Raw genomic sequence first — 57671 nt, 5'->3', positions numbered from 1 at the left:
GCAGGGCATCGAACATCAGCCTGCCGATACCGGGCCAGGCGAAGACGGTTTCGGTCATGATCGCGCCGCCGACCATGTTACCCGCCTGCAATCCGGCAAGCGTCACCACCGGCAGAAGCGCGTTGCGCAGTACATGGCGAAACTGGACGCGGGATTCGGCCGCGCCCTTCGCGCGCGCCGTCTTGACGAACGCCATCTGGGCCATGGCCATCATGTTGGCCCGAGTCATGCGAGTGTAGACGGCGATGTAGAAGAAGGAGAGTGCCAGCGTCGGCAGTATCAGGTGCTTCGCGACATCCAGTGTCGCGGCCACCCCGGTGAGATTGGCACCAACGGAACTGTAGCCGAAAGCGGGCAGCCAGCCAAGCTGGATGGAGAAGACCAGAACGGCCATCAGCGCCAGCCAGTACATGGGAGCGGCATAGAAGATCAGGGCCGCGAAGCCAATCACCCTGTCCGTCCAGCCGCCGGGGCGCCGGCTGGCCAGCACGCCGAACCCGATCCCCACCACGAGCGAAAAGACAAACGCGCACAGCGTCAGCAGCAGCGTCGCGGGCAGTCGGTCGGTGATGAGCTGAGCGACCGTCTGCTGCTGGCGGTAGGAAAAGCCGAGGTCAAGGGTGGCGATGCGCGAGATATAGGTCCACCACTGCGTGAATAGTGGTTGGTCAAGCCCGTACTGGATGCGCAAAGTCTCCAGGAAATGCTTGTCGACCGCGCCTGCCTCGCCCGCCATCACCGCTACGGGATCGCCTGGCGCCGCGCGGATCAGCAGGAAGTTTAAGGTGGCTATGACAAAGAGCGCAACCACGCCCTGTACCAAGCGGCCCAACAGAAATCTCAGACGATCCACATTCTTCGCCTCTGGCTAGCTGCATGCTTGAGCAGCCCGGACGACCGGGCTGCGTGCCGGCATGCTCGTCCCTATTCGATCCGGGCGCGCCCCAGACTGTCGTTGAGGCCGACCGCCGACGAGATCAGGTTCTTGATGTTCGAGCGGTAGATGGTCGGCCAGATCATCTCGAACAGCCAGGCAAGCGGAACTTCCTCGGCGATAAGCGCTTGTGCGTCCTGATAAATCTTGGCTCGTTTCTCAGGATCGATCTCGCCCGCACCCGCATCGAACAACGCATCGAGCTCTGCGTTGGAAAATGCGGAGACGTTGTTCCACGGTGAGCCTTCTATGATGTTGGACGTCGTGTAGAGTCGGGCGACACCCAGCGCCGGGTCGCCATATTGCGACATATAAGAGAAGGCAATGTCGTAGTCCTTCTCGCCGAGGCGCTGGTTCCAGCCGGCAACATCCGTAGCGGTGAGTTCAACCTGAATGCCCGCCTCGGTAAGATTTTCGCGCGCGATTTCGGCAAGCCTCTGCCAGGTTTCGCCATATGGAAGAGGCAGCAGGCGGATCGGGCTTCCATCGTACCCGGCCTCGGAAAGCAGCGCCTTTGCCTTTTCGACATCGCGTGGATACTGCTTGATGTCTTCCGAATAAAACCGGGTAGAGCTGTTCCACGGGCTCGGCGCCACCTTGGCATAGCCGAAGAAGGCAATGTTGCGCATGTTCTCGCGATCGAGCGCGTACATGATTGCCTGCCGGACCCGCTTGTCGTCGATCCACTTGGAACCGTTGTTGAGCCACAGGAAGCATTGCGATCCCTGGAATTCCCAGCCCTTGGTGGTGATCTCGGAATTGGGCAGTTCGGCAAGCCGCTGGATGTCGAAATATTCGACCGCGCCCCCTGGCAGCACGTCGACCTTGCCGGTCTCATAGGCGGTTGCACGGCTGGCGCCATCGGGGATGACGTGGAAATAGACTGCATCGATGGAGGGGACACCCTCCTCGTGATAGTTCTCGTTGGCGACCAGCTTGAGATAGGAGCCGCGCTGCCATTCGTCGAATTTCAGCGGTCCGGTGCCGATCGGGGCATTGTTGACCGGGTTGGTGTTGTAATCAGTGCCGTCATAGAGATGCTTGGGCAGCATCGGCATGGAGCCGACCTCGAAAGACTGAATGAAGGGCGCAAAGGGATGCTTCATCTTGAAGTCAACCTTGTAAGGCCCGTCAGCGGTGATGCTCTCCACGGCATTCAGAAAATTGCGGACGCGGGGATGGGTCTCGCGCAGCATTTTGTCGACGCTGAAGACCACGTCTTCCGACGTGAACGGCTTGCCGTCGTGCCACAGCACGTTTTCCTTCAGCTTGAAGGAATAGAACATGCCGTCGGAGGCTTCTTCCCAGCTCTCGGCCAGCAACGGGTGCGGCTTCAGGTCCGCGTCGAAACGCAGCAGGCCTTCGAAGATATTGCCGCCGACCATCTGCGAGGGCACGTTCTGGTAGATACCGATCATGATGCCGGGCGGCTCCGGCTGCACCACCACGTTCAGCACACCGCCTTTGGCCTGTGCCTGGGCCATGAGGGGAATGCCGCTGAGCGCTCCCGCGCTGACAGTGGCGGCGGAAATTTTCAGGAATCGTCGACGGTCGAACAACATTGAAACTCCTCCTAGAAGTGGGTTGATCCCCTTTACGAGGGGGTGGATCTGAGGCGCCGGTCCTGTTTTTCAGTATCGGCGCGGAACGTCCTCCCGCCTCATTCGGGAGAGCGCAGAAAACGATGGGCCATAGCCGTATAGATGCGGCGAGCGGCCAGATAATCAGAGAGGTCGAGGCTTTCATCGGTCTGGTGCGCCTCGCCGGGGTTGCCGGGGCCCAGTATCAGGATGTCGGCGCCGAGGGACTGCAGAACCGAGCCGTCGGTGAAATAGCTGGCGCCTCCGGCTTCTGCGGTATGCATGCCCAGTTCCTGCCTGACGTCCAAGGCCGCGCGAACGATCGCGCTGTCGGCTGGAGTATCGAGCGCCGGCAGGGAGTTGATACTCTCGACGACGATCTTTCCGCCCTCATATTCGGTCTCGATCTCACGCGCGATGGCTCGTATCGCCTTAAGAATCTCGTCATGGCTTTGCCCCGGCAGGGTGCGCATGTCGAATTCCGCGATTGCACGATCGGGGATGACATTGACCTGCGTGCCACCCTGCAGGCGGGTAAGGCAGATCGTTGGCTGACCTAAAAGCGGGTCGTATGCGGCAAGGACGTCAAGCTCGAGCAGCCTTTCCCGGAAGCGAACAACCATTTCCAGTGCGTTGAGCCCCATCTGCGGCATGGAGCCATGGCTTGTGCGCCCGGTTGCGGTGAACGACAGCCACAGCGCACCCTTGTGGCTGCGCACCGCTCGGTTGGAGGTCGGTTCGGCGATGATCATCGCGTCGAATGGAGCGAGGCTGCCGTCGCCGGCCATCAGCCTAGCCCCTTCGGAGCCGGTCTCCTCGCCATAGGTCACGGCCAGCGAAAGCCGCCCCGACCAGTTTTCATTGGCGTGCATGTCGAGCAAGCTGGCAGTAAGGGCGGCGAGGCCCCCCTTCATATCCGAACTGCCGCGTCCGTAGATTCGCCCGCCCTCGATGGCTCCGCCGAATGGCGGTTTTTGCCATTCGCGGTCGCCGAGTGGTACCGTGTCGCAATGTCCGCAAAAGACCAGATGGGGACCCGGACGGCCGCTGTCGAGGCTTGCGATCAGATTGGCGCGCCCTTCGTCCCCCGGTATTTTCCTGGAAGCAATGCCTTGTCCGGCCAGGTAGCGGGAGAGTTCGGTAACAAATCCTGCCTCCCTGGCCTGCTGCGCCGTCGTGTCGTGACGCAGCATCCACTGCAGCAATGCCGTACAATCATCATCGGATAAGCTGCCCGGCCGGATGGCCGAAGGCGAACCGTCTTGTGTGGCAGGTTCTAGGCGCGATTGAAGCACGATCGTTACCTCGCTGGTAACAACAGCGTAGTCACTCTCGCCGGCTCCTGTCCATTGTGTGATTATACATTATAACTATCAGAAATTGTATAACCCAACATAGAAGGCAGAGCTGGAATGGGTCCAGGGATTGCTGGTCGTCCTTGGCGTCAAAATTGCGATCTTCGGAACGCGGCCGATTTCCAGACATAACTTTTGGCTGCAGCGTAAACATGGCCGTCATCTTGACCTTGAATGGTGCGGGGCTGTTTCCAGGTCTTGGCGAGCGGCCGCAGACTAGATCTGGAGCGAACAACACTAGCGAGGTAGCCTTCGTCGCTCTGCAAACCGAGACTCGATGCCAGCTACAGCCATCGATGGCCTTCTTCACCGGGGCCGATGTGACGAGATGGATGAGGTCACAGTCGCGGCCACGCCGAACTATTCGATGATGGTTCGATCGAGATCACGTTCGCCGATCACAACGGCGACGAGACCATTCTCGAGGCCACGAGCAATATTCTTTCAATAGCCTGCTAAAAGGTGCATTCGGAAAGGCCCCCCGCGCTGACGATCGCCGCGCCAAAAGAACGGGCACGATCCTTCCCGAGCTAATCGCTGCTCTTGCGCACAGTTTCGACAACGACCCGGCGGGGAGGGGCCTCTGGCCCGCGATCAGTGGGGCCAGAGGCCCGTCCGCGTCAGGCGCAGCGCGCTGTCCCTTTGTCTGCCAGCCGCGACTGGTTGATGCCGCTCGTCCTCCTCGCTCGATGTCCAAGGGGTCGAGATAGGGTTCTGTCGCAAATCTTTAGCTGGGACATGAACAGCCAAATCAGCTCGCCTCGCTGATCATGCTCCCGCAGCCGAGGTGAGACTTCTCAGAGCTATGTTAGGCCTTGAGTATGTCGAACGCCTGTCCACTATCTACGCTGGCTTCAGGAACAGCGGTTCGATCATCCCGCGCATCAGATCGCACTCCAGGAGATGGTCGAGGCGGTGCGCGTCTCGAAAGAGCGGGTCGAGCGGCTGGAGCGTGTGACCGAAGAGTTCGTCCCGGCCTGGTCGCTGGCACCGTTCGTGTGGGCGCTTCAGACATTGCGTGGGGTAGATCTGATTGTGGCCGTGACGTTCGTCACCGAAGTCGGCGACGCCAGCCGGTTCGAAAGTCCGCGCCAGCTCATGGGATATCTCGGTCTGGTTCCCGGCGAGCGCTCAACCGGGGAGACAGTCCGGCGCAGCGGCATCACAAAGGCAGGCAACGGTCGGGTTCGTCACATGTTGGTCGAGAGCGCCTGGACCTGTCGACATACACCCAAGGTCGGGAAGGCGAAGCTATACCGCTTGGAACAGGCGCCACCGAAGGTGCGAGAGATCGCCTGGAAGGCGCAGTCCCGCCTCACAGCCCGCTACCGCATGCTAAGCGCTCGAGGCAAACGGACAACGGTGGTCTGCACCGCGATCGCCCGTGAACTGGTCGGCTTCATGTGGGCGGTCGTAAAGGAGGCGCGCGTGACGGCAAATGGCTGAAGGCGGCTGGTCTGGTCCTGGTGCGCAAGATGCAAGGCTCCGCCAAGGGAGTTATTTTATCACCATCGAGGATGAGACCGGCATCGCCATCTCGGCTTTATTTATAGATGCATCTTAAACTCTTTCGAATAGCATGAGCGCTTTCGGCGATAAACCGTAGAGCACCCAGACCAGCTTCCAGTGGGTTGCCGTCAATGATGGCTTGCAGTACCTCGACCTGAGCATGCGCGACATCAAGGTCCGAAGTCGTTTGATGACGGAAATAGAGGGCTCGAGCTAAAGTATGTATCGGTGTGATGGCATCGGCGAGATAGATGCTTCCCGCAGCCTCTATGAGCAGCGACTTCATCTCCAGATCGAGACGCATGATCGTCGCATTGTCATTTCTGTTGGCTGCTTCAAGCCAAGGTTCCATTACGCTATGCAGCCCTCGCCGCTGCATTGCATTCGCACGTTCTGCTGCTCGGCGGCACAGCAACGCCTCTAAGGGGCGGCGGGCCTGCACCAGAGTTTCAAGGTCCAGAGATTCAAAGTCGGTAACGTGTACGCCTTTGCGGGGGATGATTGTAACAAGGTGATGCGATGCGAGTTTCTGCAACGCTTCCCTTATCGGCGTGCGACCGAGGCCAAGCTCCTCTCCTAGTCGTCCTTCGGTAAGCAGCTCGTTCTCTGTATACTGACGGGTGATGATGCGGTGCTCGATCACCTGGAACGCCTGAGAGGAAAGGCTCGAACCATCGCTATGGAAGATATGAGCGGCCCGCTTTTGATCAACCTTTGGGCCTCCCATCGTTTTCGCCCGCTGGCGTAGCCGATGGGCGAAGCTTTCGATGGCATTTACGAAGGCGTCATGGGTGTCGCGTGCCGCACCCTCGTCTCCTTGTGCAATATGCTCCATCAACCTAGCCTGCGCGAGTGCGACTTGCGGCAACGGCTTGCGTGCCTGCGCGAAATAGAAGCGCCTTGACAGTGCGTGCAGCGGGCGGATCGCAGACAGCAGGAGCGTGTTGTTACATGCAGCGGCCTCAATGAGCTTGAAGCGCCGGTCTATCTCAATTGCTTTGTAGATGCTACCCTCGTCGACCGCCTCACGCATCTCCTTCGCCAGCCCGAGCAGTGAGTGGCGGTGTTGCCTACACGCGACCTTCGCCATGATCGTGACGATCTCACGCTCGACCTCCCGGCGGATCGGTAGGGTATCAAGATACTCCTCAGGGCCGAGGCGACTGACAACCGCGCCCCTGCGGGGAACAATCGTCACCAAGCGGTCGCGCGCGAGACGTTGAAGCGCCTCGCGCACCGGAGTGCGACCAATGCCGATCATCTGACTCAAAAGGACTTCGGAAAGGAGAGCGCCCGGAGGTATCTCTCCCTGGATCATCATCCGCTCGACTATATTGTACGCTTGCCGAGAAAGGGAGCCTGTTGGCTCGGCAAACTCCGACTCGTCATCCATGTCGCTCAGCTGAGGCTCCTGAACTCCCCTCCGTCACCCAGCGGATGAAATGGTCTCGTAGGTCAACGGAGCGACTTCCAACGCGGTCCTGCGCTTGCGGTCACGGTTGGGGATATCGGCAGTTACGTCAGCCTGAATCAACGCGACTTCGTCTGCAATTGCCTGATGATCCACCGTCAGCACCTTACCGTCTGCGACAACTTTTTTTCCGGCGATATAGACATCCTTAACCGCCCGATCGCAAGCACTGAAGAGCAGACTGCGCAACGGATCGTATAACGGTAGCATCATCGGATGGGTCACGTCGATCGCCACGATGTCGGCCTTCCCACCGACTTCAAGGCGGCCAATGTCGTCGCGGAGAAGGGCGCGGGCGCCGCCGGTGGTCGCAGCGTCGAAGACGTCGGCGGTTCGCGCCGAGAACATGTGCTGGTCCGTGACGCGTGACAGTATCGCGGCTTCCCGCATTTCCTCTAGCATGTTGTGAGGATGGCAGTCGGTACCTATCCCGACATTGATTCCGGCTTTACGATACGCGCCGAAGCTCTCGAGAGTGACGCCGACCCGGCTGAGCACGACCGGACAATGCGATATCGATGCACCGGAACGCGCCAGTATGCCGATGTCCTCGCGCGTGTGCCAGTGGATCCAGGAATGATGATCAAGGATGGCACTATGGCCAATAATCGTCGCGGGACCGAGAACGCCGAGCTTCTCCAGCCACTGGATGGGGGTAAGGCCGGTCCGGCGGGTCATTTCGTGGAACTCAATGACCGACATGCCCGCGTGCAGATGATAGGGCCAGCCGCGGTCGAGCGCGAGCTCATACGACTGACGCAACAGCTCCGGAGTGCACGCATCCACTGACATCGGCGACACCATTGGGGACAAGAGCCCACTTGGATGCGCGGCAATCTGGTCAAGGAGGGCGAGTGCGTTCTTGTAGTCTGCGGTGCCCCCGTCCGGTGCCCAGCGATATTCCAACTGATGGTCGGAAATCACGACGATTTTGGCAGAATCAAACAGTGGTGACAGGGATGCGCGAATACCGGTCTCAGCCACTGCGTCTATCCAGCCGGGATATGGATAAGACATGTCGACATAGGTCGTGACGCCACTCAGCAACAGCTCGCAGATCGCGAGCCGCGTGGTCTGGGCGCGGCGGTCGATCGGAGGCATGAAAAGCCCCCAACCCTCATAGAGACCGCTGAAGAAGAAGTTGGGGTTGCCCAATTCTTCACGGATGCCCCGGAATGTCGGCATTGATGCCGAATGATTGTGAATGTCGACGAGTCCCGGCATGAGGCATAACCCCGCGCCCGGTATCTCCTCGTCGCAATGACCCTCGAATTTACCGGGACCGACGTGGATGATCGTACCGTCGCGGTAAGCCAGGTCCGCATTGCGGAAATAGCAATGTTTGCTGTTGCGCTCGTCCCAACCGATGATCCAATCGGCGCTGCGGAAGCAAATAGTCTTACCACTCACTCTCGAAATCCTTTGTTAGAATCGGTCAACCGGCAGATATGATTGCGCAGGCCCTTGGAGGGATGGACACGAAGACGCGCGCGCCGGGTGCGAGGACATCATCAGCTTCTCCCGCAGTCGCATAAGTCAGCCGGATCACGGCCTTGAATTTGATGCCATTGCTCTCGACGAGATAGTGGGCGTCATCGCCAAGATAACTCGCGTCGATAACGGTACCCTCGAAGCCGTTGCGCTCGGGTCTTCCGGAGTCCGCTGATTTGGCGAGCAGTTCCACATCGGAACCCCTGATGACAAGATCAGCCCGGTGGCCGGCCTTCGGGATCGCCTGCTCCCTCGGACCACCAGATATGCCGAGCAGCGACGTGCCGTTGTCGACCCTTACCAGCCAGTGCCCCGATCCATCAGCGGCGGTCTCGACCACGGTGCAGGGAAGCACATTCGCCTGGCCCAGGAATCCGGCGACGAAGCGGTTCTGCGGGAAGCGATAGACAGCCTTCGGATCGCCGACCTGCTGCACGTTACCCTGGTTCATCACCACGATCTCATCGGACATAGCCAAGGCTTCCTGCTGGTCATGGGTGACCAGAATGGTGGTGACGCCCAGCGCCTTCTGTATAAGCTTGATCTCGACCCGCATCTCCTCGCGCAGATTTGCGTCAAGCGCGGAAAGCGGTTCATCGAGCAAAAGGACGTCCGGCTCGAAGACGACGGCGCGTGCCAATGCCACGCGCTGCTGCTGGCCGCCCGAAAGCTGGTTTGGATAACGCTGTTCAATTCCCGGGAGCCGAACCATGTCGAGCGCCTGACGCACTTTCTGCATCGCTGAGGCTTTGTCGATGCCGCGGTGCTTCAAACCGAAGGCGATGTTCTCACCGATCGTCTTGTGAGGAAACAGCGCGTAGTTCTGGAAGACCAGTCCGATGTTGCGCTTGTGGATAGGGACTTTGCCAACGGGACGCCCCTTGATCTTGATCTCGCCGGTGGAGACCGTCTCCAAACCCGCGATCAGTCGAAGGAGCGTCGTCTTTCCGCAGCCAGATGGCCCCAGAAGGCTGGTGAGCGATCCTTCGCGCAAGGAGAGGCTGACGCTTCGAACGGCAGCCACAGTTCCGAAGGATTTGCTGACCGCATCCAACTGCACGGCCGCGGGGCGCTGACCGGCGGCAGTCGCTTGTGAGAGCGGTGCATTCCCCCCACCGCTGCGGGGGGAAGCCGGGATTGCACCGGATAATGACGTCTCCATAGACGCCGTATTCATTGCTTAAAAGCCCTTTTCGATACGCGAGTACATCTGCTTCCAATCACGCTCGTACTTCGTCCAATAGTTCGGATCGGAGAAGGCGAAGTGCGACAGCGTGCCGGTCGGATCAAAATTCGGAAAACTCTTGATCTTGTCCGACATTGCGACCTTTGTCGGGTCCATTGGCGGTGGGTAGAGTTGTGCCTCCGACACGATCATCATGACTTCCGGATCGAGGACGAAGTTGAGAAACTGCTCGCACGCCTCTATGGGCGCGCCCTTGACGACGAGGAGGTCCGACGCCCAGCAATAGCCCTTCGAATACTCGACGTACCCGATGTCAGGATTGCGCTCCATCAGTCCAGCGGCACGACCGGACCAGATGTCGGAAGCATGAACTTCCTCATTGGCAAGGAGTTCGGTCGATTCAGCGCCCGACCCCCAGTATTTCTTCACCAGGGCGCGGTTCTCGCGGATCTTCTCCCAGACAGCTTCAAGGTCCTCGATGTTGTTGGGATCCTGTTTGGTCTGGAGCGCCGCCGCCCACATCCTGGTCTGGAAGTCGTTGTGACCGCTGAGCTTGCCTTTGAGACCCGGCTCGATGAGCAGCATCTCGCGCTGCGATTCGGCCTGCTCTTTGGAAATGTACTTCTTGTTATAGGCGATCGCAGTGTTGCCATAGCTGAACGGAACGGCCGACAAGCCTTCTGGCGTGACCTTTCGGAACGGCTCCACCAGAGCAGTCATGGCGTGCTTGAGATTGGGGATGTTTGCTTCATTGAGAACGACGCCGAAACCCGCGTCAGCCCAGCGCTTGTACCAGGCGATGCCAGCCGAATTGATGATGTTGTAGTCGCCTGGACGACCCACTCGCGCCTGTGTGAGTACTTCCTCCTCGAGACCGAAGGTGCCTTCCACAACCTTGATCTTGGATGCCTTCTCGAAAGCGGTGAATGCGGTCCGCCGAAGCTCGTCCTGCACCGTGCCGCCCCAGCCATGGAACTTGAGCTCGCTGACAGCCGCCTGAGCAAAGGCACGCAACGGGCCGCCGGCAACTCCAAGTGCAAGGCCCGTCAGCCCGACCAGGCTCAAAAATGCCCGCCTGTCGAGATCGCCTGACTGATGGCGCTGCTTGAATTCCTCAAGCCTTCTCACCTCGACTATTTCTTTCATTGCATTTCTCCCATTGCTTGTTGTTTTCATTCGTCTTCTGGCGTGGTCTTCACCTGTTGCGCGAGGCGGCTCGACACGGCGCCTGCCAGCAGCGACAGCCCCACGGTCACGGCGACCATGACCGTTCCGAGCGCGTTGATCTCGGGACTGACGGAATCCTTCAGCATCGCGAATATCTGGGTGGGAACGGTCTCGACCCCCGAGGGACGCCAGAACAGGGATGCGGTTAGATTGTCGAACGAGATCGTGAAGCTGAAAAGAATGGCGGCGAACATCGCCGGCAGGCTGAGCGGCAAGGTGATCTCGCGAAATACACTGAATGCGGATGCCCCGAGACTGGACGCCGCTTCCTCAAACGATCGGCCGAGCCCGGCAAGTCTCGCCTGCAGTACGAGAAGGGCAAAGGGAAGCGTTATGAGAATATGCCCTGCCAACAGCAGGAGGAAGGTCTTCGGAAGATCGAGCGCCCGCAGCAGCAGCAGCAGGCCAACCGCAAGGACGGTTTCAGGTATCAGCAGGGGGGCGATTGCGAGGAGGCCGATCATCTTGCTGCCATCGACGCGATGGCGCACGAGGGCGAGTGCCGCAAGCATGGCGACAAGCGTGCCAATGAGCGATGTGAGAACGCCCAGCGTTGCCGATGTGACGAAAGCACCGACGATGGCCTCGTTCTGCACGAGCTTGCTGAACCACCGGAAGGAAAGGCCCGTGAAGGGAAAACCGCCATAATCCGCAGCGTTGAAGGAGAGGACAACGACGACGATGATCGGTGCGAACATGAAAATATAGACAAGCGCAGTCAGCGCCGTCAGCACGCGCCAACCCCACGAAGGGCGTTGCTCGGTCTCGGGGCCGCTCATGCCAAGCCTCGCGTCAGGCGCTCGAGGCCGAAGTAGCGGTTGTAGATCAGGATGGATCCCCCAAGAATGAACAGTAGCGCGAAAGCCAGCGTCGAACCCATCGGCCAGTTGATCTCGATCATCACTGTGCTGAAGATCAGATTGCCGAACAGGAAATCATCCGGCCCGCCAAGGATGATCGGTGTCACGTAGGAGCCTGCGGAAAGAACAAAGGTGAGCAGCGCGCCTGTGGCCACGCCTGGCATGGCGAGGGGCAGTGTCACTTCGCGGAAAGCACCGAATGCGGTCGCACCCAGCGTTCGGGCCACGGCGACGAGGTTTCTATCGCTGGCTTCGATTGCCACGAAGATATTGAGGATGGTGAAGGGGAGCATGAAATGCACCAACCCCATGATCACCGCAGCCTCGGTATAGAGCATCTCGACAGGCTCGCTGATCACACCGAGCCACATCAGAATGGTGTTGATCGCACCACGCGCGCCAAGCACGTAAATCCAGGACATGGTGCGGATTACGAAGCTGATCCAGAACGGCAGCAGCAGAAGCAGCATCAAGAGCCAACGCCGTTCCGACCGGCTTGAGGCGATCACGTAGGCGGGCACGAAGCCGACGACGACACAGATCACCGTGGTGATTACGGCGACGCGCGCCGTCTTCCATAACGCATAATGATAATAGGGATCAGTGAGCAGCGCCCACCAGTTGCGAAGCCCCAGATCGGCCTCGTCTACGCCGATGTCGACCGAGAGAAAGAGCGTGTACACGGCCATTATGGTCAATGGTGCAACGAGCAGGCCGACAAGCAGCATCAATGCCGGCGACAGCAAGAACCAAGGCTTCAAGACGGTTGCGCTCAATGCGTTACGTGTCCTATGTCGAAGTTAGTAACATATCAGATTGCTACTTGCACACAACGTTGCACGCTGGATCTTGGCTTGTCAATCGGCGTCAAATTCTCATCACTATACTAAGTTTGGCACGAATGCCCCGACGTGGGGCTGTACATTTGTTTTTCGTAGCCGTATCACCTGATATGTCAGAGCACCGTACGGTGACCAGTCGAGGAGGTGGGCTTTGGAACTTCGTGAACAGGTACTCTCCTGGATCAAGGATGATGAAGCAGAACTGGTCGCGTTCCTTAGGGAATTCGTCCAAGCAGCTTCGCCAAATCCGCCGGGTGACACGCGGCAGGCCATGTCGCTGGTCACATCTTTCCTCGAGACGGAAGGACTACCGTTCCGCGAGGTGACTGCGCAGCCGCACTTACCCAATATCCATGCGAGTTTCGAAGGTGGGAGGCCGGGACGCCATCTTCTCCTCAATGGCCATGTCGATGTGTTTCCCGTCGGCAATGCAGCCGCGTGGGATCGAGATCCGTGGAGCGGCGCTCTGGCCGACGGCCGGGTGTTCGGTCGCGGATCGGCCGACATGAAAGGCGGCACGACGGCCGCCCTCTTTGCTTACCGATATCTGCATAGGTTGCGAGATTGTCTCAGCGGAAAGCTCACGCTGATGGTGGTGTCCGACGAGGAGACAGGAGGGACGCTCGGCTCGAAGCATCTCATCGATACGCTCGCTGACGAAGTGATCGGGGATTGTCTCCTGTCAGGCGAGCCTGGCGGTGTGACAACGATACGGTTTGCCGAGAAGGGCATCCTTCAGTTCGTCGTCGATATACGTACGCGCGGCGCACACGGACCTTATGCACACCTCAGTCCGAGCGCGATCCGGATCGCAGGGCGCATCATGGACGAACTCGACGCTGTGAAAGACCTGAAGCCTGATCTTCCACAAGCCCTTGCGAGGAGGATCACCGGCGCGGAGGCGCGATTAATTATCGACGAGACTATGGGAAGCGGGACGGCTGACGTGATTGCGGCCGTGTCGATGAATGTCGGCGTCATAAGGGGCGGCTCGAAGGTCAACATGGTCGCATCGGATTGTTCGATGGAGGTCGACATCCGGGTACCTGTCGGCGTCGATCGGGACCGCGTCCTGGAAATGGTTCGGCAGATCATCGCCCGCAATCCCGGTGCAGAGATCCGGGACGTGTTCGGAGGGCCGCCGCTCTATTCCGATCCCGAACACGTGATGGCAAACATCATCTCCGCCAATGTCAGGCAGCTCGGCCATGTCGATCCGATCCGTATCCCTATGCTTGCCGCCTCCGATTGTCGGCTCTGGCGTGAGAAGGGCGTGCCTGCTTTCGTATATGGCACGTCGCCGCGAAATGTCAGTGCGCCCAACGAATCGGTGCTCGTTGAAGAGTTCCTGCATGTGGTGCGGGTGCATACTCTCTCGGCCCTCGACTACCTTCAGCAAAGCTAAGCCGGAAAAGGGCGCGGAACGTGCAGCTCAAGATACCTCTCGGCTCGCGGGCGGATGATGAAGTGGCTCGCGAAGAGTTCGCTGATGGCTACACTCCTGCCCGGGTCGTGGAGGCCGAACGCAGCGCGACCACCGGTGTCGGCGCAAGCGTGAAACGCAGCGAGGATATGCGGTTCATCACCGGACAGGGACGTTATGTGGATGACCTCAAGCTTCACCGGCCATGGCGCGCAGTCTTCGTGCGCTCCCCCCATGCGCACGCGCGGATTCTGCGCGTCGATGTCGCCGAGGCACTGCGGGCTCCGGGTGTGATCGCGGTTTTCCGAGGCAGCGACCTGCTCGATTCCGGCGTGGGGAGCATTCCTTGCGCATGGTTTTTGCGGAGCAAGGACGGCTCTCCGATGGTGGAGCCGCCACGCTATCCACTTGCCGTTGACAAGGTCCGGCATGTCGGCGACCCCTTGGCCGTGGTCATTGCCGAAACGGCGCTGCAGGCGCGCGACGCGGCCGAATGTATCGTCGTCGACTATGAGGAACTTCCGGCTGTGACACGTGGCGTGGACGCGATGAAGGATCACGCTCCGCTTGTCTGGGAGCAGGCGGCAGGGAACATATGCTGTGATTGGGAGATCGGCGATTCCACGGCGGTCGAGGCGGCATTCGCGCGCGCCGCCCACGTCACCAGGATCGGCCTGACGAATAACCGGCTGGTGGCAAATCCGATGGAGCCGAGAACGGCGGTCGCATCCTACGACGCGGGCAGCGACGCATTCGTGCTATATACGACAAGCCAGAATCCGCACCAAGTGCGTTCGGTTCTATGCAACTCCGTTCTCAAGATACCGGAGACGAGGTTACGCGTTGTCTCGCCTGATGTGGGCGGAGGATTTGGCACAAAGGCGTCCATTTATCCCGAAGAAGCAGTGTTAGCCTGGGCAGCGCGCGCCTTGCGAGGAACGGTGCGTTGGACGAACGACCGCTCCGAGGGTTTCCTGACCGATGTACAGGGCCGGGACCACGAGACCTGCGCGGAGCTCGCGCTTGACGAGAACGGGGTCTTCATCGGCCTGCGCGTGCGGACAATCGCCAATGTTGGAGCGTATCTCTCGAGCGGGTCGACGGCGATCCCCACCTATTACTACGCGCCGCTGCTTTCGGGCCCGTACAGGACGCACGCGATCTACTGCAATGTGACCGTGTGTTTCAGCAACACGACCAGTGTCGACGCTTATCGCGGGGCGGGAAGGCCAGAAGCGACCTACGTGCTTGAGCGCCTGATCGAAAAGGCCGCGCGGGAGATGGCGATCGACCGCGTCGAACTGCGCAGACGCAATTTCATCCGGGCGGAGGAGTTTCCCTATAAGACGCCTCTCGGCTTGGAGTATGATTCCGGCGATCACGAGAAAACGCTCGAACTCGCGCTGGAAGCAGCCGACTGGTCAGGCTTCGAGGCGCGCCGAGAAGCGTCCCGGCAGCGCGGAATGCTGCGCGGCATCGGGCTATCGACCTATGTGGAGATCGCAGGGGGTACGCCCTCGAAAATGGTTGGGCTTGTCGGTGGCCGCGGCGGCCGTTCGGAGGCAGCTCAGATTCGCATTCATCCGAGCGGCGACGTCACGGTCTTCAGTGGCACCCACAGCCATGGTCAAGGGCACGAGACGACATATGCGCAGATCGTGGCGGAGCGCCTGGGCGTGCCGCTCGACGGGATCAAGATCGTCCAGGGTGACACAGACCAACTTCCTTACGGACGAGGCACCATCGCGTCTCGTTCTCTGGTGGTCGGTGGATCGGCAATCGTGGCTGGGCTCGACAAGATCGTGTCGAAAGCGAGCAAGATCGCCGCGCATCTGCTTGAAGCCGCACCAGACGATGTTGAATTCGAAGCGGGGGAGTTCCGGGTCAGCGGTACCGACCGGATACGTACCTTCAAGGATGTCGCGCGCGCAGCCTACCAGCTCCACGACTATCCGATCGACGCGTTGGAACCGGGGCTTGACGAGACCGCGTTCTACGACCCCAAGAACTGGACCTTTCCGGGGGGATGCCATGTCTGCGAACTCGAGATCGATCCTGAGACGGGTGTCGTAACCATCGAACGCATCATTGCCGCCGACGACGTTGGTCGCGTCATAAATCCGATGATCGTCGAAGGACAGATTCACGGCGGTCTGGCGCAGGGTGTTGGTCAGGCGATCTTCGAAAGTTGTGCGTTTGACGAGAGCGGGCAGCCGCTTACCGGTTCGTTCATGGACTATGCCATGCCCCGAGCTAGCGACATGCCAAATTTTACGGTGTTGACACACGGGACAGACTGCAACCACAATCCGCTCAAGGCAAAAGGGTGTGCCGAAGTGGGTTCCGTCGGTGTGCCGCCGGCCATCATCAATGCGCTGTTGGATGCCCTTCACGAGAAGGGTGTCGACTCCCTGGAAATGCCGGCTACACCGTTCGCGATCTGGAAGGCGCTCAACCAAGCGGAAGCTTCACACTCGGCCAGAAACAACCGCGCGCCGCTCGACAGCAAGCAAAATCAATCCTCGGAGAAAGGCTGACGATGCAATACTTTTCCGCCCGTGTTCGCCCGCGCTGTGTTCATCTTGGCTACGACGCGACGGGCCAGTTGGTCATCAGCAAATAGAGAAAAAGGACATCATAGAGAAAATCATCAGACTCGATCGGATATTGTCCTTCGCAGAGGATCACCTCTTCGTCTCCTGCCCGCACGACACGGTGCAGGTATGGGATTATGAAGGTGATTTGGCCATTGTGAAGAACCATCTGAGAGAAGCTGGTTTACTGGTTCGCTAAGGTGCTCAGCGCTGATGAAGAAATAATCCCTCATATTGGGGAAGGGGATCCAGTGCATTGATCAGCCCTTCCATGATCGGTCGTGACTGGCGGTCGTTGTTGCGCAGGAAGATGGTGAAGCGGCTGACGCGTTCGACCAGCGAGGTGACATTCGCCTTGCCGAACTTCTTTCGGAATTGGATCAGATCGCATTCCCAGTGGCCGAGCTGCTTTCTGTCCCGAACGACGTCGGGACGGTGCAAAATGCTCAATTCCGGGCTGAACCGCCGGCCGTGGCGGCGTCTGGCGTGCCGTGGCCGGCGTCGGGCGCGGCTCTCCGGCAGATAGCGCCACAGCTTGAGCTCCTGACCATCGATAGCCGCTCAGCTCCGGCATCTCGGCCTCCTCGAACTCGTTCCGCGCGATCTCGCGGAAAATCGTCGAGCGATGGCGTCCGAGCTTCTCGGCAATGACGTCAAAGGCGACGCCGGCCTGACGCCAGCGTTCGATCTTGCGGCGTTCGTCCAAATCGAGCTGGGAGTAGGTGCGTTTCACGGGCGATTCCTTGCATGCGATAAGCTTTTGATATCGCTGCAAAGTCGCACTTCAAGAAGAGATAGAACGCACCCTGCTACATGTTTGTTCAAAGCAATTTTAGAGATGAGGCAGCTTTGGCAACGTAGAAATGCGACGGAGACGATGTTTCCCACAAAGTAGAAATGTCGCTGCGAGGTTCGATTGGCTGCGACGCGAGTCCCCGACCGGGCGGCGCTGGTCGGGGTTGCAGAGCCCGGTCGGGGGCGATCCAGCCAGGCTCCTGGGCTTTAGCTTCGGGAGCCCGCTAGAGACAAAGGAAGAGCAGGGGCGGCCCGGATCACTCGGCCGCCTCCATTCTCGCCAGGGCCGTTTCCCGCCGCGCAATGACGGCGGGGGTCGTTCATGAAATCCGTTCTGCGCCCGGGCTTGCGGCCGCGCTTTGGGTAGCCGTTGCTCCCACTGCCATCGGGAATCCCGAACATGTGGTCGGTCTGGCCGGTGCGCCGCGGGCCATGCTGACTGCGCGTCAGCTCCCGGCGGGCCTGCATCTCGGCCACCATGGCAAGCGCTTCATCCAGGCGCTTGTTCTCGACCACCTCGGCTCTGTGAACCGATCGCAGCTTGTCGAAGGTTCTGTAGGGCAGGGAGGTGCTGCCCTCCATGATCTCGAGCCGGCCATCGGGGTAGTCGCAGACGACCACCTTCTTGCCGGCCAGGCGCTTCGCAAAGTCGCTCGGATCGGTGCAAAATGCTCAATTCCGGGCTGAACCGCTGGCCGTGGCGGCGTCTGGCGTGCCGCGGCCGGCGTCGGGCGCGGCTCTCCGGCAATAGGCAAAGCGGTAGATCGTTTCGTGGCAGACGCGGACGCTGCTTCTTTCATAAGCCGATCGACCGGCGATTCGAAGTAGCTGAACGTGCTCTCCGACTTCACGAAGCGCAATTGCTGAAGCTTGCCCGTCGCGTCGTCAATGAAGACGAGCAGGGTGCATGGATCGCCCCGCTCCTCGAACCAGCGATGCTCGCTGCCGTCGATCTGAACGAGTTCACCATAGGCTTCGCGGCGCCAACGCGGTTGATGGAAAGTCCGGCGCTGCTTGCGCGACAGCCAGAGTCCGGCCTCCGCCATCCATTTACGTAGTGTCTCGCGCGACACGGCCACGCCGTGGTTCGACGCCAGTTTCTCAGTTGCTAAGGTCGGCCCGAAATCGATGTAATGTTCGCGAACGAGGCTGACGGCGAAGTCCCGGATGCTATCGGCTAGCCCATTGTTCGGATGCCGACCGCGTGCCTTGTGGCGTAGCGCTGCCGCTCCATCGAACGCGAACCTCTTCAGCAGCCGCTGAACCTGTCGAGGCGTCAGGCCAAGAACATGCGCCGCCGTCACGGTTCGCAGTCGACCCTCCATGACCTTCGACAACACCTCGATACGCTGCAGTTCGCGCTCGCTCATCAAAACCAGTCCCAACTCGCAATCTCCCACGTCATCCAAAGACGGGAGAGACTGGCACTACGTCCGCAGAAACGACATTCCTGCTTTGCAGAAGCGCGACATTTCAGCTTTGCGCCTACACGTTAGCGCCGCATAACATATCTTATGGAACTGCTCGGCCAGCAGAGAGTGCTTTGTAGGATAGTGCTTTTAGGAACAGCAATCTGGGACAAGCTTACTGGCACAATGAGTTCCCTCTCCATGGAACGAATGAAATTGTTGCGTGACAATTGAAGACAAACCATTTCGCTCCTATTTGCGAAGTGCGTCGGACGTTCTCCTCCCATTGCGCCCGACGCGTTCCCCTCTGGAGGTTTTGACCTTCACATTTTGGCCGAGCCTTTGGGTTCGGCCATTTTTTCCGATATTACCCTCTCAGCAGTCACAGCTCGAGATGCCCGGCCAACTCAATCGCAATCGATCCGCGGCAAAGGTGCGGTGATCGATGAGGGCGCCGTGGCAACGGTATGGGGACTTGCTTTTCGCCAATCTCATCCGATAAGGCTCGGCGACACCGCGACCTGGTGTGCAATCAGTTCATGATGGAAGAGCCTATGAGGCGACAAACTCGACCGTTTACCGTGGAAGTCAAACAGAAGCGCGGTAGTCAAAAACGAAATCGTTCGATCTGGGGAGATATCGACTTGTCAGGTCTCGCCGCCGAGACGGCAGAAGAACTTGAGAAGAACGATCCGTCGAACGCTCAGCTTATTGACTCCAGTCTTCTGCCGATCGATGCTGAGTCCACTGAAAACCCAAGTGGGGAGCATCTAATGGCCGACCCTCAAGAAGCAGAGTCAGTGCAAACTACCACCGGCGTACCGGCCAAAGCGGAGGTATCTGAACCGAAGAAGAAGGCCCCGCGCCCGAGGAAGGCAAAGACTCAGCCCAAGAAGTCTGCCGAAAGCGATGTCGCCAAACAGGCGACTAAAGCCGCCGGAGCTTCCACGGCCACAACCCGAACCGGACGCAAGGTTTACTCCGAAAAGGAACGGGCTCAGAAGCTTGGCCAGATCGAGCAATCAATTGGCCGCGGCTCGAGCATCAAGAGCGCCGTGGGTCAGGCCGGGATATCGGAACAGACCTACTATCAGTGGAAGAAGGCCGCTGCCCCCTCGCCTTCACAGGGCGACGACTTGAAGGATCTCCTGGCACTCGAGGAAGAAAACGCGCGACTGAAGAAGCTCCTCGCCGAACGGCTGCGCAAGGAGAATGCCGAACTCAAGAAGAAGCTCGGCCTGGATTGATCCCAACTCACCTGCGGTGCCAAGGTCGTTTGCGAGTCTAATGGGCGGTACATGCCCCAATGATGGTCAACTGTCGCATACTTTTGGGTAAGCGGACCACGGCATGGGAGGCGACTCAGCAACGGGGAGCGCGCCATGTTCAAGGGGCGTCATCTTGACCAGTCGGTGCTGTGCGTGCACTGACACCTAGCCTACAATCTCAGAGAACGAGAGAGGCTTTCCCTCGGTCCGTTGACGAAGAAAGCATCATGACCAGCAAATCCCGGCCTCATTCGTGCGACCGGTTCGCTAGTTTCGAAAGCCGATGCGAGGCCTATGATCCGTGAGTAGGCTTTCGCCTCTTCCGTAATCAAGTTCTGGATGTTTCATTGGCGCGGGGCCTAGGGCTTCCCAACAACATTGACGCCGATGCGTTCCGCCAGCGCCAGCAGGTCGGACTAGCTTTCGAGGTCCTCAAGAATGCTCCTCGGAGCAGCGGTCGGTGCGAGATCGGCCGCGTGGATTCGATCGCCGAAGAGGACAACGGCGTGGGCACAATCGTCCTGGCGGGAAACCCAACACAAACCTTAATGATCGGGCACTGCGCGTGGATGGTCTCAGGCCACCTCCACGTGCCCACCGGAGAATTCAACGGCTTTGTTGGTAGCGACTATGACTCTTCGGCTCTGTTGGATTATCCTGATCGTAGGTTTGGAAAGAATTCCGCTAATCGCGAAAGCCGAACCGTGACATAAGTCAGCGCGAACTGCCTTCCTTTCCGGTATCGCCGCACTGGTAGCCGCCATATATCGCCCGTAGCCCCTAGGGGGCTCCGGTGCTAAAGCTGGCGCGAGATGGAAACTAGGCAACTTTCATATTTCATACTGGCCTGTCAGCACAAAAACCATGCGCAGGGTGCTGCTCGAGCTGGCCTGTCGGCCTCGGCGCTCAGCGAGAACCTCAACCTGCTGGAACGCGAGCTGGGGTTGACGATGTTTCAGCGCGGCCCTCTCGGTCACTACCCGACCGAAGCGGCGCGTTGGCTGTACCAGGCGGCCGAGCCGATATTGCAGCTCGCGGAAGCAGCGGAAACCGTTTTGAACCTGCCGGAAACGGCATTGATCGAGCAAATAGAGGTATCGTCGCCGCTGCAATTCATGCTGGGGCGGCTATCGCGAGCTGCAAGCCTTGCGGTACGGAAGTTGCGCAAGATCCACCCCGGGGCACTTGCGACCGTCCAGTTCGCTGACAGCGCGTCACGCGGGTTCGAAGAGAGCGCTGTACTGGATTTGCCTGCGCATGGAAAAGCTTCCCCTGGTGGCCGCGTGGTGCTCGATTACGCCGAAAACGGCGGCGATCCGGAAGGCACGCTTCTCTTTCTCGACGAATGGCTGTGCGTCACATCGGCCGAACGTTCCCTTGATGGCCGGCGAACGGTGCCTTTCGAGACATTGCGGACATTGCCTCTTTTTCTGCCGTCTCTGGCACCAGCTCAGCTTCGGCTTGCCCGCGCCTATTGCGCGACACACGACCTTCCCGATCCCATGGTGATTGAAGAGGATGTCGGGACGTTTCCCAGACTGTCGCGCGATGCGGCTCCATTCTGCCTTTTAGCGCCCCAGAGCCTCGTAGCGGGAGGCTTGGCGCGTCTCAATATCGGCTATGCCAGACTTCCCGTAGACCTCGCCAGCAAGGTTGTTGCCCGGATCACCGCAGATCACCCCGCGGCGCGGAGCTATGTTTCGCTCTTGAGGGACATCGTTCAGGATCCGGAGCCGACGGTGCATTACGAGCCAAAGATAACACTGAAGCAGATGCGCTATTTTCTGACTTTGTGCGATCAGTTGAACGTCACGGCGGCGGCACGCAAGCTACATGTCGTGCAGCCGGCGCTTTCCAACCAGTTGCGCAAACTCGAGCTTGTGGTCGGCCGAAAGCTGTTTCATCGGCACCGAACCGGACTAGGGCCGACGCTGGACACCGAAAGGCTTGCCAAATTGTTCACGCCGGCGATTGAACGATCTGATCATATCGCGTTTCAGGCCGCGCATTATGCAGCTTCCCGCCACGAGCGACTGTCGGTCGGCTTCGTCCCCATGATCAACCATGACGGTCCCCTTGTCCGAGCGATCACCGCCGCGCTGGAAGAATGGGGGCGCGCCTATCCTAACGTGAAACTTCAGGTCCAGGAGGCGCCGACGCAGACCCTGCATCGCTGGGTGGAATCAGGCGCGATCAGCTTTGCCCTGGTCGAGGCTCACGTGTCACGCACCTCCCAACTCGATCTCAACACAAGGGACGTGCTGGGTGTTGTTTCGAGTGCGGCCTCTCCACCATTGCCGCCCGGCAACGTCGCGCTGCGCCGGCTGGCGGGAATCCCGCTCGTCCTGCCGGGTGAAGCTTTTGGATTGCGCCAGATCCTCGATCGGGCTGCCGATGAATCCGGCACGCGCCTCACGCCTCAGATGGAGGTCAACTCACTGACGATGATCCTGGCGTTGATCCGTCGCATGCCTTTAGCCACGATACTGCCTCAGCCTTCGGTGCAGCCTTATGTCGACGCCGGGATCTTTCAGTTCAATCCCATCGTCGAGCCTGCCATAAGTCGCCGCTTGTCGATCCTGTTTTCCGCTGCGCGAAGCCTCACCGAGATAGAGCGTAGCCTGATTGCGATCTTCCGCCAGAATCTGGCCACCGCCGGCTTTACGCCCGGTTCAGCGAGCGATAGCGCGTCAGATGACGCTCGGCTGGACCGAACATCAGTTCATTGACCAGAATGCGTTTGACATAGCGTCCGACGGCGCATTCTTCCGTCATGCCGATAGCGCCATGCATCTGGATGGCCTCCTCGCAAATCGCCTTGCCCGACCACAAGGTTTGGATCCAGGCTGCGGCGGCAAGCCTGGGGGCATCCGCCTGTTCCTCGTCGGCGGCCATTGCCGCGGTTATCACGAGTGAGCGTGCTTCATCCAACTTGACCCATAGATCAACGAGCCGAAACTGGAGAGCCTGGAAAGATCCGATCGCACGGCCGAATTGCTTGCGCGTCTTGACATATTCAAGAGTCATATCGAAAAGGGTCTGCATTGCGCCAAGATTTTCCGCTGCAGCGGCAAGCAGTGCGGCATCCCTCGTTGCGCTGAGCATGGTGCGGCCATCGCCCTGGCCATTTATTCGATCACCGGCCGCTAGGGAGATATCGGCCAAACTCATGCGCACGGCCTTGCGTCCGTCAGGCAGTTCTTGAACCTGCGGTTCAACCCCGCGACTGTCGAGAGGGACGAGAAAAATGCCGATCTCGGACGAGCCTTCCACACGCGCCGATATCACCACCGCCTCCGCTTCATCTGCTCCGAGAACAAGGATGCCGGCGCCGTTCAGGCGATAGCCGTCGCCGTCGGCGTGGGCGACCGCCGGTACGTCATCCGTGTGGTGAAGGCAGGCGGCCACGATCCGAAGTTTCCCGGCGATCAACGACGACAGGCGGTCTGCTTGCTCCGAGCAATACGCCAGAAGACCTCCTGCGGTCACTACTGTGGGGATGTATGGTGTCGACAGGAGACCCGCGCCCAAACCTTCCATGATGACCATCGTCCCGACGGCGCCTAACCCAATGCCGCCCGCCGTTTCGGAAAACGGTAAACCGAGCCAGCCGAGCTCGGCCATGTGCGGCCAAAGATCGTTCGGCGCATCGGTATGATCACTGACGAAACGAGTAACACTCTCGGCAAGCATGCGAGTTTCGCTATCGAAAGAATAATCCATCCGACTACCCCAGTCCCAATATTTGCTTGGCGAGTATCATTCTCTGAATCTCGTTGGATCCGCCCCAGATCGAGAGCTTGCGCTGATTGAGATAAGTCGCGATCGCACCGGCAGCCTGGGGGTTTTCGGACGCGGCCAGTCCGTCGAGAAAGGCTTCCGACCAGGAGAGACATGCTCCTCCATGGATATCGATCCGCAACCGCGAGAGCGCCTGTGCAATCTCGGTTCCGCGAATCTTGAGTTTCGAGGCTTCCGGCCCGAGATTATCGCCCGCCATGCTACGGGCCAGCAGCCGGAGCTCCATATATTCGAGCGCCAGCAATTCGACTTCCAGGCGGGTCAGCCGATCGGCTATGAAAACATCCCCTTCACGCCCGAGCGCAACCGCATCCTCCTGAAGCTCCTTAAGGATACGCTTCGAACGAGCGGAACCGGACATGGAGAAGCGCTCATGTTCGAGCAGGAACTTGGCGAATGTCCATCCCTCGCCTTCCCTGCCGATCATGTTTTCGGCCGGCACACGAACATTGTCGAAGAAGACTTCGTTGAATTCGGCGTCGCCATCGAGTGTCCTGATCGGCCGTACTGTGATGCCCGGCGTGCGCATGTCGACGAGCAAAAACGAAATCCCGAGTTGCGGTTTCACGGTGAGATCGGTCTTGACGAGGCAGAACATCCAATCGGCCCAGTTTGCCCAGGTCGTCCAGATCTTCTGACCATTGACCACATAGGTGTCGCCATCGCGCGTGGCCGTCGTTCTCAAGGCGGCGAGATCGGACCCTGCCCCCGACTCCGAATAGCCTTGGCACCAGAAATCCCTGTTTTCGCGGATTCCCGGCAGGAAACGGCTTTTCTGTTCAATCGTGCCGAAGGTGTAAATGACCGGGCCGGCCATCGCGATACCGAACTGGCAGGGATGCGGACACGGCAAAGTGCCGTATTCGCGATCGAACAAGTAGCGTTGGGTCGGTGTCAGCCCTGGCCCCCCGGCTTCCTTAGGCCAGCCGATGGCATACCAGTTCGCAGCCGCGAGGACGTCCTGCCACTGCACATAGTCCTGGCGCGTCAGCCGCTGGTTATAGCGAACCTTATGTGCCAGGGTATCTGGAAGGTTTTCGCTCAAATAGCTGCGGACGGCGCGGGCAAAGGTCTTGTCTTCGTTCGAGAAACGCAGATCCATTCTTCACAATGTCCTGTTGCCTTCGAGGAGCAGGGTCAGATCACTTCTGCCGTTTGCAACGTCGCGATTTCCGCTTGGGTCATGCCCAGCAGTTCCGAAAGGATCGCCGGCCCATCGGCGCCGAGCATCGGCGCCGGGCGCAATGCGCCGCGTTCCTCGCCGTCGATATGCACGGGTTGTTCCGGCAATCTCAGCGTTCCGAGGGACGGGTGCTCGACGCTCGTCATCAGCTTGCGGTGTTCGGCGTGGGTGCTATCGGCAGCCTGGGCGACATCCCAGATCGTGGAAACCGGAATACCCGCGGAACCAAGAAGCTCAACGACATCAGCCCCAGATCTTTTCCGCGACCATGTCTCGATTTCACTGCGCAGCACATCCCGGTTGAGACGGCGCAACGGATCCGAAGAGAACCTTGGGTCTTCTGCCAGCTCAGGGCGGCCGATCGCGACAGCGAAGCGTCGAAACAATGCGTTGTTCGCGATGGCCAGGATGAAGTTTCCATCGGCGGCAGCATACGCCCCGAAAGGTGCCGACAACGGGTGCTGATTACCTTCGCGTCCCGGTGCAGCCTCGGTCACCTGCCATTGAGCAAGCGCGGTCGGCAACAGGGCAAAGAGCGAGTCGAACATCGCCACGTCCAACCTTGCCCCCTTGCCTGTCGTCAGGCGGCGATAGAGCGCCGAAGAGATCGACCACGCAGCGAAAAGGCCGGATACGGTGTCGCCGACGGAATCGCCGACCAACATGGGTTCGCCATCAGGTGAGCCGGTGATGCTCATCAGGCCGGACAACGCCTGCGCGACGACATCGTAGCTTGGAAAACCGGCCAGCGGCCCCGATTGGCCGAAGCCGGAAATGGAGCAATAGATCAGGTCTGGCCGTGATCGGCTGAGCGATTCGTAGTCGATGCCGAGCTTCGATGCGATGCCAGGACGGAAATTTTCGACGACGACATCGCATTGGGCGGCCAGTCGTCTTGCGATCTCACGCCCCTCATCGGTTTTGAGGTCAAGTCTGAGGCTCCGCTTGTTGCGGTTGATCAGTTCGAAACTCACGCTGACACCTTCGCGGAAGGCGCCCATTGATCTCTGGTCGTCTCCCGCAGGAGGCTCGACCTTGATGATGTCGGCCCCCATATCCGCCATAAGGGCCGTGCAGAAGGGGCCGGCCAGGACTCGACTGAAGTCGAGAACCCGGACGCCGGACAGTGGCTTGGTCATCGAAATTTCCTTTGACTGATTTCCACGCCTGGCGGCTAACGCAGCAGGCTCGGTAGCCAGGTTGCCAGTTGTGGGAACAGGACGACGAGAACCAGCGCCACTACATTGGCGATCAGGAACGGCGAGATGCCGCGGAATATGGTTCCGAGCGGAATATCCGGTCGCAGTCCCTTGATGACGAAAACGTTGATGCCCACCGGCGGAGTGATCATGCCGATCTCGATGACCATGACGTTGACAATGCCCCACCAGACGAGGTCATAGCCGAGGCTGTCGACAAGGGGCACGACGAAGGGCAGCGTCAGAACCATGCCGGCCAATGCGTCGAAGACGCAACCGAGAACGATATACATTCCAATCAGAATGAAGATCACCACGAGCGGTGACACTCCCAGCTCGGTCACCCAGGCAGTAAGTGCGCTCGGCATATGCGACAGCGTGACGAAATAGCCGAAGATGTTGGCTCCAATCACGATCAGATAGAGCATCGCAATCGATCCCGCGGACTCGTATAACGTCTTGAAAAAGGACGTGCGGTCCATCGAGCGTCGAACAAGCGCGAAGATCAGCGTCAGGACAAGACCCACAGCAGCACCCTCGTTAACGGTGAAGAAGCCGCTATAGATACCCCCCATGACGACGATAATGATGGCAAGGGCCGCCCAACTGCGCTTAGTTTCCCTCACCCTCTCCGACCAGTCCGACCGCTCCCCCGCACTCGCCAGCTTGGGCTTGATCATGAGTTGGATGCGGATCGCCAAGACGAACAAAAAGACCGAAAGAATGCCCGGTATGATCGCGGCGAGAAAGAGATCGACGATGAATTGCTGAACCTGCACCGCATAGATGACCATGATGATCGACGGAGGGATAAGCGAGCCGAGCGTGCCACCGGCGGCCAGCGTGCCCGCGCATAGTGACAGCGCATAGTGGCGCTTCTCCATCTCTGGCATGGCGATCTTGGTCATCGTCGCAGCCGTCGCGATGGACGAGCCCGAGATCGCGCCGAACCCTGCGCAGCCAAGGACCGTTGCCATGGCCAGACCGCCCTTCCAGTGGCCGATCCACGCATTGGCGACCCGATAAATATCCGCCGAAATGCCAGCGGCCCCGGCGAAACCGCCCATCAACAGAAAGGACATCACGACCGCGAAGTCCTTGTTGGTGAGCATGTTGACCGTTTCGGTGCCGAACAGCGAAAACATGCCGGACGCATCACCGGTCATATAAAGGTAGCCCGCACCGCCGACGGCGGCCATGGCGATGCCGACGGGCACGTGAAGGATAATGACTGCAACGAGGCAGGCCAATCCCAGTATTCCGGTTTCGATCGGACCCATCGTGTTATTCGCCTGTCTCGACTGGAAGGACCTGCTCGTCCGCCAGGGGCTTGTCGTCCAGCGGTCGCAGTGAGAAGAACCGGCGCAGGTAATAGAGGACCTGCGCAAGCTGCACCGGCACGCAGAGGATAAACAGCGCCGTGACCAAGACCCAAACGGGCCACACCGGTATGTAGAGAAGCCAGGTTGTCTGGCCAGTGGCGTATATATCTGCCGTATAGCGGACGAGTTGGTAAGCGATGATCGACAGGACGGCCAGCATGATGCTGTGGCCGATGAGATCGAGGCCTTCGCGCACCCGCCAATGCGCCAACCCGGCGAAGCGCACCGCCACATGCTGGTTGTTTGCGAGCGAGGCGGGAAAGCAGGCGGCGGCGGCAATCACGACGATGAGGTCGGCGATATCGCTGAAACCGGAGATCGGCGAAGAGAAGAGCTCGCGCCCGGCAATGTCAGCCATCATGACGATAGAGAGAAGCACCAGTGCAGCAAGGCCAAGGGTCGCCACGGATCGGGATGACCGGCGTATGTATTCGAGGAAAGCCATTTCGCAGGTCCAAGACTCAAGGAACAGGCGGCTTCAGCCGGGCCGAAGCCGCCGTTTGCCGTTACTTCGAAGCGCGCACGGCGTCGCGGGCTGCGATCATCTGCTGGTAGAGATTGGACTCGCCCTCGCCCGTATCCCAGCGATCCTTGATCGACGACAGCTTCTCTGAGAGGCTCTTCACGTCCTCGTCGGTGAACTCGACGATGTGGTGCTTCTCGTCTTCCTTAAGTTTGGCGAGTGTCTCTTCATTCTGCTTGTCGAGATTTTCCGCAAGCACGGTGGTGAACCATTGGCCCCGGACTTTGTCGAACGCGGCCTTCGCCTTTTCCGGGAGGCTCTCGTACTTGGCCTTGTTCATCGGGAACATGACGGCGACGTTGCCGAGAGGAACATTGACGACGTGATAATAGGCGGCATCGGCGATGCGGAAGTTATAGAGATTGCCCATGTCCATCAGCGTTCCGCCGATAACGCCGCGCGAGATGTTCTCGGCGATCTGCGGCGCCGGCATGCCGCCCACCGCGACGCCCCCGAGGCCCTGGACGACCGCTCCCTGCACCGCGCCGCCTGCACGCAGCTTCATGCCGGCAAGATCGTCCGGCTTGGTCACTTCCTTGGACGTGTGAACGAAATATGGACCGACCTCGGCAATACCCACCAGTTCGAGGTTATCGAACCCGGTCAGCAAGCCCTTTTCGTAAAGGGTCCAGGCGGTGAGACTTGCCTCGAGCGTTGATTCGAACACGAACGGAACCTCGAACATTTCAAGTTCCTTGAACCGGCCCGGCGTATAGGATGCGACCACCTCCGCGATGTCGACCACGCCGTCCTCGACCAGTTTCAACTGCGTAGTCGGGTTGGGGCCAAGCGTCCCGCCCGGATAGTGTTCGATCTTGAGCGTGCCCTCCGACGCCTCCTCGATAGCCTTGATGAAGGCCGGAACCGTTATCGAATTGGTCTTGCTTTGCGGCGGAAAGGCACTCGCGAATTTGAGCACGACCGTCTCCTGCGCAAAGGCGGCACCTGCCAGGCAGGTACCGAATACGAAGGCTGTCGCCGCAACCAAATTGCCAATCATCATGAATCTCCCATATTGGTCCCCGGCGGCGGCATCGACCGTTTGTTTTCCGGGGGTATCCTTGAACCCCTGTGTGCCAAGTGCCGCAAATGGCACTTGGGTCATCCAAGACTATCCGCCTTGTTCCGGCGTCATAAGAAATAGATTTTCAAGAACTGGCCAATCGCTAAAGGCGAAGCGGGCCTTGTTTCAGAGCTCGGCCTCCTCCTTCCAACGCTTCACCCGTCCGGTATCGACATCGAAAAGGTCAAGCGCACGGCCTATCGTGTGGTCGACGATCTCATCCACGCTTTTCGGCTTGGGATAGAACGCCGGGACCGGCGGCATGACGATAGCTCCCATTTCCGTCACGGCGACCATGTTGCGGCAATGGCCCAGGTGCAAAGGGGTCTCACGGAAAAGAAGGACGAGCCGCCTTCGCTCTTTCAGTGTCACGTCAGCGGCGCGCGAGACAAGCGTGCCGCAGGCGCCCGAAGCTATTTCGCCGAGGGTCTTGGCCGAGCATGGGGCGACAATCATGCCGGCGGTTCGAAACGAGCCGCTCGATATTGCTGCCGCGACATCGTCATTGGCGTGGACGTGATCTGCAAGAGCATGGACGTCCCTCAGTTTCATGTCGCTCTCATGGGCGAGAGCCACAACGGCTGATCGCGACATGACAAGATGCGTTTCGAAATCGAATTCGCGCAGGGTTTGCAGGAGCCGTATCCCGTAGGGATGCCCGGAAGCTCCGGTTATCGCGACGATGAAACGTTGTCTCGGCACGGCATCCTCCACTCGGCTTCAATAGAGTTCCAGATCCCGTCTGATGCGGTCGTAGACCTCGGGTGGCGGCCTTGCGAATTCGGAGCGCCCGCCGGGTTCCCCGTCACCGGGCCGGGTGGTGGCGACCATGCCGATCTTGGTGACGACGAGGTCTTCGTGTACGGGATCACAACGATCGGCCTTGACGCCCGGCAGCACGATAAGATCCTCGTGGCCGCGGAAGCGGGCGGCCAAAGACCATTCCACCTGGCGTGGGTCTTCGGGATCGACATCATCGTCTACCACGATTACCAGCTTCAGAAGGTTGACGAGCCCCATGGCAAGAAGGATTGCTCGCTTGCCCTCGCCAAGTCTCGGTCGATGCATGACGATGACCGCGTGGAGCCGCCCCATCCCACCATCTGTTACCAGAACACGTCGGACAGCCGGGATCGAGCGCTGGAGATCGCGCGTGAGCGTGGTTCCGATGGCGACCGCTCCGAGCAAGCAATGTTCGGCCGCGTAGCCGGGGAGGATGGCTTGGTAGATCGCGTCAGCGCGATGCGTGACACAGTCGATCTCGACCCCGATCCCCGGCCCATAATAGACATAGAAGCCGGGAAACTCCGAAACGGCGTTTTCCTCTATCAGGTCGTCCGGCCGGAGCCGCCCTTCGAGCACGATCTCCGCGTGCGCTGGAACCTCGAGGCCAACGGTCCGGCACTTGACGAGTTCGACCGGCTCGCCGAGCAATCCGCCGGCTATGTCGAATTCGTCGTCCCCAAGTTCGACATACATCTGCGAGCCAAGCAGAACGGCGGCATGATTGCCGATAACCACCGCGATTTCGAGATCGTGACCGCGCTGGCGCGCTTTCTCGGCGATGATTGCCAAGTGGTGGTTCTTGGCTATGCCCGCCATGAGACGGTTTCCGCCTTCAAGCCGCAACCGTGCGATCGATACGTTTCGACGGCCGGTCTCAGGATCCTTGGCCACGATGACGCCGGCCGTGACATAAGGCGCGGCTTCACGTTCGAACCAGTGCGGCACAGGCAGCAAAGTGTCGACCTCGATTGCATCCGAGTGCACGACTTCCTGAACCGGCGCGTCCGTGACCATCGTCGGCTTCACGGGGTTGCGCAGCGCGGCGAGGTAGAACCTGTCAAGGTCCTTCCTTGGAACGCCAAGGGCTCGGGCAAAGCGGCCGCGACTGTTGAACAGATTCGCGACGACCGGCATGGCGTGACCGGTGACGTTTTCAAAAAGCTGGGCAGGGCCGCGTTCGCGCAGCGACAAGACCGAAGCGATCTCGAAACGCGGATCGATGGCGCGCTGGACTCGATGCAGTTCGCCGTCAGCCTCGAGCGCGGACAGAAAACCTCGCGTGCTCTGGTCTTTCATGCGACACGACCCTTCATTGCGCCGGTAACCGGAAGTGCCGAATCCCGCTGTTCTCAGCTTCATCGAACGACTCCTCGTAGCCCGCGTCGGCATAGCGCATCACGCCGGTGGAGGTGTCGTTGGTCAATGTAAGCTCGAGGCGTTCGTCAGCCTCCGTGGAGCCGTCGGCAATCAGCGTCACACCGGAACTCGTCATATAGCCGGAGTAGCCGCCTCCTCCCGAGTGAATCGCCACGAGATCTGCTTGCGAAGCGCAGTTGACGAGCGCGTTGAGAAGCGGCCAGTCGGCGATCGCGTCTGAACCATCCTTCATGTTTTCGGTCATGATGTTGGGATGCGCCATGGCGCCGGCATCCAGATGGTCGCGTGTGAAGGCGACCGGTCCCGAGAGAATGCCCTCACGCACCATGCGGTTTACGGCAAGGCCAAGCTCGGTACGCTCGCCATGGCCGAGCCAGGCAATGCGCGCCGGCATGCCCTCGAACGGAATGTGCTCACGGGCAAGCTTGATCCAGTTCGTGACGATCCTGTTGCTGGAAAAGTGTTCGAGCAAGAAATCGTCGATCTTACGAATATCGCCGGCGTCGTTCGACAGCGCGATCCAACGGAATGGACCGATTGCGCGGGCGAAAAGCGGCCGCAGGAATGCTTCGGTGAAGACCGGAATGTCGAATGCGTTTGCGACGCCGCCATTCTTCGCCTGGGTACGAATAAGATTGCCATTGTCGAAAACGACAGAGCCGGCCTTCTGAAAACCAAGCATCGACTCGACATGCTTTACGATCGAGCGCGTCGATTCTTTCATTAGCCGTTCGGGCGCTTCCTTGCGCAGCCGGCGGACCTCATCCAGAGAGAGGTCGGTCGGCACATAGCCATAGACAAGATCGTGCGCCGAAGTCTGGTCGGTGACCACGTCGGGGATGATGCCGCGCGCCAGGATCTGCGGATAGATGTCGGCCGCGTTGCCGCACAGGCCTACCGAGAGCGCCTTCTTCTCGGCCTGAGCCTGCCGGATCATGTCGAGGGCCTCGTCGAGCGAGCTGGCTTTCGCGTGCAGGTAGCCGACCTGCAGGCGCTTCTCGATGCGCTTCTCGTCGACTTCGACGCAAAGAATAGCAGCACCCGCCATGGCACCGGCAAGTGGCTGCGCGCCGCCCATGCCGCCAAGCCCGGCGGTAAGCACGAAACGCCCGGCAAGATCGCCGCCGAACCGCTGCTCGGCTATACGCATGAAGATTTCGTAGGTGCCCTGGATAACCCCCTGCGATCCGATATATTGCCAGTCACCCGCCGTCAGGCCGCCCCAGCAGATCAGATTCTGCTTTTCCCACGCATAGAAGTTTTCCGCCTTGGCCCATTGACCGACCATGTTGCAGTTGGCCATCAGAACGACAGGAGCCTTGGCATGTGTGCGCACGATGCCGATGGGCTTGCCGGATTGCACGATCAGCGTCTCGCCGTCGTTCATCGTTTTCAACGATTGCACAATCTGGTCATGCGAGGGCCAATCCCGTGCCGCGCGGCCAAGGGCGGCATAGACGATCAGATTGTCCGGGTCTTCGCCGACGGCGAGCACGTTTTCGAGAAGGCGAAGCAGGCCCTCCTGGCGCCAGCCCTTGCAGCGCAGATTGGATCCCGAAGTGACAGTAAAGGACCGTTTCATGAATGAGCCAAGCCTTCAGCCAAGGGCGTAGTCGGTGAGATTGATGCCGAGCGCCTTCTCGACGCTCGGATAGACGGAAGGATCAGAGGCGCTCGAAGACAGCGGGATGACGTCCTTGGCTATACGCAGCACCAGCAACTCCATGCCTTCGCTGATCTCGCCGACGCTCATCGGCACACCGCTGGGATCAAGCGTAGTGATGACATCCGGATAGGACGCGATACGCTCGCCTTCACGCTCGACCGCCATGTATTCATTCATGACGTGGAGGACGCAGGCATCCTTGCCGGTGCCGATTGTCAGTGTGCCCACGTCGAAGGCCTCGTTGGTATAGGCGACCGCCTTCCTCGCCACCAAACCGTGGCCGATGATCTGTCCCTTGGTTTCCCTACAGATGGCATCAATGACTGCCTTGCCGCCTTTTGCTTCCGCGGCAAGAATTGCTTCCCCTAACGCCAGCGCCATGCTGATGCCGCCAAGCGCTGCATGTTTCCTGACGTAAGAAGCACGAACCGGATTGCGACATGACGCGATGAAGCCGCCGGACATATCCGAAGCGGTGCGCAGGATCGGGGAAACCTTACCTGTGGCGCCGCGCACGACGAGTTCGATATAGGCGTTCTTGGAGCGATTGCCGCCGACAGCCGATTGGATCATCGGCTCTGGTGAATTGGCAAGGCCGATGGAACCCATATCCCCGGTCGGATGCGCCCGGATATCGCCTACGGCATCTATGACCTTGGTGCCGAGAAGCGCACCGGGGAGCCAGCCATTAAGCGTGCTCGACTTACCGTTCTGGCCAATCATCAGCCCGTATATCGGAGCTCCGAGTTCCTCCTGCACAAGTTGCACCGCCTTGACGTAGTCGACCCCCAGCATCTGCCATTCGGTCGTGCTTGCCGGCGCCCCGATCGCAGCGGCGGTTGCGATCCACGCATCATCCGGCACCTCGTCCATGGAAACCAGCTCCGGCTCGCCGGCGTTGACTGCCGCCGTCCCGAGCATGCGACCGTGGTCGGCCCATCCGCCGCCGCCAGCCGCGAACACAGCGCCACCTTTGACCGCGGCCTCGACATCGCTCGCGCGAAGAATGCGCCCCATGATGAATACTCCTAATCTTTTTCCATTTCGGCGGCAGCTGCGTCAAACCGCAGGACCGCTTCGTAGATGGTGGCCGCTCCGGCCGCGATTGCGTCAGGCTCTGCCCATTCCTCCGGCGTATGACTACGGCCGTCACGGCACGGAACGAACACCATGGCACTCGGCGCGAAGCGAGCGATGAATGCCGCATCATGACCTGCGCCTGAAGCCATGGCGAGGGTCGAGAAACCGAGATCGCCGGCGCTTTGCGTCAAGATTTCACGCAGGCGTGGATCGAAACCGGAGGGCTTGGCATCTGACAGGAGATTCCAACTTTTTCGTTCGACCCTGCAGGCCCTGGCGATCAGCTTGGTCCTGTCATCCAGTTCAGCAATGAAATCATGCACGAGCGCGTGGTCCTCGCCCCGAATGTCGACGATGACGCGCGCGGCGCCCGGCACGACATTCGATGCATTTGGAAAAAGCTCGACCACACCTGTTGTGGCCACGAAGTGGCCCCGACCGGCGGCGGCATAGAGCTTTGCCTGCTCGGATGCGACGGCGATCGCCTGGGCGGCTGCAACACCAGCATCCCGCCGAAGGTCCATTGGCGTCGTTCCGGCATGATCGGCACGCCCCTCGAAGCTCATCTCCACCCGCGCGATCCCGACGATCCCTGTGACGATGCCGAGGTCGATCCCTCGGCTTTCCAGAACGACCCCCTGTTCGATATGCAGTTCGAAATAGGCAGCTATATCCTGTCGGCGCGCGGTCTGGAGCCGGGCAACGTTGCCGCCTACGCGGTCGATGGCGTCCCCAAGGCGCTCGCCCACGCCATCGCGGTAGTCGAGCATCTCTGAGGAAAGAACACCCGCCAAGGCGCGGCTGCCAATGCAGGAAAGTCCGTGCTCGCTGGGTTCCTCGGCGAGGAAATCAACCACCTCGATTGCGTGCCGGAGTGTTTTTCCTGCGTCGCGCAGGGAACGCAGCACCTCCAGAGCCGTCAGGACGCCGGCAATGCCATCAAAGCGGCCGCCGGCTGGAACGGTGTCCGAATGCGAGCCCATCACAATGGCTCCGGCCGAGGGGTCGCTTCCTTCCATGCGGCCAATCATGTTGCCGCCGGCGTCTAGCCGAACGGCAAGGCCGGCCTCTTCGAACCGATGCTTCAGCCACTCGCGGCCTTCCAGAAAAAGCGCTGAAAAGGATCGACGCGTATATGGCTTTCCCGGATCGGTGATCTCGGCCAGCGCCATCAGGTCGGCCCACAGGCGGGCGCCATCTATCGGTAGGTTCGATTGTAGCTTCATCGCGGTGCCATAACCGCTGGCCTTACAAAACGCCCGTGACCCGGCTCCGACACAACGTTGGCACCGTCGAACACCAATTCTCCGCGTAAGAAGGTAGCGATGGGCCGGTACGGCAATTCGATGCCCTCATACGGACTCCAGCCGACGAAGTTGTTGCCGCTCGCCGAGGCATCGTAGCGGCGCGGGTCGTGCGCCATAACGACGATGTCGGCGTCACGCCCAAGCTCGAGCGCGCCCTTGCGGTGGCCGATACGGAACAGCCGTGCCGGGTTGGCTGCGAGAAGCCGGGCAGCCCAGACTGGGCTCAGTCCCCGTTCCAGAAGCCCCTTGAGAAGCAGGGTATAGAGCACTTCGAGCCCTGGCACGCCTGACGAGTTCTTGAGCATTGCGGGATCACTCTTGCGATCTTCCGACCAGCTGACGTGGTCGGTCGAAACGACGGTGACATTGCCAGCCGCAAGATGCCGCCACAAGGACTCGACCTCCTTGCGCGGCCGGATCGGAGGATTGATCTTCGCCTTGCCGCCGAGGCGCGCGACATCGTTTTCCTCGTCGAGCACCAGATAGTGCACACAGGCTTCTATCGTTGTGTCATGCCCTTGCACACGATAGGCGCTGCAAAGTTCGTAACCGCGGCTGATCGAGCAATGCACGATGTGGCTGGAACAGCCAGTCGCCGCCCCTATCTCGTAGACTTCCGCCGTGGCCAGGGCCTCTGCGATGGGGGGGCGCGACAGTCCATGCGCGCGATAGTCGGTGATGCCCGATCGGGCGACCTCGGCTTCGGCGGCGCGCACCGTCTCGTCGTCCTCATTGTGGGCGCCCGCGATCAGCCCATGTCGGGCGATCTCGGTGAAACAGGCATGTAGGATCTGCGGCGGAATGCGCGGAAATCGTTCAGGGTGCGTGCCGAAGGTGGAGAACTTAAAGCCCGCCGCGCCCGCCGCGACCATCTCCGCGATATATTTCGGCCCGTCTTTCGGGTGCACCGTTCCGTAGAGGGCAAAATCGACGCGCGCCTGCTCGCCGGCTTCTTCGGCCTTGCGGGCCAGCCGCTCGCCGGTGCAGATCAGGTTTCCGTCGTCATAAGGCATGTCGACAATCGTGGTCACTCCACCAGCGGCAGCCGACCGGGTTGACCATATGAAGTCTTCCTGCCCGCGCTGAGAGCGCGAATGCACCTGCGCATCTATCGCCCCTGGCAGCACAAACGCTTTGCCGAAATCATGGTGTTGACGCCCGGCAGGCGGCGAGCCTTCGCCGATCCGTTCGATCACCCCTGCGCGAACGGCAACATAGCCTCGCTCACGCACCCTATCGGTTCCGACAACACGGCCAGTGATTACAAGATCAAAATCGCTCATCGAGGCTCCTCATACTGCCAAGATCAACGAAACAGTCCGTCCGAGAAAATCATTTTCGCCGAAGCTTGCGATAACGGACCGCGAAGTCTGGATCAGCCTTGACGATATGGTTCGGCTGCCCGAACATGCTCGAGAAGATTTCGAACCCTCCCTTGCTTTCGCTGCATTCTCGCATTGTGCCGCGACTTTCAGGATTGTGGATTTCACGCGCGTTCCACCACATTCAGCGACAGGATGACCCATGGCAGTCACGCTGACGACCAGAACGGACATCAACCTCGATTCGGTTTTTCGTGTCGCCTGGAACAGGGAAAGCGTCACGATCAGTCAGCAGGCTCTAAACCGCATCGCGGACTGCCGGGCAACCTTCCTGCAGCTGATCGACAGCGACGCCGATCTTGTCATCTATGGGGTGACGACGGCGATGGGCGAACTGGCACGCCAGAAGCTCGCCAGGAATGAGCGAGACCGGCATGCTCGCATCAAGGCATTCGCCGCCGCTACCTCGTTCGGAGACCCCTATCCGGAACGGGTGGTGCGGGGGATGGTCTTGGCACGTCTTGCAAATTTCTTGGAGGGCCATGCAGCGACAACACCGAGGATCGCGCTTGCGGTCGCTGACATGCTGGACGGAAGACCGATGCCTCTCGTAGCTTCCTCCGGGCAAGGAGGCGCGGGCGAAATCCTCGCACTTTATCCGCTCTTCGCGGACCTCTCATCCAGATTCGATCTGGAGGTCAAGGAGCGCGGATCTTTGATCAATGGTTCGCCATGTGCCGCCGCCCTTGTCGCCGACTCGGCCCTGGGGGCACGTCGGCGTATTCATGTGGCCGAGAAGGTGTTTGCCCTGTCTATCGAGGCTTTCCGTGCTCCGCTGGAGCATTACGACGCGGCACTCGACGCCCTATGGAACGACGAGCACGAGGCGACTGCCCTGAGAGCCCTGCGCCAACTGCTGGTCGGAGCAGGAAACGCGCGGCGCAACTACCAGGCGCCAGTCAGCTACCGGGTGGTGCCGAAAGTTCTCGGTCAAGCTCATCGCGCGCGCGCCGCGGCCGAGCGCGCCGCGACCGTCTCGCTCGCATCCGCATCCGACAATCCGGTTTACATTCCACCAGACGAGGCCCATCCCCTTGGACGCTGCATAAGCACCGGTGGTTATCACAATGCGATGGCTGCGCCCGCTCTCGACGATCTGGCTGCGATCTGGGCGGATATCAGTCTCCTATGCGACCGCCATGGTTCGAAACTCCTTAACGGCAACATATCGCATCTGCCTGACCTGCTTATGACCAACCGCCATGCGAGCGACAGCGACGGTCACGGCAATGTCGGCTATGTGCCGATGGCGATCACCGGATATCTCGAGCAAGCCAAGCTCTTCGCTCAACCGACATTAATTCCCGGTACGGAGTCCGCAGGCGCGGGCCAGGATGATATCGCTGCAACGGCATTCCTGGCGTGGTCCAAGGAGGAGCGGGCCGGACGCTGCGCGGATGCGGCGCTGGCGATGCTGGCAATGCTGGCTTCGCAGGCTCTTTACGTGACCGACCAGGAAGCCCCACCGGCACTTCGCTCATTCGTGGCGGAAATCCGCGACATTGTCCCACCTGTCGAGGACGATCGTGTGCTCGGTCCCGAGCTTGCCAGCCTGGCCGAATGGGTGACCGCTCAGGTGTTTCCGATATAGCAGTTGCTCATGTGAGGGGATCGCCTGCAGTGCATGAGTACCGCTCGCGCGTGGTTTTCACGATGTCCGCGAGGCCGTCACTTCCGGCGGCTTTCTCGGTGCATCACCTATTCGACGATGACGCGCCGGGCGCTCCAAATGCGCACCGAGTTTCCTCCGGGATAAGCCCCCCAAGGTCCAGCCGCTCGCCTCCTGGAAGCATCGATTGCGGGTTGCCGATCGCCTAGCCCGATCTTGCTCCATGGTCAGATCGTGGCATCGGTCACACTCAACTTGGTCCGCTCTCCCGGCGCATTGTCGATGCTGGTCCTCGACAGAACTTTGACATTGTCGATCAGGCGTGTCTCCCCCAGCCAGGCGGCCACCAGAAGGCGCGCGGGGCGGTCGAGTTCGTGCATCGGCGCCAGATCCTCGTCCGCTCGCATCTCGAGATACTCCACTCGCGAATAGCCGGCCTCGATAATGGCCGACCAGGCCCCCGCCAGCACCTCGTCGACAGGCACGCCTCCGGCGATCCTCTCCGCCGCATTGAACAGGGCGGAGGCAAGCTTTGGGGCCACCTCACGTTCCCTGGGCGAGAGCCGCACGTTGCGTGATGACAGGGCCAAGCCGTCGAGCTCGCGCACGGTTGGACAGGGGACAATATCGATGGGAATATCAAGATCCTTCGCCATGCGCCGCACGATATGCAACTGCTGGAAATCCTTCTCGCCGAAGAAGGCGAGATCCGCGCCTGTCTGCAAAAGCAGTTTCGCAACGACCGTCGCAACCCCGTCGAAATGGCCGCGGCGGAAGGCCCCGCAGAGCCCGTCGCTGACGCCGCTCACCGTTACGGTGGTGGCAAAACCATTCGGGTACATCTCATGGACATCAGGCGCGTAGAGCAAATGTGCGCCGAGCGGCGCAAGCTTGCCCGCATCGGCCTCTTCCGTACGCGGATAGGCGGCAAGATCGCCGGCGTTGTTGAACTGCTTCGGATTGACGAACAGCGTAACGATCACCCGATCCGCCTTTTCCAGCGCCGCACGAACGAGGCTCAGATGCCCCTCATGCAATGCGCCCATGGTGGGTATCACCGCGATCCGCGAGCCCTCCCGGCGCCAATCGGCAACATTTGCCCGAAGCTCGGCAACGGTTCTGACAATCGGTACGCTCATGCCCTTTCTCCGGTTTTAGGCGCATCGCCGAAGACGTGCTCCGCGGCGGGGAAACGCCGCTCTCGGACCTCGTCTGCGTAGGCTGCGATCGCCGCCTCGGCGGCATCGCCAAGATCGGCGTAGCGTTTCACGAATTTCGGCTTGAAGGCGGTGAACACCCCAAGCATGTCGTCCGCCACCAGGATCTGACCGTCGCAGGCAGGCGATGCGCCAATCCCGATTGTCGGTATCGCGATCTCGCTGGTGATTTGCCTGGCAAGCTCTTCCGGCACTTTTTCGAGCACCACCGAGAAGGCGCCAGCCGCCGAAACCGCGGCCGCGTCGCGCCTGATCCGTTCCGCTCCTTCGCCACGTCCCTGTACACGGTAGCCGCCGAACGTGTTCACTGCCTGGGGTGTCAGGCCGATATGAGCCATGACGGGCACGCCACGAGCGGTGAGAAACTCTATGGTCGGGGCCATGCCCTCGCCGCCTTCCAGCTTGACCGCCGCACAGCCCGTCTCGGCCATCAGTCGCGCCGCATTGCGGAAGGCCTGCGCCGGTCCCTCCTCATACGAGCCGAACGGCATGTCGACGACCATCAGAGCGCGCTCCAGGCCGCGACGCACCGCTTGTCCGTGCATGATCATCATGTCGAGAGTGACGCCAAGCGTCGAAGGCAAACCGTGAAGCACCATACCGACACTGTCGCCGACAAGCACCACGTCGCAATGCCGGTCGACGATTTTCGCGATCGGCGTCGTGTAGGCGGTGAGGCACACCAGTGGCGCACCGCCCTTCCGCGCGGCGACGTCCGGTGGCGTGATGGCTTTCGTTTCGCCGGTCGCGCTCATGGCACTTTCCTCCCTCGGTCCCTCGGGTAGAAGCCGTTTGGCACAATTTTGTGCAGTTGCGAAGAATTAATTGCCGCATGCGATAGACGTTGACGTGCTGGCAGGCAAAGGCGACGTTCTAGCGATCATCGGCGAGTTGGCCGAAAGCTTTCAAAATATGCGGGATCAGGTGACAGGAAGCAGGAAAGCAAGAGCAGCGGGGAAGGTCCATGAAGTAAACGTGGATCTTATCGCGGTGGTCGTTGCCGTGAGGGATCAAGGCCCGAGTGTTCTCACCGTCGGGCAGACCGATGCACTCCCTTCGGGCCCGTTCGAACACGGCCACCGTTCGCTGCAGTCAGGCCTGCGGGCATGGGTGGAACATCAAACCGGCCATCCGCTCGGCTATATCGAGCAGCTCTACACTTTCGCCGACCGCGACAGGATCGGCGACGAGCGCGAACAGCGCGTGATCTCGATCAGCTACCTGGCACTCACCCGCGAAGAGCATGCAAATCCGTCCAGGCGTCGCTGGCGGAGCTGGTATGATTACTTTCCCTGGGAGGACCGACGCGCAGGCAATCCCCTTGTGACGTCCGATATTCTTGAGCCACGCCTGCTGGCTTGGGCGGACGAGGCCGACGCACAGGCGACGCGACGCGAACGTCGGCAGCGCGCAGCGATTGCCTTCGGCCTGGACGGCCGCGACTGGAACGAGGAGCTCACGCTGCAGCGCTATGAGCTTCTGTATGAAGCCGCCCTGATCGAGGAGGCGGCGCGCGGACGCGATACCAACTCATCCTCACAGGTGCCCGGAACGGCCATGATCGCCGACCACCGCCGCATCCTGGCGACGGGGATTGCCCGGCTGCGTTCCAAGATCAAATACCGACCGGTCGTGTTCGAGCTGATGCCACCGGTTTTCACGCTTCTGCAATTGCAGCGCACGGTCGAGGCGCTCGCGGGAAGGCTGGTCCACAAGCAGAACTTCCGGCGCCTCATCGAGCAGCAAGACCTTGTCGAGGAGACCGGTGAGACCACCGGCGATACCGGCGGCCGGCCCGCAAAGCTGTTCCGCTTCCGCCACGCCGTTCTCGACGAACGCGCGGCCGCAGGGACGAAATTACCGCTCGTTCGGGCTTGACATTAGTTATACTCAGAATAAGCATATGCTGGTTATACTCTAACGGAGCATAAACCATGCAGACTGCGCCGTCTTCCGCTGCATCGCTTTATGATCGCGTCCGGCGGGTGATCCCTCCGGTCGAATGGCCGGCCTTCTCCGAAGATATCGACGCCATCCTCGCTCTCAAACGCGAGCGCAACGCCATCATCCTGGCGCACAACTACCAGACGCCCGAGATCTTCCATTGCGTGGCCGACATCGTCGGCGACAGCTTGTCGCTCGCCCGCAACGCCATAAAGGTCGAGGCCGATATCATCGTCCTCGCCGGCGTTCACTTCATGGCTGAGACGGCCAAGCTCCTCAATCCGGACAAGACCGTGCTGATCCCTGATCTCGATGCCGGCTGTTCGCTGGCCGACTCGATCTCTGCCGGAGATGTGCGGCTGATGCGGCAGCGCTATCCCGGCGTGCCGATCGTGACCTATGTCAACACGTCGGCCGCGGTGAAGGCAGAATCCGACATCTGCTGCACTTCTGGGAATGCATTGGCTGTGGTGCGATCGCTCGGCGCGCCGCGGGTCATCATGCTGCCGGATGAATATCTGGCGAAAAACGTCGCTACGCAGACAGACGTCGAAATCATCACCTGGAAAGGACATTGCGAGGTCCACGAGCGTTTTACGGCGGCCGATATCCGTGAGCTTCGCGAGGCGCATCCGGGTGTCACGGTGCTCGCCCATCCCGAGTGCCCGCCCGAGGTTGTCGCCGAGGCCGATTTCGCCGGCTCGACGGCCGCGATGTCCGACTATGTCGGGCAGCACAGGCCGGCACGCGTCGTGCTGATGACCGAATGTTCGATGAGCGACAATGTCGCCGTCGACCATCCAGAAGTCGACTTCATCCGCCCCTGCAATCTCTGCCCGCACATGAAGCGCATCACGCTCGTCAACATCCGTGCTGCGCTGGAACACAATCGGCACGCGGTCAGCATCAATCCGAAGGTCGAGGCCCGCGCCCGCCATGCGGTCGAGCGGATGCTTGCTGTATGAGCCTCGACCTGCACGATCTCGGCGGGCGCCCTGTCATCGTTGGCGGCGGCGTTGCCGGCCTGATGACGGCACTTTATCTTGCCCCGGAACCGACGGTACTCCTGACCAAAACGCCGCTGGGCGGCGACAGCTCGACCGTGCTGGCGCAGGGCGGACTTGCGGCGAGCCTCGGCGCCGACGATTGCCCCGACCTGCATCTTGCAGACACATTGGCGGCCGGTGACGGGCTTTGCGACGAGGCAGCCGCCAGGCGCATCGTCGAGGCAGCACCTCGAGCAATCGATGGCCTCGAACGTCTGGGCGTCAGGTTCGACCGTGAGCCCGACGGAGCGCCGCGGCTCGGACTCGAGGCCGCTCATTCGCGCCGACGCATCGTGCACGCCGCAGGCGACGCCACCGGCCGCGAACTGGCCCGCGCGCTTGCCGAAGCGGTGCGCCGAACGCCTTCGATCACAGTTCTGGAAGGGATAGAAGCTCGGCGCCTCATAATGGAAGGCGGCGCGATCGCGGGCGTGCTTGCTGCCAGCGGCTCAAGCCTGTTTGCCCTGGCGAGCCACCGCGTGGTGCTCGCGACCGGCGGCATCGGCGGCCTGTTCCACGACACCACGAACCCGCTCGGCTCCTGGGGCCAGGGACTGGCGCTCGCCGCACGCGCCGGCGCAGAGCTCGCCGATCTCGAATTCGTGCAATTTCACCCCACGGCGCTGGATGGACCGCATCGCCCGATGGCGCTCGTGAGCGAAGCGGTGCGCGGCGAAGGCGCCGTGCTCGTCGATGAGCGCGGACAACGTTTCCTCGCCGGAACCCCCGGTCGCGAACTCGCGCCGCGTGACGTCGTGGCGCGAGCAGTCTGGCATCAGCTACTCGCCGGACATCGCGTGTTCCTCGATGCACGGCAATGCCTCGGATCGAGATTCGCGCAACGTTTTCCGGCGATCGCACATCTTTGTCACGTAGCCGGAATAGACCCCACGGTCGAGCCGATCCCGATACGCCCAGCAGCCCACTATCATATGGGCGGCGTGGCCGTGGACGCGGAGAGCCGCAGCTCGGTCGGCGGCTTATGGGCCTGCGGCGAGGTCGCCTGCACCGGGCTGCATGGCGCTAACCGGCTCGCAAGCAACTCCCTTATCGAAGCCGTGGTTTCGGCCGCCTCGACGGCCCAAAGCGTTGGGGCCATCCCTGCCGGAGTGCGCCGATGCCTTCCTCCAACGATAATCCCGCCGCGGCCGGACCCTGCATCTATCCGCCCGATCTTCTCACATGCTCTCGGCATCGTGCGCGACGACGAAACGTTGCGCGAAGCCGCAACGGCCTTGCTGCCGCTCGCTGTCGGCTGCGAGGCAACCGCCGACCCGGCGGCGGTCGCTCTGATGATCGCGGTCGCAGCACTTCGTCGGGAGGAAAGCCGCGGCGCGCATTTCCGATCCGATTTCACAGGACGCAACGCACAGCCCTGCTCGTCACGACTGACGCTCGACGAGACGATCGAAACGTCGGAGGAGCTCGCCGACGTGGTGCAGCCGCTTGCCAGGAGTGCCTGATCATGACTTCAACGCCATTGCCGCCAATCATGTTCGAGCCGCTCGTGCGCACCGCGTTGCTGGAGGATCTCGGCCGTGCCGGCGACCTGACCACCAACGCAATCGTTCCGGTTGATGCCAGCGCAACGATGATGCTTGCGGCGCGACAGGCCGGTGTGGTCGCCGGCCTCGATATCGCCGCGCTTGCGTTCCGGATCATCGATCCGGCCACGGTGATCACCGTGGCTCGTCCGGACGGCAGCGGGGTTTCCCCTGGCGAGATTATCGCGACGGTTCGCGGGCCCGCCCGCGCCTTGCTCACGGCCGAGCGAACGGCGCTTAATTTTCTTTGCCATCTCAGCGGTATCGCCACCACCACGGCGCAGGTCGTCGAAGCCATCCACGGTCACAAGGCAAGGATCGTATGCACGCGAAAGACGACGCCCGGCCTGCGCGCGCTGGAGAAATATGCTGTACGTGCCGGTGGCGGCGGCAATCATCGCTTCGGGCTCGATGATGCCGTGCTCATCAAGGACAATCATATCGCGATTGCCGGCGACATTCGCACCGCCATCGAGCGCGCGCGGGACAGCGTAGGCCATATGGTCAGGATCGAGGTGGAGGTCGACACGCTCGATCAGTTGGACATCGCGCTCGCAGCTGGGGTCGATGCGGTGCTCCTGGACAACATGTCACTTGACCAACTCGCTCAGGCGGTGGCGATGGTGGGAGGGCGCGCGATGACGGAAGCCTCGGGTCGCGTGACGCCGGAAACCGCGCCTGCTATCGCGTCGACCGGCGTCGACCTCATCTCGATCGGCTGGCTCACCCACAGCGCCCCCATCCTCGATATTGGACTGGATTGCGCATAGCTGAGAATGATGGACATAGAGACCGAGACTTTGGAGGAGACGACAAGGTATCCTCTCGGTCGCGGAAATCCTGACGGACAGATTGGCTGCCTTTTTAAATCGCAGCAGTCGGCCGCAAAATACGGAGTTTGCGGCCGAATGCGACAAACGTCGACCGGTCTTATGCAGCTTGTCGATTCATTGCGGCGCTCTTTTCGTGCAAGCCCCAAATGTGCCCGAACGGATCGAAGAATGCTGCAACCCGATGGCCGTTATCGGCAAGCTCGGGCGCATTGCGAATGGTGGCTCCGGCAGCAACAGCCCTCTTTAACACGACCGCTGCATCCCGCACATCCAGCCGAAAAATCGTGCTCCCTGAACCTTTCTCTTTCAGAAAGAAGGGACCGCCGCGTGATGGCTCGGCTTCGCGGTGAGGATTCGAGCCGCAAATGGAGATCGTCCGATCACCGATCCGCATGTCCAGGGCCATCAATTCACCATCTCGAAGATGATGGGCCTGTGTCTGCACAGCGCCCAATGCCGCCTCGAAAAACAATGCGGCTTCCTGCTGGCGGCCATGCTCGACAAAAATCGTCAACGTCAGCGACATCTCTTCGTCGCATGCCGCCTTCAGAACATTCCAATCAGAAAAGCCAAGCTGGCGAGCGACGATCTCGAGGCAGGCGCTGTGTGACAATTCTATCTGCTGTTCGTCCAAAGCCTTCCGCAAGGCTTTGGCCATAGATTTCGAACGAGCAAGAGTACCCATGGTTCAATCCCTTTCTGGGGCGAAATCAGTGTCAGTGCTCGCGTTGCTGACGGCCGCCCACCGGGGTCAAACCATGACGATTGTGCATTCACCATTCCAAGAGGAGCGAGCGGCAGGCTGCACGGCCCGCTCGAAATGTCAGGCGATTCGTAGCGGCGATCAAGTGTTTCATCGCCTCCGTAGCGGAAGTTACAGATTTTTGTGTTGGCCGGTGCTCCGGCCAGTAGCATCGAATCCCAGCCGAGAATGCGGAAGATTTGTCGCCAGAATTACGAGGCCGGGTCTTCTCGCGCATCAATGGGCAGTGGTCGCGCATCCTTCGTACCGCCTCACAGAGCTCCGACCGCGTGCCGCGCATTAGTCGATCCGATGGAAATATCAGATTGCGCTGCTGATACATCAGCTGTAAGTAGTCATTTCAGGTTAGATGGTCGGCTCACCCGCGGCGCAGTCTTCGCTTCACGGGAGTGACGAGACCGTCAGGTGCCGGCCCGGAAAGCCGCATGGCGCAGGAGGAGTGTCGCGCATGTCTTCAATCAATCGTCGTGATCTCATGGCTGCCGCGGCTGCCGCCGCTTTGGCACCCTCATTCGCTCTGCCGAGTTGGGCACAAGAAAAGTCGAAGATCGAGTTCCTCTATTCGCCCTTCGCGGACTATGCGCCGTTCTTCGTTGCGGAAGAGTTGGGTTACTTCGACGAATTCGGCCTGGACGTGACGCTTTCGCCGAAAGGCGGCACCGCGGAAACTATCCAGATGCTGGCCTCCGGCAATATCGTGTCGGGTGCGGCAACCTGGGGCGCGGGGCTGTTCAACTCCATCAACAGTGGAGCGACCGTGACGATCGTCGGCACGCTGGCCAAGATGCCCGACACCGTACCGTCGCCATCGCCTTTCATGGTATCGGAGCAGGCTTGGCAGGCCGGCATCCGCGAGGTCAAGGACCTCAAGGGCAAGCGCGTCGGCATTCCGGGACCGGGCGGATTCGGCCTGTACTCGGTTGCCAAGGCCCTGGAGAAGGGTGGGCTGACCGTCGACGACGTCGAGGCGGTCTACCTGCCGCCGCCGGCGACCGCGGCTGCCTTCGCCAATGGCGGGCTCGAAGCAGGCTGGAGCATCGAGCCTTTCGCGTTGCAGCTCGAGAAGGAAGGTCTCGGGCGCCGGCTCGTGGAAGACCACACCTTCGGCACCGAACTGGGCTTCATCGCCTTCAACAACGAGTTCGCGAAGCAGAATGAGGGCGCCGTCGTCAACTTCCTGGCCGCCTTTCTGAAGGCCGCGCGCCAGCTCGACAATGGCGGCTGGCAGGACGACAACATCCTGCAGATCGTTTCCAAGTACACGGGTACCGAAAAGGAGACGCTCAAGGGCATAGCCTACACCGTTCGCTCGGAAGACGGTTCCATCGACCTAGCCTCGGTTCGCGAGCAGGAGGAGTTCTTCCGCGCGCGCGGCGCGCTCGAATATGACGGTTCGATCGACATCGACTCCGTCTATCGGACCGATCTCCTGGAGAAGGCAAACGCCCTCCTCGCAAAGCAATGAACGTGGCCGCCTCACAGATCGGCCGGAGCTCGGTTCCAGCCGATGCCGCCTCCGTGATCGAGGTGCGTAATCTCGTCAAGGCGTTCTACGACGTTTCCGGCGATCGCATCACGCTCGCGACGACCGATGTGAACTTCACGGTCAGGCGCGGCGAGTTCGTCTGCATCGTGGGCCCCAGCGGCTGCGGCAAGACGACAGTGCTGCGGATCCTTGCGGGCCTGGAGCAGCTGCTGAGCGGGGAGGTGCGCATCGACAGCACGGCGCCGCCGGCGATGGTGTTCCAAGAAGCGTCCGTGCTTCCCTGGCTGACAGTGGCGCAGAACGTCGCCTTTCCGCTCAGTCTCAAGGGCGTACCCAAGCAGAAGCAGCGCGAGCGCGTCGGCGAGTTGCTGGCGCTGACGGGCCTGACCGAATTCGCCGACGCGCGTCCGCATCAGCTTTCAGGCGGCATGAAGCAGCGCGTCTCGGTGGCACGTGCGCTGGTCGACGACCGCGACGTCCTTCTGATGGATGAGCCCTTCGGCGCGCTCGACGAGCAGACGCGCCTCACGCTGCAGCAGGAACTGCTCGGCATCTGGGAGCGTACCGGCAAGACCGTCGTCTTCATCACGCACAGCGTAGACGAAGCACTGACGCTGGCAGACCGGGTGCTGGTCATGTCGCCGCGTCCCGGCACCATCGTCGCCGATCTGGCGGTTCCCTTCGAGCGTCCCCGCGACGTGGTGGAAATGCGCCGCGACAAGCGGTTCTGGGACCTTACCTACGAGGTCTGGCGGCTGCTGGCCGCGTCACCGGAGCGTTGAGATGACGATTGCCCATCCTGCTCTCTCGCCGGAAGAGATCGAGCGCCTGAAGGCGCCCGCGCGCCGCGACAACATCTATCGCACCCTTTCCTACTTCAGTCCGCTTCTGCTCCTCCTGATCTGGGAAGTGGCGGCACAGGCCGCGCTGATCGACCGCCGTTTCTTCCCGCCGCCGAGCGCCATCGCGGGTACCGCCTGGCAGATGATCGTCAGCCTGGAGCTTTTCGAGCACATCGGGGCGACTTTGCGCCGCGTATGGGTCGGCTATGCCATAGGCGCGATACCCGGGGTGCTACTTGGCCTCGTCCTCGGTCTCTCCGCGCCTGCAAGGCGTGTCCTGGGGCCGATCTTCGCCGCGCTCTATCCGGTGCCGAAGATCGCCATCCTGCCGCTTATCCTGCTGATCTTCGGCGTCGGCGATGCGTCGAAGTTCGTGGTCATCGCAATCGGCGTATTTTTCCTCATGTTCTACAACACGCTTGGCGGCGTGATGCAGATCCCGCGGATCTATCTCGACGTCGCGCGCAACGCGGGAGCGACGAGGTTCCAGACCTTCCGCCGTATCGCGCTGCCATCGGCGCTGCCGAGCATCTTCACCGGGCTGAAACTCGCGGCCGGATCATCCTACATCATCATCGCGGCGGCGGAGTTTCTCGGTGCCCGCAGCGGCGTCGGCTTTTTCATCTGGGCATCGTGGCAGACATTCGCCGTGTCGCGGATGTTCGTCGGCATCGTGGTGATTTCGGTTATGGGCTATCTCACCATCCTCGCGCTTGAAGCGCTGGAGCGGCGTTTCGTGCCCTGGGCGAAGCATTGAGGAGCTGAGGACCAGCTCATGACCGTGGATGCCAGCCCAGCTAACACCCATGCATCTGTTTCGGAGCGCATCTACCTGGCGCTCCGCCAGGAGATCATGCGGTGCGAGATCGCGCCGGGGACGACGATCGACGCAGCCTCCATTGCCCGTCAATACGAGGTTTCGAAGACGCCGGTGCGCGATGCCATGCAGAAGCTCGCCGCCGACGGGCTGGTTACGATTCTTCCGCGCAGCGGCTATCGCGTCACCGCCATCACCTTCCAGGCCGTGCACGAAATCCTCGATCTGCGCGCGGCGATCGGACCGCATGCGGCGCGGCAGGCGGCACGCTACGCGACGGCGGCCGATGTTGCCGCGCTGCGTGAGATTGTCTCGGAGTACGCCGCTCCGCTCGATGTCGGCACTATGCAACAGGTTGCGCGCCGCTTTCACATCGCCATCGCCCGCTGCAGCCGCAACAAGCGCGTCGTCGCTCTCTCGGAAAGCCTGTTCGACGAGCTCGAACGCCTCCTGCGTTTCGCGATCGATTTCTCGGTGAAAACAGGGGAGCATTCCGACGAGCACACGGCACTCGTCGATGCAATCGAAGCCGGCGATGGGGAGCAGGCCGCTGCAATCGAGGCAGCCCATATCAAGAGCAGCCGGGAGTTCCTGATCGAGCGTCTGATGACGTTGGGCTACCTGTCTGAAAGCGAGATCCACAATGGCAACGAAGCGCGGCGTGCAGGTGAATGATCGCGATCTCTGATGCGATAGGCCGGTTGGCTGCGGCACTGGGCGGCGGCCCGGCAGCGAAACTCGCGGCTTCGGCTTTGATCGAGGCCGATGCGCTCGGCCTGTCACGCTTTGGCATAACCATGCTCGATGAATGGACGGTCGATGCTGGCCCCGTGCCGACGAACGAATGCCGGCAAGCCATAAGCTGGCTGGATTGCGCCTCCTGCTTTGCACCGCTCGCGGTCGCCGGCGCCACGCTCGATCTGACCGAGGCCGCCCGACAATTCGGCATCGCCGCCGTCTTCCTGCGCGGCGTGAGGGGCTTCGGTCGGCTCGCCCCCTTCGTTCGCCATCTCGCCGATGCCAGCCTCGTCGGAATCGCTGGTGCCGAGGGCCCGCCTTTTGTCGCGGCGCATGGCGGCACCCGCCCGGTGATCGGTACCAACCCGTTCGCCCTCGCCATGGGCCAGGGCACCGATCGCGTCGTCATCGACGTCGCCAGCAGCACAGCCACCATGGCCGATATTCGCAACGCTCGTGTTTCCGACACGCCATTGCCGGATGGGATCGCCCTGGACGACGAAGGACTGCCGACCAGAATCGCCGCAGACGTCGCGGCGTTACTGCCGCGCGGAGGCCAGATCGGTTCGCTGCTCGGGCTCGTGGTCGAGCTCATGGCCGGTGTCGCCGGCGGGGGCCGGGGAAATCCGCAAGCCCGGGGCGTGTTCATCCTCGCCATCGATCCAGCCAGAGCCGAAGAACGCGTCGACTGGCAAGCCAAGCTTGCCGGATTGAAGAGCGACTGGATGGATGCCGGCGGTCACTGGCCGCGGGGCGGCAATGTGCCGCCCGAAGCCGTGCTGGACGGTGTTTTTGCGCAGCGTTTCGACGCTTATCTCGCTCGCATGACCAGCCAGACAGGCCGATGATGTCGCATTCGCTTCAGCGGACCGGCATGGCTCCGGCCAAAACGCCAGCGACCTCCATAGCTGGGACTCCACCCGGCAGTCGTGACACAGGGCCACGCTGACCGACCCGCCTGCAAAGATGGTGACCTAGATGACGACCAAGCCTGTTTCCAGCCCTGTCTTTTCGATCGATCCTATCGACGGCCTGATAGACGAGCCGCGCCGAATGGTCCTTTCCGGGCTGTCTCCCGACGAAATCGTCGCCATCTCCGCCCGCACCCAGCGAGCGCGTGGCGTGATCTGGATGAGCCAGGCGACCTTCGTGGCCGACGCGCATGGCGTGGTTGATCTGACCCGTGACGCCCCCGTCGGCGGCGATTATGCGGAAGTCTCGGCAATGGGCCTGATTTGGGGTCAGCAACCGGTCGACAGCACGAGTCAAGAGCTCTTTACGGACAACGTCATGGAGCCTCTTCAGACGACGCTGACAGCTGAAACCGCTTGTGGCATCCAGGCCGAGGCCGAACTCTACCAGCGCTTCGCTGCAGCCGGTGTGAAGCGGCGAGAGATCCGCGAGGACGGTCTAGTGGGTACGCTGTTCACGCCGGCGGGGCAAGGCCCTCACCCGGTCGTGGTGGTGCTCAACGGCTCCGGCGGCGGCATCAACGAACCGCGCGGAGCCCTCCTTGCTTCGCGCGGATATCAGGCCTTTGCGCTCGGCTATTTCAAGGCACCGGGCCTGTCGCCCTTCATCACCGAAACCCCGCTCGAGTATCTTGAGACCGGCCTGCGCTGGGCGCGCCGGGAGCTCCAGCCAAAAAACGGCTTCGTTGCGGTCAGCGGTCAGTCGCGCGGCGGCGAGCTCGCTCTCCTCCTTGGCGCTACCTTCCCGGATCTGGTCTCCGCCGTGATCGCCTTTGTGCCGGGGGCCATGGTCCATGGCGCCCAGGGCGCCGGCGATCCGGCGCGTGGCGGCTGGCAAGGCGCGACCTGGACCAGAGGCGGCATTTCCCTGCCGCATTTGTGGCAAGACAACAGCGCTGTGCATTGGCATCCCTGGGCCGGCGACGCACCGCCCAGCCGGCACCATTCGGTCTTCTTCGAGGGGCTGAAAGATACCACGCTGGCGGCGCGGGCGCGCATTCCGGTCGAGAACATCGCTGGACCGGTGCTGCTGATCTCGGGCCGCGACGATCGTGCATGGCCATCCAGTCTCTATTCCCGCATGGTGGTCTCGACGCTCCGCCGCCACGACCACCCTCACTTGGTCCGTCATCTCGATTTCGACAATGCCGGCCACGCGATCAACCTGCCAATCGTACCGTCGACGCAGCTGAGCCGCGAGCACCCGGTCTCGAAGGTACCCTACACCAATGGCGGCACGCCCTCTGGCAATGCCAAAGCCGATGAGGGCTCCTGGGGCGGCGTACTTGCCTTCCTCGACGAGGTTACCGGCTCCGCCATTCAAAGCGACCAGAACTCTCATGCGCAAGCAGACACCTGAATCCTTCGGAAGGGAGACCAACATGCCCACAAGAGAACATTTGGAAGGCCAGTGGCGTGAATGGCGCTATGCTCATGTCGCCAAGATGTTCCGCCCGTATGGCTGGACTTCACTGGTTGCCCAGTACTGGCTGGAAGCGGACGACAAGGGCGTCAGTTTCGATCTGCTTCCCGGTACCTGGTCCGTTGAAGAGGGCCGGATCATGTTCACCCCGCCTGCCTCGGGACCGAACCTTTCGGTGAACGGCGAGTATCCCACGGCGCCCGTCGAAATCATCCCGGGCCGAAACCAGACCTATGGCCACGGCAACAGTGTGCCGGTCTACTTTGGCGTGAACGAGGTCGAGACGATCCTGCGCAGCAAGCATGACGGCCAATCGCTTTATGGCGTGCGCGTGCGCGACCCGCGCGAGGCGACCCGCCCGGAGAATGCCGGTGTCACCGCTTTCGATTATGACCCCGCGTGGCGCCTCCCCGGCGTCTATATGCCGAGTGAGCTCACCGACTTCGAGGCCGAAACCGTGGAAGCGGGCGTGCGTGAATCGACGCCGCGCATAGGCGCATTCACTTTCGAGCACATAGGCAAGAGTTATAGCCTCGTGCTGATCGGCAAAGACACGGCGACAGGCGTGCAGCCCGTGGCGCATATTCGCGATAAGACCAGCGGCCCCATCACCTATGGTGCCGGCCGTGTCATCGAGCTGCAGTTCACGGATGATACAAACACCCGCATCGACTGGATCGACTTCAATTACGCGGTTGCGCTGCCATGCGCGTTCACGAACTTCGTCACCTGTCCAGTGGTTCCCCCTGAGAACCACCTCGATTTCGAGGTGCTCGCGGGTGAGAAGCGCCCCGCGCAGGATGTGGTGAGGACAATGACCTATCAGCTCGGAACAAGCGGCGTTTCATAGCCACAGCACCGCTCAGGTCGGACAAGTGTCCATCAATAGCTGATGGACATTGCTCACGCTTCCCTGCTTCCGCATCCTGTGGATCGAAGCTGCTGGTCCGTTTTCGGCCCTATCTAGACATTCAATATGTCGGAGCTAAGCGTCGGCTTCCGGCGCACCGTTGTCTTTGCTCAAGGTCCATCGCCAACGGCCTGCAGCTTCTGATTCTGCGATTTGCCAACATCAGAGCCACGCCAGCGGCCACGCAACGGGGCCCCATCGTGGTCGAAGTGGTTGCAATGTCCGATCGATGAGCCTGCGTTGACGAGCGTCGTCACGTCACGATGAACGGCTTGGACATCGCGGGCGACGCACCGCACAAGCTCGCGGACCGGCAATGCTCCCTGCCCGACCAGCGCACGCCCCGACCGGAGCCGATTGGGCCTGTTGTGTGCAGGGCGAGCGTTAACCGATGACAGCGGAAATGAAGGCCTGGGTGCGCGCTTCGCGAGGCGCTACAAGAACGTCCGCAGCATCACCCTGCTCTACAATGACGCCTCGATCCATGAATACGACACGATCGGCGACTTCCCTGGCGAAGCCGAGTTCGTGTGTCACCACTACCATCGTCATGCCGGAATGGGCAAGTTCGCGCATGACCGCCAAAACTTCTCCCACCAATTCCGGATCAAGAGCCGATGTGGGCTCGTCAAACAGCATGATCTTCGGGTTCATTGCCAACGCGCGCGCAATGGCGACGCGCTGCTGCTGGCCACCGGACAGTTGGCTCGGATAGCTCGCGGCCTTGGCGGCAAGACCAACACGCTCGAGCAATTTCATCGCGGTCGCTTCCGCGTCCCGGCGTGGCGTCTTCAACACTTGCACGGGGCCTTCAGTAATGTTCTGCAGTGCCGTCATATGCGGGAAAAGGTTGAAGCGCTGGAACACCATGCCGGTCTTGAGGCGTTGCCGAACCGTCTCCTTCTCTGTCAAAGGATAAAGTTTCTGACCGTCCTGACGATATCCGACCAGCTCGCCTTCTAGCCAGATCGTACCGTCATTGATGTCGTGCAGTCGGTTGATGCATCGCAGCAGCGTCGTCTTTCCCGAACCCGACCCCCCGATAAGGCAGACCACCTCCCCCTTGGAAACCGTGAGCGAAACATTGTCCAGCGCGACATAGTCCTGGAATTTTTTGGTGACGTTGCAGATGCGCAGAAGAGGCTGCACGTTATCAGACGTCGTGGGCGCTGAATCAGCGACAGTCATCTGGGCGAGCTCCCCTTTGCAAAATGCCGCTCTAGCGGGATCTGGAACAAAGTCAGGATGGACACCAGGATCAGATACCAGGCACCGGCAACAAACAGCAGTTCCACGACGCGTGCGTTTGCGTAGTAAATCGTTCCGGCGTTGTACATAACCTCGGAGAACTGGATGACGCTCGCCAGCGACGTTGTCTTAACGAGGAGAATGAATTCGTTGCCGAGCGGCGGAATGACCACGCGCATGGCTTGCGGCAGAACGATGCGACGCAAGGCCTTCAGCCGCGTCATCCCGATCGTCTTGGCAGCTTCATACTGCCCCGCATCAACGGAGAGCATGCCCGCGCGTATCACCTCTGCGGTATAGGCACCCTGATTGAGACCGAGGCCCAGAAGCGCGGCCCAGAACGGGCTCATCAGATCGATCATGCGCATCGACCATATGCCTGGTATGCCGACCGTCGGGAACACGAGCGCCAAATTGTACCAGAGCATTAGCTGCAGCAGGACGGGCGTTCCCCGGAACAGCCAGATATAGCCGAAGGCAACAGATCGCATGATGGGATTGTCGGAACTGCGCATGATCGCGAAGATCGTGCCGAGCACGACACCGACAATCATGGCGAGAATCGCGAGGAGAACGGTATTGGCCACGCCCGCCAGGATGGTTGGAACGGTCATAAACCGCCAGAAGTACTCCCACTCGATTTTTCCGTTCGCGAAGGCGTAGCCGATCATCCCCAGGATGACGATGATCAGCGTACCGGAAACCCAACGCCCGAACTGAGGGCGCGCGACGATATGATAGTCGGAGATTTTGTCGAAAGGTCCCGGCATCGCCGGGACCTGATTGCCGAAAGCGCGCTGCGGCGAATTCATCACTTACGTGGCTCACTGTTGATCATCACGTGCGGCAGCGCGTGTGATGTAAGTTCCCACTTTTCAAAGATCGCCTTGTAGGTTCCGTCCGCCATCAGCTCTTCAATCACGTCGGCGATCGCGTCTCGGAAGGCAGAGTCTTCCTTGCGGAAAGCCGCGCCGTAATAGGCCGTGATCAGTGGATCGCCGATCAATCGATAGGCGCCACCTTCCTGCTTGCTGGTGAAGGGGATGCTTTCACCCCCCTGGACGCCTGCCACGACGCGTCCCTGGCGAAGCTGCAGGCGAACGTCCGGGGAGCTCTCCGATCCGATGATCTCAATCGGGGCAAGACCCGCCGCAACACAATTGTCGGCGCTCCAACGCTCGAGAATCCCAAGGTAGCTTGCGGAGCGAATCGTGCCGACAGCCTTGCCGCACAGCTCGATTGGTTCCTTGTACTCGCTGTCGGTCAGGACGTAGAACTGGGCGCCGGCCTTCATGTAGTTCACGAAGTCCATCGACTCGCGTCGCTCTTCATTGTCGATCATGCCCGAGAGGATGAAATCGGTTCGCCCGGTGGTAAGAGCGGGAATGAGCTGGTTGAACAGCCCGTCGGTGCGCTCCACCTTCAGCTTGAGCCGCTCGGCGACCGCGTCGACCAGGTCGATATCCAGTCCTTTGAAGGTGTTGGTTTCCGGGTCGACATATTCCATCGGAGGAAATGTCGCGTTGATAGCAAGCGTCAGCTTGCCGGCATCGCGGATCGATTGCGGTATCTCGCCCGCAACCGACACTCCGGGAAGAATAGCGAGGCCTGCCAAAGCAATGCTCGTAAAGAACTCGTTACGCATGTTGTTCTCCCATTGTTATTTGTGATTTCCTATGCCTCCCGATCGTCGCTCGCGGGAGGTATTTCGGCCTATGAAGCCGACCTTTCTGGCTTCTTCCCAAACGCACGTTCGTCGTAAATCGCTTTGGCGCGGGTTGGAGAAACGATCTCGCCGCCATTCGAGCGCACATAGTCGAGGATCGAAGTCAGACGCCCTTCGAACTCGGGCAATCCCATCGTGTACGTATGACAGACCATCGACACGGTCTGCTGCTCACCACGCTCCGCCGCGCGGCGCACGACCGAATCCCAGACACGCTTCATGGCTTCGAGATTGGAGAACTCGTTGATCATGTAGTTCTCGCCAACCACAAACCGACGAGACAGGCCGGGCGCCACTGCGTCCCACGCCCAGGGAATCTCGAAGAGCGGATCGACCTCATCATCGCCCGCGACGTCGGACTGCCGGACGCTCGACATATAATAGGCGGAAAGTGGTGCATCTCCCCAGGCTGCAGCCTTTTCCGGCCAGACGATCCCCGGAGCGCACGACAGCTCGATGCCGATTCCGGCTTCCTTGAGGAGGCTACCTATGTCGGTTGTGAAGCCATGATAGCCGCCCCGGTACGCCGAAAGCGCAAGCCCGGCATCACGCATCTTGCGCGCTCGCGACAGGATCACGTCACGCATATGGCCGGTATGATAATAGCTGCACGAATCCGGTCCCGTGCCTGGCCCAGGGCCATAGAGATCCTCCTCCGGGTGAAGCACCAGATCAGCCCCGTCGGCGACCAGTGCTCGCCAGAACCGAAGAAACGGGTCCTGGTAAAATCGGTCACGATAAAGGGATCCCGTCAGAACCGTCCAAGCGGCGGCACCACCGGCATGAGTGCCGATTATCTCGCGCATGCGCGAGTATTTGGCGAGAACGCTCGCGTCTTCCTGGTAGGTAGACACAGGATCTGGATCGCTGTCGACATTTACGACGAGAAGAACATCTGCTGACACGGCAGCCCCTCACCTTACATTTTTCCAGGCATGGGCGGGCAATTCGAGTGTCACCACTCCCCGACACAGCCATTCGGACAAACTCATCCAGCCATCGGCCTGCGACAATTCTTCTGCATCGGCATGCAGCATAAGTCAAGTGACATTCATTTTAGGCAAGTAACTTGACTGACGTGAAAGCGACTGCTTGACGCGGCGAGGCGGCTCGACGCTGCCTCGCCGAAAATCCCGCTGGTCAGGTGCCGCGCGAAGCGATCTTGCGCTTCGCCAGCCCTGCCATGAAGTACATCATCACATACACGATAACGCGGTAGGTAACGGCCGATCCGGGCGGGATACAGATGAACGAGAGACCATTTGCTCCGCGTAGTCCCACCTCATGGCCAAGGCGGATCGCCTCGTAGTCTGTCATTCCAATGGGCTCGGCCAGCTCCCCCAGAATATCGCCCTCGCTCGGACCGGCGCCGCCCAAAACATCCATGTCGAAATGCGCATATACGGCGCTAGTGCCGTCGAACGCCCTGTCGAGCGCCTTGACCGTCCCTTCGATGCCGAGCTCGGTGCGCAGGCGCCACATCGGAATGAAATCCGTCCCCGCCTTTACGAAGCGCCGGATCGTCGCTGGATCCTCAAGCATCCCCCGCTCGCCGATTTCTACCAGGTGCGCCATCGAGAAGTTCGGGCAGTCGCGGTACAGCTTGTCTTTCCAGTTGGTGGATCCCGCGACATGTTCGCTCATGGTCGCCCAATCATAAGGCCAGGCGTCCCAGTGGGTGTCGAGACTGACCATGCCGACCTTGCCTTCAAATGTCTCGGCGATTGGACGCCCGACAGCATAGGACCCGCAAGGCGAATTCTGACCGATGACAATTGGTACCGCGCCAGCTTTCAGCGCTGCCCGCACCTTGATCATCGTCGCTTCCTGTGCCTCGAGAATTTTTTCGGCGCGCCCGTCA

At 60.7% G+C, this 57671-nt stretch carries 45 protein-coding genes and 4 pseudogenes (2 of these 49 cut by a window edge); 18 read left to right on the top strand and 31 right to left on the bottom strand.

All coding sequences use genetic code 11. The features are described from left to right. The 3 genes from ACCO56_RS17125 to ACCO56_RS17115 all read right to left on the bottom strand — a co-directional run. Positions 1-832 carry the 5' portion of an ABC transporter permease gene (locus ACCO56_RS17125; RefSeq protein ID WP_433641989.1) on the bottom strand. 119 nt of this gene lie to the left of the window's left edge, so only the first 832 of its 951 coding nucleotides appear in the window; its start codon is at positions 830-832; its stop codon lies off the left edge, out of view. A 92-nt stretch (positions 833-924) separates the two neighbouring features. Then, complete coding sequence (locus tag ACCO56_RS17120) at positions 925-2496, bottom strand: ABC transporter substrate-binding protein (RefSeq protein ID WP_433641988.1); 1572 nt, start codon at positions 2494-2496, stop codon at positions 925-927. A gap of 98 nt (positions 2497-2594) precedes the next feature. Continuing rightward, positions 2595-3719, bottom strand: coding sequence for a M20 family metallopeptidase (locus ACCO56_RS17115; RefSeq protein ID WP_433641987.1), 1125 nt, complete (start codon positions 3717-3719; stop codon positions 2595-2597). A 984-nt stretch (positions 3720-4703) separates the two neighbouring features. Between ACCO56_RS17115 and ACCO56_RS17110 the strand changes: the two are divergent. Continuing rightward, positions 4704-5315 (top strand): annotated as a pseudogene (locus tag ACCO56_RS17110) (transposase); the annotation flags it as partial. Then, positions 5294-5403: pseudogene (locus tag ACCO56_RS17105) on the top strand (OB-fold nucleic acid binding domain-containing protein); the annotation flags it as partial. The pseudogenes ACCO56_RS17110 and ACCO56_RS17105, both read left to right, overlap by 22 nt. Positions 5404-5412: 9 nt before the next feature. Here ACCO56_RS17105 and ACCO56_RS17100 read toward each other — a convergent pair. The 6 genes from ACCO56_RS17100 to ACCO56_RS17075 all read right to left on the bottom strand — a co-directional run bounded on the left by ACCO56_RS17100 (position 5413) and on the right by ACCO56_RS17075 (position 12389). Beyond that, positions 5413-6771, bottom strand: a complete 1359-nt coding sequence (locus ACCO56_RS17100; RefSeq protein ID WP_433641985.1) for a GntR family transcriptional regulator — start codon at positions 6769-6771, stop codon at positions 5413-5415. A 33-nt stretch (positions 6772-6804) separates the two neighbouring features. Continuing rightward, positions 6805-8259 carry an amidohydrolase family protein gene (locus tag ACCO56_RS17095; protein WP_433641984.1) on the bottom strand — a complete coding sequence of 485 codons (1455 nt, stop codon included), beginning with the start codon at positions 8257-8259 and terminating at the stop codon, positions 6805-6807. A gap of 25 nt (positions 8260-8284) precedes the next feature. Then, complete coding sequence (locus ACCO56_RS17090; protein WP_433641982.1) at positions 8285-9364, bottom strand: ABC transporter ATP-binding protein; 1080 nt, start codon at positions 9362-9364, stop codon at positions 8285-8287. A 156-nt stretch (positions 9365-9520) separates the two neighbouring features. Next, positions 9521-10672, bottom strand: coding sequence for an ABC transporter substrate-binding protein (locus tag ACCO56_RS17085; RefSeq protein WP_433641981.1), 1152 nt, complete (start codon positions 10670-10672; stop codon positions 9521-9523). A 26-nt stretch (positions 10673-10698) separates the two neighbouring features. Beyond that, entirely contained in the window at positions 10699-11532 is an 834-nt protein-coding gene (locus ACCO56_RS17080) for an ABC transporter permease (protein ID WP_433641980.1), read from the bottom strand. Beyond that, the gene (locus ACCO56_RS17075) at positions 11529-12389 is read right to left on the bottom strand and encodes an ABC transporter permease (RefSeq protein ID WP_433641979.1); all 861 of its coding nucleotides are present in this window, start codon (positions 12387-12389) and stop codon (positions 11529-11531) included. The genes ACCO56_RS17080 and ACCO56_RS17075 overlap by 4 nt, the downstream gene beginning before the upstream one ends. Before the next feature lie 217 nt (positions 12390-12606). On the opposite strand from ACCO56_RS17075, the gene ACCO56_RS17070 reads away from it, so the two are divergent. Next, entirely contained in the window at positions 12607-13860 is a 1254-nt protein-coding gene (locus ACCO56_RS17070; RefSeq protein WP_433641978.1) for a M20/M25/M40 family metallo-hydrolase, read from the top strand. A gap of 167 nt (positions 13861-14027) precedes the next feature. Continuing rightward, positions 14028-16415 (top strand): xanthine dehydrogenase family protein molybdopterin-binding subunit, encoded by a 2388-nt coding sequence (locus tag ACCO56_RS17065; RefSeq protein WP_433642031.1) that lies wholly within the window; start codon positions 14028-14030, stop codon positions 16413-16415. A 294-nt stretch (positions 16416-16709) separates the two neighbouring features. Here ACCO56_RS17065 and ACCO56_RS17060 read toward each other — a convergent pair. Together ACCO56_RS17060 and ACCO56_RS17055 are read right to left on the bottom strand one after the other, a co-directional pair. Beyond that, a pseudogene (locus ACCO56_RS17060) lies at positions 16710-17205 on the bottom strand (IS30 family transposase); the annotation flags it as partial. Positions 17206-17524: 319 nt separating this feature from the next. Continuing rightward, positions 17525-18652, bottom strand: a pseudogene (locus ACCO56_RS17055) (helix-turn-helix domain-containing protein). Between the two features lie 578 nt (positions 18653-19230). On the opposite strand from ACCO56_RS17055, the gene ACCO56_RS17050 reads away from it, so the two are divergent. Further along, positions 19231-19923, top strand: coding sequence for a transposase (locus tag ACCO56_RS17050; protein WP_433641977.1), 693 nt, complete (start codon positions 19231-19233; stop codon positions 19921-19923). An 833-nt stretch (positions 19924-20756) separates the two neighbouring features. Beyond that, a complete protein-coding gene (locus tag ACCO56_RS17045) occupies positions 20757-22673 on the top strand; it encodes a LysR family transcriptional regulator (RefSeq protein ID WP_433641976.1) in 1917 nt (638 codons plus the stop codon). On the opposite strand, the gene ACCO56_RS17040 is transcribed toward ACCO56_RS17045, so the two are convergent. The 12 genes from ACCO56_RS17040 to ACCO56_RS16985 form a co-directional block, all read right to left on the bottom strand. Continuing rightward, positions 22606-23637, bottom strand: a complete 1032-nt coding sequence (locus tag ACCO56_RS17040; RefSeq protein WP_433641975.1) for an acyl-CoA dehydrogenase family protein — start codon at positions 23635-23637, stop codon at positions 22606-22608. The two genes, ACCO56_RS17045 and ACCO56_RS17040, sit on opposite strands and share 68 nt — an antisense overlap. A gap of 34 nt (positions 23638-23671) precedes the next feature. Next, positions 23672-24847: an acyl-CoA dehydrogenase family protein gene (locus ACCO56_RS17035; protein ID WP_433641974.1), complete on the bottom strand. Its 1176-nt coding sequence runs from the start codon at positions 24845-24847 to the stop codon at positions 23672-23674. Between the two features lie 35 nt (positions 24848-24882). Next, positions 24883-26067 carry a CaiB/BaiF CoA transferase family protein gene (locus tag ACCO56_RS17030; RefSeq protein WP_433641973.1) on the bottom strand — a complete coding sequence of 395 codons (1185 nt, stop codon included), beginning with the start codon at positions 26065-26067 and terminating at the stop codon, positions 24883-24885. Between the two features lie 35 nt (positions 26068-26102). Continuing rightward, positions 26103-27407, bottom strand: coding sequence for a TRAP transporter large permease (locus ACCO56_RS17025; protein WP_433641972.1), 1305 nt, complete (start codon positions 27405-27407; stop codon positions 26103-26105). 4 nt (positions 27408-27411) lie between these two features. Continuing rightward, on the bottom strand, positions 27412-27954 hold the full coding sequence (locus ACCO56_RS17020) for a TRAP transporter small permease (RefSeq protein WP_433641971.1): 543 nt from the start codon (positions 27952-27954) through the stop codon (positions 27412-27414). A gap of 61 nt (positions 27955-28015) precedes the next feature. Continuing rightward, complete coding sequence (locus tag ACCO56_RS17015; RefSeq protein ID WP_433641970.1) at positions 28016-29035, bottom strand: TRAP transporter substrate-binding protein; 1020 nt, start codon at positions 29033-29035, stop codon at positions 28016-28018. A 186-nt stretch (positions 29036-29221) separates the two neighbouring features. Further along, entirely contained in the window at positions 29222-29797 is a 576-nt protein-coding gene (locus ACCO56_RS17010) for a UbiX family flavin prenyltransferase (protein WP_433641969.1), read from the bottom strand. Positions 29798-29815: 18 nt separating this feature from the next. Further along, entirely contained in the window at positions 29816-31240 is a 1425-nt protein-coding gene (locus ACCO56_RS17005; protein ID WP_433641968.1) for a UbiD family decarboxylase, read from the bottom strand. Then, the gene (locus ACCO56_RS17000; protein ID WP_433641966.1) at positions 31191-32840 is read right to left on the bottom strand and encodes a urocanate hydratase; all 1650 of its coding nucleotides are present in this window, start codon (positions 32838-32840) and stop codon (positions 31191-31193) included. The genes ACCO56_RS17005 and ACCO56_RS17000 overlap by 50 nt, the downstream gene beginning before the upstream one ends. Positions 32841-32855: 15 nt before the next feature. Next, a complete protein-coding gene (locus tag ACCO56_RS16995; RefSeq protein WP_433641965.1) occupies positions 32856-33941 on the bottom strand; it encodes a DUF917 domain-containing protein in 1086 nt (361 codons plus the stop codon). A gap of 11 nt (positions 33942-33952) precedes the next feature. Further along, on the bottom strand, positions 33953-35230 hold the full coding sequence (locus tag ACCO56_RS16990; RefSeq protein ID WP_433641964.1) for a Zn-dependent hydrolase: 1278 nt from the start codon (positions 35228-35230) through the stop codon (positions 33953-33955). Beyond that, positions 35227-36594, bottom strand: a complete 1368-nt coding sequence (locus ACCO56_RS16985; RefSeq protein WP_433641963.1) for a dihydroorotase — start codon at positions 36592-36594, stop codon at positions 35227-35229. The genes ACCO56_RS16990 and ACCO56_RS16985 overlap by 4 nt, the downstream gene beginning before the upstream one ends. Before the next feature lie 241 nt (positions 36595-36835). Here ACCO56_RS16985 and ACCO56_RS16980 point away from each other — a divergent pair, with 241 nt between their 5' ends. Continuing rightward, positions 36836-38284: an aromatic amino acid lyase gene (locus ACCO56_RS16980; RefSeq protein WP_433641962.1), complete on the top strand. Its 1449-nt coding sequence runs from the start codon at positions 36836-36838 to the stop codon at positions 38282-38284. Between the two features lie 245 nt (positions 38285-38529). Here the strand turns inward: ACCO56_RS16980 and panC are convergent, their stop codons facing one another. After that, complete coding sequence (gene panC / locus ACCO56_RS16975) at positions 38530-39441, bottom strand: pantoate--beta-alanine ligase (RefSeq protein WP_433641961.1); 912 nt, start codon at positions 39439-39441, stop codon at positions 38530-38532. Continuing rightward, positions 39438-40274 carry a 3-methyl-2-oxobutanoate hydroxymethyltransferase gene (gene panB / locus ACCO56_RS16970; RefSeq protein WP_433641960.1) on the bottom strand — a complete coding sequence of 279 codons (837 nt, stop codon included), beginning with the start codon at positions 40272-40274 and terminating at the stop codon, positions 39438-39440. The genes panC and panB overlap by 4 nt, the downstream gene beginning before the upstream one ends. 157 nt (positions 40275-40431) lie before the next feature. On the opposite strand from panB, the gene ACCO56_RS16965 reads away from it, so the two are divergent. From ACCO56_RS16965 to nadC, 4 genes are read left to right on the top strand one after another with little or no spacing between them, the layout of a single operon-like run. Then, positions 40432-41397, top strand: a complete 966-nt coding sequence (locus tag ACCO56_RS16965; RefSeq protein ID WP_433642030.1) for an NUDIX hydrolase — start codon at positions 40432-40434, stop codon at positions 41395-41397. A gap of 56 nt (positions 41398-41453) precedes the next feature. Beyond that, entirely contained in the window at positions 41454-42428 is a 975-nt protein-coding gene (gene nadA / locus ACCO56_RS16960) for a quinolinate synthase NadA (RefSeq protein ID WP_433641959.1), read from the top strand. Continuing rightward, positions 42425-43972, top strand: coding sequence for an L-aspartate oxidase (locus tag ACCO56_RS16955; protein WP_433641958.1), 1548 nt, complete (start codon positions 42425-42427; stop codon positions 43970-43972). The genes nadA and ACCO56_RS16955 overlap by 4 nt, the downstream gene beginning before the upstream one ends. A 2-nt stretch (positions 43973-43974) precedes the next feature. Continuing rightward, positions 43975-44823, top strand: coding sequence for a carboxylating nicotinate-nucleotide diphosphorylase (gene nadC / locus ACCO56_RS16950; RefSeq protein WP_433641957.1), 849 nt, complete (start codon positions 43975-43977; stop codon positions 44821-44823). Between the two features lie 160 nt (positions 44824-44983). Here the strand turns inward: nadC and ACCO56_RS16945 are convergent, their stop codons facing one another. Further along, the gene (locus tag ACCO56_RS16945; RefSeq protein WP_433641956.1) at positions 44984-45571 is read right to left on the bottom strand and encodes a glyoxalase superfamily protein; all 588 of its coding nucleotides are present in this window, start codon (positions 45569-45571) and stop codon (positions 44984-44986) included. A 526-nt stretch (positions 45572-46097) separates the two neighbouring features. On the opposite strand from ACCO56_RS16945, the gene ACCO56_RS16940 reads away from it, so the two are divergent. From ACCO56_RS16940 to ACCO56_RS16910, 7 genes are all read left to right on the top strand, one after another. Then, positions 46098-47114 (top strand): ABC transporter substrate-binding protein, encoded by a 1017-nt coding sequence (locus tag ACCO56_RS16940; protein ID WP_433641955.1) that lies wholly within the window; start codon positions 46098-46100, stop codon positions 47112-47114. Next, a complete protein-coding gene (locus ACCO56_RS16935) occupies positions 47111-47917 on the top strand; it encodes an ABC transporter ATP-binding protein (RefSeq protein WP_433641953.1) in 807 nt (268 codons plus the stop codon). The genes ACCO56_RS16940 and ACCO56_RS16935 overlap by 4 nt, the downstream gene beginning before the upstream one ends. Before the next feature lies 1 nt (position 47918). Next, positions 47919-48734 (top strand): ABC transporter permease, encoded by an 816-nt coding sequence (locus tag ACCO56_RS16930; protein WP_433641952.1) that lies wholly within the window; start codon positions 47919-47921, stop codon positions 48732-48734. Positions 48735-48752: 18 nt separating this feature from the next. Beyond that, positions 48753-49469: a GntR family transcriptional regulator gene (locus tag ACCO56_RS16925; protein ID WP_433641951.1), complete on the top strand. Its 717-nt coding sequence runs from the start codon at positions 48753-48755 to the stop codon at positions 49467-49469. Further along, complete coding sequence (locus tag ACCO56_RS16920) at positions 49466-50380, top strand: Ldh family oxidoreductase (RefSeq protein ID WP_433641949.1); 915 nt, start codon at positions 49466-49468, stop codon at positions 50378-50380. Before ACCO56_RS16925 ends, ACCO56_RS16920 begins: the two co-directional genes overlap by 4 nt. A 130-nt stretch (positions 50381-50510) precedes the next feature. Beyond that, positions 50511-51863, top strand: a complete 1353-nt coding sequence (locus ACCO56_RS16915) for an acyl-CoA thioesterase/BAAT N-terminal domain-containing protein (RefSeq protein ID WP_433641948.1) — start codon at positions 50511-50513, stop codon at positions 51861-51863. After that, positions 51844-52776 carry a DUF1684 domain-containing protein gene (locus ACCO56_RS16910; protein ID WP_433641947.1) on the top strand — a complete coding sequence of 311 codons (933 nt, stop codon included), beginning with the start codon at positions 51844-51846 and terminating at the stop codon, positions 52774-52776. The genes ACCO56_RS16915 and ACCO56_RS16910 overlap by 20 nt, the downstream gene beginning before the upstream one ends. A 444-nt stretch (positions 52777-53220) precedes the next feature. Here ACCO56_RS16910 and ACCO56_RS16905 read toward each other — a convergent pair whose 3' ends face one another. The 5 genes from ACCO56_RS16905 to ACCO56_RS16885 form a co-directional block, all read right to left on the bottom strand. After that, complete coding sequence (locus ACCO56_RS16905) at positions 53221-54024, bottom strand: amino acid ABC transporter ATP-binding protein (RefSeq protein ID WP_433641946.1); 804 nt, start codon at positions 54022-54024, stop codon at positions 53221-53223. Beyond that, positions 54021-54896, bottom strand: a complete 876-nt coding sequence (locus tag ACCO56_RS16900; RefSeq protein WP_433641945.1) for an amino acid ABC transporter permease — start codon at positions 54894-54896, stop codon at positions 54021-54023. Before ACCO56_RS16900 ends, ACCO56_RS16905 begins: the two co-directional genes overlap by 4 nt. Next, the gene (locus tag ACCO56_RS16895) at positions 54896-55729 is read right to left on the bottom strand and encodes an ABC transporter substrate-binding protein (RefSeq protein ID WP_433641944.1); all 834 of its coding nucleotides are present in this window, start codon (positions 55727-55729) and stop codon (positions 54896-54898) included. Before ACCO56_RS16895 ends, ACCO56_RS16900 begins: the two co-directional genes overlap by 1 nt. Positions 55730-55797: 68 nt before the next feature. Then, entirely contained in the window at positions 55798-56715 is a 918-nt protein-coding gene (locus ACCO56_RS16890; RefSeq protein ID WP_433641943.1) for a hypothetical protein, read from the bottom strand. A gap of 235 nt (positions 56716-56950) precedes the next feature. Continuing rightward, positions 56951-57671 carry the 3' portion of an arginase family protein gene (locus ACCO56_RS16885; protein WP_433641942.1) on the bottom strand. The gene runs 350 nt beyond the window's last position, so only the last 721 of its 1071 coding nucleotides appear in the window; its start codon lies beyond the right edge, outside the window — the gene reads right to left on this strand; the stop codon is at positions 56951-56953.

The organism is Mesorhizobium sp. 1B3 (assembly GCF_050958605.1).
Taxonomy (GTDB): Bacteria; Pseudomonadota; Alphaproteobacteria; order Rhizobiales; family Rhizobiaceae.
Note: the sequence above shows the minus strand (reverse complement) of the source record. Positions and strands in the feature narration are given on the sequence as shown.

What these genes read in the sequence shown, in the direction of transcription:
- ACCO56_RS17065 (WP_433642031.1), top strand. Translation starts at nt 14,028, where the DNA reads ATGCGGTTCATCACCGGACAGGGACGTTATGTGGATGACCTCAAGCTT.
- nadA (WP_433641959.1), top strand. Translation starts at nt 41,454, where the DNA reads ATGCAGACTGCGCCGTCTTCCGCTGCATCGCTTTATGATCGCGTCCGG.
- ACCO56_RS17045 (WP_433641976.1), top strand. Translation starts at nt 20,757, where the DNA reads ATGGAAACTAGGCAACTTTCATATTTCATACTGGCCTGTCAGCACAAA.
- ACCO56_RS17020 (WP_433641971.1), bottom strand. Translation starts at nt 27,954, where the DNA reads ATGGCTTTCCTCGAATACATACGCCGGTCATCCCGATCCGTGGCGACC.
- ACCO56_RS17035 (WP_433641974.1), bottom strand. Translation starts at nt 24,847, where the DNA reads ATGGATCTGCGTTTCTCGAACGAAGACAAGACCTTTGCCCGCGCCGTC.
- ACCO56_RS16940 (WP_433641955.1), top strand. Translation starts at nt 46,098, where the DNA reads ATGTCTTCAATCAATCGTCGTGATCTCATGGCTGCCGCGGCTGCCGCC.
- ACCO56_RS17040 (WP_433641975.1), bottom strand. Translation starts at nt 23,637, where the DNA reads ATGCTTGCCGAGAGTGTTACTCGTTTCGTCAGTGATCATACCGATGCG.
- ACCO56_RS17025 (WP_433641972.1), bottom strand. Translation starts at nt 27,407, where the DNA reads ATGGGTCCGATCGAAACCGGAATACTGGGATTGGCCTGCCTCGTTGCA.
- ACCO56_RS16935 (WP_433641953.1), top strand. Translation starts at nt 47,111, where the DNA reads ATGAACGTGGCCGCCTCACAGATCGGCCGGAGCTCGGTTCCAGCCGAT.
- ACCO56_RS16980 (WP_433641962.1), top strand. Translation starts at nt 36,836, where the DNA reads ATGGCAGTCACGCTGACGACCAGAACGGACATCAACCTCGATTCGGTT.
- ACCO56_RS17050 (WP_433641977.1), top strand. Translation starts at nt 19,231, where the DNA reads ATGAGGCGACAAACTCGACCGTTTACCGTGGAAGTCAAACAGAAGCGC.
- ACCO56_RS16945 (WP_433641956.1), bottom strand. Translation starts at nt 45,571, where the DNA reads ATGGGTACTCTTGCTCGTTCGAAATCTATGGCCAAAGCCTTGCGGAAG.
- ACCO56_RS17015 (WP_433641970.1), bottom strand. Translation starts at nt 29,035, where the DNA reads ATGATGATTGGCAATTTGGTTGCGGCGACAGCCTTCGTATTCGGTACC.
- panC (WP_433641961.1), bottom strand. Translation starts at nt 39,441, where the DNA reads ATGAGCGTACCGATTGTCAGAACCGTTGCCGAGCTTCGGGCAAATGTT.
- ACCO56_RS17085 (WP_433641981.1), bottom strand. Translation starts at nt 10,672, where the DNA reads ATGAAAGAAATAGTCGAGGTGAGAAGGCTTGAGGAATTCAAGCAGCGC.
- nadC (WP_433641957.1), top strand. Translation starts at nt 43,975, where the DNA reads ATGACTTCAACGCCATTGCCGCCAATCATGTTCGAGCCGCTCGTGCGC.
- ACCO56_RS16990 (WP_433641964.1), bottom strand. Translation starts at nt 35,230, where the DNA reads ATGAAGCTACAATCGAACCTACCGATAGATGGCGCCCGCCTGTGGGCC.
- ACCO56_RS16955 (WP_433641958.1), top strand. Translation starts at nt 42,425, where the DNA reads ATGAGCCTCGACCTGCACGATCTCGGCGGGCGCCCTGTCATCGTTGGC.
- ACCO56_RS16910 (WP_433641947.1), top strand. Translation starts at nt 51,844, where the DNA reads ATGCGCAAGCAGACACCTGAATCCTTCGGAAGGGAGACCAACATGCCC.
- ACCO56_RS17080 (WP_433641980.1), bottom strand. Translation starts at nt 11,532, where the DNA reads ATGAGCGGCCCCGAGACCGAGCAACGCCCTTCGTGGGGTTGGCGCGTG.
- ACCO56_RS16925 (WP_433641951.1), top strand. Translation starts at nt 48,753, where the DNA reads ATGACCGTGGATGCCAGCCCAGCTAACACCCATGCATCTGTTTCGGAG.
- ACCO56_RS16895 (WP_433641944.1), bottom strand. Translation starts at nt 55,729, where the DNA reads ATGCGTAACGAGTTCTTTACGAGCATTGCTTTGGCAGGCCTCGCTATT.
- ACCO56_RS16915 (WP_433641948.1), top strand. Translation starts at nt 50,511, where the DNA reads ATGACGACCAAGCCTGTTTCCAGCCCTGTCTTTTCGATCGATCCTATC.
- ACCO56_RS17120 (WP_433641988.1), bottom strand. Translation starts at nt 2,496, where the DNA reads ATGTTGTTCGACCGTCGACGATTCCTGAAAATTTCCGCCGCCACTGTC.
- ACCO56_RS16930 (WP_433641952.1), top strand. Translation starts at nt 47,919, where the DNA reads ATGACGATTGCCCATCCTGCTCTCTCGCCGGAAGAGATCGAGCGCCTG.
- ACCO56_RS16905 (WP_433641946.1), bottom strand. Translation starts at nt 54,024, where the DNA reads ATGACTGTCGCTGATTCAGCGCCCACGACGTCTGATAACGTGCAGCCT.
- ACCO56_RS17030 (WP_433641973.1), bottom strand. Translation starts at nt 26,067, where the DNA reads ATGACCAAGCCACTGTCCGGCGTCCGGGTTCTCGACTTCAGTCGAGTC.
- panB (WP_433641960.1), bottom strand. Translation starts at nt 40,274, where the DNA reads ATGAGCGCGACCGGCGAAACGAAAGCCATCACGCCACCGGACGTCGCC.
- ACCO56_RS16995 (WP_433641965.1), bottom strand. Translation starts at nt 33,941, where the DNA reads ATGGGGCGCATTCTTCGCGCGAGCGATGTCGAGGCCGCGGTCAAAGGT.
- ACCO56_RS16900 (WP_433641945.1), bottom strand. Translation starts at nt 54,896, where the DNA reads ATGAATTCGCCGCAGCGCGCTTTCGGCAATCAGGTCCCGGCGATGCCG.
- ACCO56_RS17100 (WP_433641985.1), bottom strand. Translation starts at nt 6,771, where the DNA reads ATGGATGACGAGTCGGAGTTTGCCGAGCCAACAGGCTCCCTTTCTCGG.
- ACCO56_RS16985 (WP_433641963.1), bottom strand. Translation starts at nt 36,594, where the DNA reads ATGAGCGATTTTGATCTTGTAATCACTGGCCGTGTTGTCGGAACCGAT.
- ACCO56_RS16920 (WP_433641949.1), top strand. Translation starts at nt 49,466, where the DNA reads ATGATCGCGATCTCTGATGCGATAGGCCGGTTGGCTGCGGCACTGGGC.
- ACCO56_RS16965 (WP_433642030.1), top strand. Translation starts at nt 40,432, where the DNA reads ATGCGGGATCAGGTGACAGGAAGCAGGAAAGCAAGAGCAGCGGGGAAG.
- ACCO56_RS17000 (WP_433641966.1), bottom strand. Translation starts at nt 32,840, where the DNA reads ATGAAACGGTCCTTTACTGTCACTTCGGGATCCAATCTGCGCTGCAAG.
- ACCO56_RS17005 (WP_433641968.1), bottom strand. Translation starts at nt 31,240, where the DNA reads ATGAAGCTGAGAACAGCGGGATTCGGCACTTCCGGTTACCGGCGCAAT.